At 37.0% G+C, this 55228-nt stretch carries 65 protein-coding genes, 1 tRNA gene and 3 pseudogenes (1 of these 69 cut by a window edge); 26 read left to right on the top strand and 43 right to left on the bottom strand.

Annotated elements, in window-relative coordinates; translation table 11 throughout:
- Window positions 1-75, bottom strand: the 5' portion of a protein-coding gene (locus AC0IWE_RS17875; protein ID WP_471794116.1) for a LytR/AlgR family response regulator transcription factor. Its footprint begins 243 nt before the window's first position; only the first 75 of its 318 coding nucleotides appear in the window; it begins with the start codon at window positions 73-75; the stop codon falls past the left edge of the window.
- A 196-nt stretch (window positions 76-271) separates the two neighbouring features.
- Window positions 272-556, bottom strand: a complete 285-nt coding sequence (locus AC0IWE_RS17870) for a hypothetical protein (RefSeq protein ID WP_471794115.1) — start codon at window positions 554-556, stop codon at window positions 272-274.
- Between the two features lie 932 nt (window positions 557-1488).
- On the opposite strand from AC0IWE_RS17870, the gene AC0IWE_RS17865 reads away from it, so the two are divergent.
- Entirely contained in the window at window positions 1489-1824 is a 336-nt protein-coding gene (locus tag AC0IWE_RS17865; RefSeq protein ID WP_471794114.1) for a hypothetical protein, read from the top strand.
- Between the two features lie 482 nt (window positions 1825-2306).
- On the opposite strand, the gene AC0IWE_RS17860 is transcribed toward AC0IWE_RS17865, so the two are convergent.
- The gene (locus AC0IWE_RS17860) at window positions 2307-2543 is read right to left on the bottom strand and encodes a hypothetical protein (protein WP_471794113.1); all 237 of its coding nucleotides are present in this window, start codon (window positions 2541-2543) and stop codon (window positions 2307-2309) included.
- 106 nt (window positions 2544-2649) lie between these two features.
- On the opposite strand from AC0IWE_RS17860, the gene AC0IWE_RS17855 reads away from it, so the two are divergent.
- Window positions 2650-2805: a hypothetical protein gene (locus tag AC0IWE_RS17855; RefSeq protein ID WP_471794112.1), complete on the top strand. Its 156-nt coding sequence runs from the start codon at window positions 2650-2652 to the stop codon at window positions 2803-2805.
- A 97-nt stretch (window positions 2806-2902) separates the two neighbouring features.
- Here AC0IWE_RS17855 and AC0IWE_RS17850 read toward each other — a convergent pair whose 3' ends face one another.
- The gene (locus AC0IWE_RS17850; protein WP_471794111.1) at window positions 2903-3340 is read right to left on the bottom strand and encodes a ferritin-like domain-containing protein; all 438 of its coding nucleotides are present in this window, start codon (window positions 3338-3340) and stop codon (window positions 2903-2905) included.
- A 564-nt stretch (window positions 3341-3904) separates the two neighbouring features.
- On the opposite strand from AC0IWE_RS17850, the gene AC0IWE_RS17845 reads away from it, so the two are divergent.
- Window positions 3905-4057, top strand: a complete 153-nt coding sequence (locus AC0IWE_RS17845; protein ID WP_471794110.1) for a hypothetical protein — start codon at window positions 3905-3907, stop codon at window positions 4055-4057.
- A gap of 142 nt (window positions 4058-4199) precedes the next feature.
- On the opposite strand, the pseudogene AC0IWE_RS17840 reads toward AC0IWE_RS17845, so the two are convergent.
- Window positions 4200-4501, bottom strand: a pseudogene (locus tag AC0IWE_RS17840) (DUF2461 family protein).
- 5 nt (window positions 4502-4506) lie between these two features.
- A pseudogene (locus AC0IWE_RS17835) lies at window positions 4507-4881 on the bottom strand (TIGR02453 family protein).
- Between the two features lie 269 nt (window positions 4882-5150).
- Between AC0IWE_RS17835 and AC0IWE_RS17830 the strand changes: the two are divergent.
- The 5 genes from AC0IWE_RS17830 to AC0IWE_RS17810 all read left to right on the top strand — a co-directional run bounded on the left by AC0IWE_RS17830 (window position 5151) and on the right by AC0IWE_RS17810 (window position 8406).
- The gene (locus AC0IWE_RS17830) at window positions 5151-5495 is read left to right on the top strand and encodes a sigma factor (RefSeq protein WP_471794109.1); all 345 of its coding nucleotides are present in this window, start codon (window positions 5151-5153) and stop codon (window positions 5493-5495) included.
- 24 nt (window positions 5496-5519) lie between these two features.
- The gene (locus AC0IWE_RS17825) at window positions 5520-5672 is read left to right on the top strand and encodes a sigma factor-like helix-turn-helix DNA-binding protein (protein WP_471794232.1); all 153 of its coding nucleotides are present in this window, start codon (window positions 5520-5522) and stop codon (window positions 5670-5672) included.
- A 268-nt stretch (window positions 5673-5940) separates the two neighbouring features.
- A complete protein-coding gene (locus tag AC0IWE_RS17820) occupies window positions 5941-6810 on the top strand; it encodes a hypothetical protein (RefSeq protein WP_471794108.1) in 870 nt (289 codons plus the stop codon).
- Window positions 6750-7799, top strand: coding sequence for a hypothetical protein (locus AC0IWE_RS17815; RefSeq protein WP_471794107.1), 1050 nt, complete (start codon window positions 6750-6752; stop codon window positions 7797-7799). The genes AC0IWE_RS17820 and AC0IWE_RS17815 overlap by 61 nt, the downstream gene beginning before the upstream one ends.
- Before the next feature lie 49 nt (window positions 7800-7848).
- Complete coding sequence (locus AC0IWE_RS17810) at window positions 7849-8406, top strand: YfhO family protein (protein ID WP_471794106.1); 558 nt, start codon at window positions 7849-7851, stop codon at window positions 8404-8406.
- 14 nt (window positions 8407-8420) lie between these two features.
- Here AC0IWE_RS17810 and AC0IWE_RS17805 read toward each other — a convergent pair whose 3' ends face one another.
- The 4 genes from AC0IWE_RS17805 to AC0IWE_RS17790 all read right to left on the bottom strand — a co-directional run bounded on the left by AC0IWE_RS17805 (window position 8421) and on the right by AC0IWE_RS17790 (window position 10345).
- Entirely contained in the window at window positions 8421-8849 is a 429-nt protein-coding gene (locus AC0IWE_RS17805; protein ID WP_471794105.1) for a hypothetical protein, read from the bottom strand.
- A 17-nt stretch (window positions 8850-8866) separates the two neighbouring features.
- Window positions 8867-9187 (bottom strand): hypothetical protein, encoded by a 321-nt coding sequence (locus AC0IWE_RS17800; protein ID WP_471794104.1) that lies wholly within the window; start codon window positions 9185-9187, stop codon window positions 8867-8869.
- A 1-nt stretch (window position 9188) separates the two neighbouring features.
- Complete coding sequence (locus tag AC0IWE_RS17795) at window positions 9189-9599, bottom strand: ABA4-like family protein (RefSeq protein ID WP_471794103.1); 411 nt, start codon at window positions 9597-9599, stop codon at window positions 9189-9191.
- Between the two features lie 452 nt (window positions 9600-10051).
- The gene (locus AC0IWE_RS17790) at window positions 10052-10345 is read right to left on the bottom strand and encodes a Crp/Fnr family transcriptional regulator (protein WP_471794102.1); all 294 of its coding nucleotides are present in this window, start codon (window positions 10343-10345) and stop codon (window positions 10052-10054) included.
- 329 nt (window positions 10346-10674) lie between these two features.
- On the opposite strand from AC0IWE_RS17790, the gene map reads away from it, so the two are divergent.
- Window positions 10675-11475, top strand: coding sequence for a type I methionyl aminopeptidase (map, locus tag AC0IWE_RS17785; protein ID WP_471794101.1), 801 nt, complete (start codon window positions 10675-10677; stop codon window positions 11473-11475).
- Window positions 11476-11677: 202 nt separating this feature from the next.
- On the opposite strand, the gene AC0IWE_RS17780 is transcribed toward map, so the two are convergent.
- The 4 genes and pseudogenes from AC0IWE_RS17780 to AC0IWE_RS17765 form a co-directional block, all read right to left on the bottom strand.
- Entirely contained in the window at window positions 11678-12943 is a 1266-nt protein-coding gene (locus tag AC0IWE_RS17780; RefSeq protein ID WP_471794100.1) for an ATP-binding protein, read from the bottom strand.
- Window positions 12944-13105: 162 nt separating this feature from the next.
- Window positions 13106-13941: pseudogene (gene cysM, locus AC0IWE_RS17775) on the bottom strand (cysteine synthase CysM).
- Window positions 13942-13988: 47 nt separating this feature from the next.
- The gene (gene epsC, locus AC0IWE_RS17770) at window positions 13989-14801 is read right to left on the bottom strand and encodes a serine O-acetyltransferase EpsC (RefSeq protein WP_471794099.1); all 813 of its coding nucleotides are present in this window, start codon (window positions 14799-14801) and stop codon (window positions 13989-13991) included.
- A gap of 150 nt (window positions 14802-14951) precedes the next feature.
- Window positions 14952-15329: a response regulator gene (locus AC0IWE_RS17765; protein ID WP_471794098.1), complete on the bottom strand. Its 378-nt coding sequence runs from the start codon at window positions 15327-15329 to the stop codon at window positions 14952-14954.
- 188 nt (window positions 15330-15517) lie between these two features.
- Between AC0IWE_RS17765 and AC0IWE_RS17760 the strand changes: the two genes are divergently transcribed.
- Complete coding sequence (locus tag AC0IWE_RS17760; protein WP_055909924.1) at window positions 15518-15718, top strand: hypothetical protein; 201 nt, start codon at window positions 15518-15520, stop codon at window positions 15716-15718.
- A gap of 118 nt (window positions 15719-15836) precedes the next feature.
- Here AC0IWE_RS17760 and AC0IWE_RS17755 read toward each other — a convergent pair whose 3' ends face one another.
- The 4 genes from AC0IWE_RS17755 to AC0IWE_RS17740 form a co-directional block, all read right to left on the bottom strand.
- Window positions 15837-16691 (bottom strand): hypothetical protein, encoded by an 855-nt coding sequence (locus AC0IWE_RS17755; RefSeq protein ID WP_471794097.1) that lies wholly within the window; start codon window positions 16689-16691, stop codon window positions 15837-15839.
- Window positions 16684-17244: a HEAT repeat domain-containing protein gene (locus AC0IWE_RS17750; RefSeq protein WP_471794096.1), complete on the bottom strand. Its 561-nt coding sequence runs from the start codon at window positions 17242-17244 to the stop codon at window positions 16684-16686. Before AC0IWE_RS17750 ends, AC0IWE_RS17755 begins: the two co-directional genes overlap by 8 nt.
- A gap of 74 nt (window positions 17245-17318) precedes the next feature.
- Window positions 17319-17765: a hypothetical protein gene (locus tag AC0IWE_RS17745; RefSeq protein ID WP_471794095.1), complete on the bottom strand. Its 447-nt coding sequence runs from the start codon at window positions 17763-17765 to the stop codon at window positions 17319-17321.
- A gap of 2 nt (window positions 17766-17767) precedes the next feature.
- The gene (locus AC0IWE_RS17740) at window positions 17768-18370 is read right to left on the bottom strand and encodes a DUF7133 domain-containing protein (protein WP_471794094.1); all 603 of its coding nucleotides are present in this window, start codon (window positions 18368-18370) and stop codon (window positions 17768-17770) included.
- A 456-nt stretch (window positions 18371-18826) separates the two neighbouring features.
- On the opposite strand from AC0IWE_RS17740, the gene AC0IWE_RS17735 reads away from it, so the two are divergent.
- The 5 genes from AC0IWE_RS17735 to AC0IWE_RS17715 all read left to right on the top strand — a co-directional run bounded on the left by AC0IWE_RS17735 (window position 18827) and on the right by AC0IWE_RS17715 (window position 21772).
- Window positions 18827-18997, top strand: coding sequence for a hypothetical protein (locus tag AC0IWE_RS17735; RefSeq protein ID WP_463494501.1), 171 nt, complete (start codon window positions 18827-18829; stop codon window positions 18995-18997).
- Window positions 18998-19321: 324 nt separating this feature from the next.
- Window positions 19322-20410 carry a fatty acid desaturase family protein gene (locus AC0IWE_RS17730; protein ID WP_471794093.1) on the top strand — a complete coding sequence of 363 codons (1089 nt, stop codon included), beginning with the start codon at window positions 19322-19324 and terminating at the stop codon, window positions 20408-20410.
- A 170-nt stretch (window positions 20411-20580) separates the two neighbouring features.
- On the top strand, window positions 20581-21168 hold the full coding sequence (locus AC0IWE_RS17725; RefSeq protein ID WP_471794092.1) for a GDSL-type esterase/lipase family protein: 588 nt from the start codon (window positions 20581-20583) through the stop codon (window positions 21166-21168).
- 114 nt (window positions 21169-21282) lie between these two features.
- Window positions 21283-21489 carry a hypothetical protein gene (locus tag AC0IWE_RS17720; protein ID WP_471794091.1) on the top strand — a complete coding sequence of 69 codons (207 nt, stop codon included), beginning with the start codon at window positions 21283-21285 and terminating at the stop codon, window positions 21487-21489.
- Entirely contained in the window at window positions 21458-21772 is a 315-nt protein-coding gene (locus AC0IWE_RS17715) for an alpha/beta hydrolase-fold protein (RefSeq protein ID WP_471794090.1), read from the top strand. The genes AC0IWE_RS17720 and AC0IWE_RS17715 overlap by 32 nt, the downstream gene beginning before the upstream one ends.
- Window positions 21773-21987: 215 nt before the next feature.
- On the opposite strand, the gene AC0IWE_RS17710 is transcribed toward AC0IWE_RS17715, so the two are convergent.
- Window positions 21988-22512, bottom strand: coding sequence for a hypothetical protein (locus tag AC0IWE_RS17710; RefSeq protein WP_471794089.1), 525 nt, complete (start codon window positions 22510-22512; stop codon window positions 21988-21990).
- 198 nt (window positions 22513-22710) lie between these two features.
- Between AC0IWE_RS17710 and AC0IWE_RS17705 the strand changes: the two genes are divergently transcribed.
- Window positions 22711-23211 (top strand): HAD family hydrolase, encoded by a 501-nt coding sequence (locus tag AC0IWE_RS17705; protein WP_471794088.1) that lies wholly within the window; start codon window positions 22711-22713, stop codon window positions 23209-23211.
- Complete coding sequence (locus AC0IWE_RS17700; protein WP_471794087.1) at window positions 23204-23494, top strand: HAD hydrolase-like protein; 291 nt, start codon at window positions 23204-23206, stop codon at window positions 23492-23494. The genes AC0IWE_RS17705 and AC0IWE_RS17700 overlap by 8 nt, the downstream gene beginning before the upstream one ends.
- 1243 nt (window positions 23495-24737) lie before the next feature.
- Here AC0IWE_RS17700 and AC0IWE_RS17695 read toward each other — a convergent pair.
- The 4 genes from AC0IWE_RS17695 to AC0IWE_RS17680 all read right to left on the bottom strand — a co-directional run bounded on the left by AC0IWE_RS17695 (window position 24738) and on the right by AC0IWE_RS17680 (window position 27637).
- Entirely contained in the window at window positions 24738-25712 is a 975-nt protein-coding gene (locus AC0IWE_RS17695; protein WP_471794231.1) for an alkaline phosphatase, read from the bottom strand.
- Window positions 25713-25740: 28 nt separating this feature from the next.
- Complete coding sequence (locus AC0IWE_RS17690; protein ID WP_471794086.1) at window positions 25741-26142, bottom strand: alkaline phosphatase; 402 nt, start codon at window positions 26140-26142, stop codon at window positions 25741-25743.
- 6 nt (window positions 26143-26148) lie between these two features.
- Complete coding sequence (locus tag AC0IWE_RS17685; RefSeq protein ID WP_471794085.1) at window positions 26149-26424, bottom strand: hypothetical protein; 276 nt, start codon at window positions 26422-26424, stop codon at window positions 26149-26151.
- A 925-nt stretch (window positions 26425-27349) separates the two neighbouring features.
- Complete coding sequence (locus AC0IWE_RS17680; protein WP_471794084.1) at window positions 27350-27637, bottom strand: hypothetical protein; 288 nt, start codon at window positions 27635-27637, stop codon at window positions 27350-27352.
- 857 nt (window positions 27638-28494) lie between these two features.
- Here AC0IWE_RS17680 and AC0IWE_RS17675 point away from each other — a divergent pair.
- A complete protein-coding gene (locus AC0IWE_RS17675; RefSeq protein ID WP_471794083.1) occupies window positions 28495-30435 on the top strand; it encodes an LTA synthase family protein in 1941 nt (646 codons plus the stop codon).
- Window positions 30436-30453: 18 nt separating this feature from the next.
- Window positions 30454-30819: a helix-turn-helix domain-containing protein gene (locus AC0IWE_RS17670; RefSeq protein ID WP_463494481.1), complete on the top strand. Its 366-nt coding sequence runs from the start codon at window positions 30454-30456 to the stop codon at window positions 30817-30819.
- Between the two features lie 9 nt (window positions 30820-30828).
- Here AC0IWE_RS17670 and AC0IWE_RS17665 read toward each other — a convergent pair whose 3' ends face one another.
- The 10 genes from AC0IWE_RS17665 to AC0IWE_RS17620 form a co-directional block, all read right to left on the bottom strand.
- Window positions 30829-31323 (bottom strand): DUF416 family protein, encoded by a 495-nt coding sequence (locus tag AC0IWE_RS17665; RefSeq protein WP_471794082.1) that lies wholly within the window; start codon window positions 31321-31323, stop codon window positions 30829-30831.
- A 91-nt stretch (window positions 31324-31414) separates the two neighbouring features.
- Complete coding sequence (locus tag AC0IWE_RS17660; protein ID WP_471794081.1) at window positions 31415-32299, bottom strand: ABC transporter permease; 885 nt, start codon at window positions 32297-32299, stop codon at window positions 31415-31417.
- Window positions 32265-33788 (bottom strand): ABC transporter permease, encoded by a 1524-nt coding sequence (locus AC0IWE_RS17655; RefSeq protein WP_471794080.1) that lies wholly within the window; start codon window positions 33786-33788, stop codon window positions 32265-32267. The genes AC0IWE_RS17660 and AC0IWE_RS17655 overlap by 35 nt, the downstream gene beginning before the upstream one ends.
- A gap of 253 nt (window positions 33789-34041) precedes the next feature.
- The gene (locus AC0IWE_RS17650; protein ID WP_471794079.1) at window positions 34042-34737 is read right to left on the bottom strand and encodes a hypothetical protein; all 696 of its coding nucleotides are present in this window, start codon (window positions 34735-34737) and stop codon (window positions 34042-34044) included.
- 36 nt (window positions 34738-34773) lie between these two features.
- Complete coding sequence (locus AC0IWE_RS17645) at window positions 34774-35451, bottom strand: hypothetical protein (RefSeq protein ID WP_471794078.1); 678 nt, start codon at window positions 35449-35451, stop codon at window positions 34774-34776.
- A 482-nt stretch (window positions 35452-35933) separates the two neighbouring features.
- A complete protein-coding gene (locus AC0IWE_RS17640; protein WP_471794077.1) occupies window positions 35934-36167 on the bottom strand; it encodes a hypothetical protein in 234 nt (77 codons plus the stop codon).
- Window positions 36168-36199: 32 nt separating this feature from the next.
- The gene (locus AC0IWE_RS17635) at window positions 36200-36883 is read right to left on the bottom strand and encodes an SMI1/KNR4 family protein (protein WP_471794076.1); all 684 of its coding nucleotides are present in this window, start codon (window positions 36881-36883) and stop codon (window positions 36200-36202) included.
- 28 nt (window positions 36884-36911) lie between these two features.
- Complete coding sequence (locus AC0IWE_RS17630; protein ID WP_471794075.1) at window positions 36912-38048, bottom strand: hypothetical protein; 1137 nt, start codon at window positions 38046-38048, stop codon at window positions 36912-36914.
- Between the two features lie 115 nt (window positions 38049-38163).
- Window positions 38164-38964: a hypothetical protein gene (locus AC0IWE_RS17625; protein WP_471794074.1), complete on the bottom strand. Its 801-nt coding sequence runs from the start codon at window positions 38962-38964 to the stop codon at window positions 38164-38166.
- Window positions 38965-39477: 513 nt separating this feature from the next.
- Window positions 39478-39550: transfer RNA gene (locus AC0IWE_RS17620), tRNA-Lys, on the bottom strand.
- 356 nt (window positions 39551-39906) lie between these two features.
- Here AC0IWE_RS17620 and AC0IWE_RS17615 point away from each other — a divergent pair.
- From AC0IWE_RS17615 to AC0IWE_RS17605, 3 genes are all read left to right on the top strand, one after another.
- Window positions 39907-40527 (top strand): Crp/Fnr family transcriptional regulator, encoded by a 621-nt coding sequence (locus AC0IWE_RS17615; protein ID WP_471794073.1) that lies wholly within the window; start codon window positions 39907-39909, stop codon window positions 40525-40527.
- 405 nt (window positions 40528-40932) lie between these two features.
- On the top strand, window positions 40933-41376 hold the full coding sequence (locus AC0IWE_RS17610; RefSeq protein WP_471794072.1) for a MauE/DoxX family redox-associated membrane protein: 444 nt from the start codon (window positions 40933-40935) through the stop codon (window positions 41374-41376).
- 124 nt (window positions 41377-41500) lie between these two features.
- Window positions 41501-41800, top strand: a complete 300-nt coding sequence (locus AC0IWE_RS17605; RefSeq protein WP_471794071.1) for a hypothetical protein — start codon at window positions 41501-41503, stop codon at window positions 41798-41800.
- 37 nt (window positions 41801-41837) lie between these two features.
- Here the strand turns inward: AC0IWE_RS17605 and AC0IWE_RS17600 are convergent, their stop codons facing one another.
- The 4 genes from AC0IWE_RS17600 to AC0IWE_RS17585 form a co-directional block, all read right to left on the bottom strand.
- Window positions 41838-43178 (bottom strand): RagB/SusD family nutrient uptake outer membrane protein, encoded by a 1341-nt coding sequence (locus AC0IWE_RS17600; RefSeq protein ID WP_471794070.1) that lies wholly within the window; start codon window positions 43176-43178, stop codon window positions 41838-41840.
- A gap of 10 nt (window positions 43179-43188) precedes the next feature.
- Entirely contained in the window at window positions 43189-46374 is a 3186-nt protein-coding gene (locus AC0IWE_RS17595) for a SusC/RagA family TonB-linked outer membrane protein (protein WP_471794069.1), read from the bottom strand.
- A 3-nt stretch (window positions 46375-46377) separates the two neighbouring features.
- Complete coding sequence (locus AC0IWE_RS17590) at window positions 46378-46980, bottom strand: TlpA family protein disulfide reductase (protein ID WP_471794068.1); 603 nt, start codon at window positions 46978-46980, stop codon at window positions 46378-46380.
- Window positions 46981-47270: 290 nt separating this feature from the next.
- Window positions 47271-47567, bottom strand: coding sequence for a hypothetical protein (locus tag AC0IWE_RS17585; RefSeq protein ID WP_471794067.1), 297 nt, complete (start codon window positions 47565-47567; stop codon window positions 47271-47273).
- 833 nt (window positions 47568-48400) lie between these two features.
- On the opposite strand from AC0IWE_RS17585, the gene AC0IWE_RS17580 reads away from it, so the two are divergent.
- Both AC0IWE_RS17580 and AC0IWE_RS17575 read left to right on the top strand, forming a co-directional pair.
- Complete coding sequence (locus AC0IWE_RS17580; protein ID WP_471794066.1) at window positions 48401-48658, top strand: helix-turn-helix domain-containing protein; 258 nt, start codon at window positions 48401-48403, stop codon at window positions 48656-48658.
- A gap of 185 nt (window positions 48659-48843) precedes the next feature.
- Window positions 48844-49587, top strand: coding sequence for a LytR/AlgR family response regulator transcription factor (locus AC0IWE_RS17575; RefSeq protein WP_471794065.1), 744 nt, complete (start codon window positions 48844-48846; stop codon window positions 49585-49587).
- 51 nt (window positions 49588-49638) lie between these two features.
- On the opposite strand, the gene AC0IWE_RS17570 is transcribed toward AC0IWE_RS17575, so the two are convergent.
- Window positions 49639-49821, bottom strand: coding sequence for a hypothetical protein (locus tag AC0IWE_RS17570; RefSeq protein ID WP_471794064.1), 183 nt, complete (start codon window positions 49819-49821; stop codon window positions 49639-49641).
- A gap of 92 nt (window positions 49822-49913) precedes the next feature.
- Here AC0IWE_RS17570 and AC0IWE_RS17565 point away from each other — a divergent pair, with 92 nt between their 5' ends.
- Both AC0IWE_RS17565 and AC0IWE_RS17560 read left to right on the top strand, forming a co-directional pair.
- Window positions 49914-50576, top strand: coding sequence for a histidine kinase (locus AC0IWE_RS17565; protein ID WP_471794063.1), 663 nt, complete (start codon window positions 49914-49916; stop codon window positions 50574-50576).
- Window positions 50548-50982 (top strand): LytS family sensor histidine kinase, encoded by a 435-nt coding sequence (locus AC0IWE_RS17560; RefSeq protein WP_471794062.1) that lies wholly within the window; start codon window positions 50548-50550, stop codon window positions 50980-50982. The genes AC0IWE_RS17565 and AC0IWE_RS17560 overlap by 29 nt, the downstream gene beginning before the upstream one ends.
- A 60-nt stretch (window positions 50983-51042) precedes the next feature.
- Here the strand turns inward: AC0IWE_RS17560 and AC0IWE_RS17555 are convergent, their stop codons facing one another.
- The 5 genes from AC0IWE_RS17555 to AC0IWE_RS17535 all read right to left on the bottom strand — a co-directional run bounded on the left by AC0IWE_RS17555 (window position 51043) and on the right by AC0IWE_RS17535 (window position 54988).
- The gene (locus AC0IWE_RS17555; RefSeq protein WP_471794061.1) at window positions 51043-51444 is read right to left on the bottom strand and encodes a helicase-related protein; all 402 of its coding nucleotides are present in this window, start codon (window positions 51442-51444) and stop codon (window positions 51043-51045) included.
- Window positions 51429-52172: a DEAD/DEAH box helicase gene (locus AC0IWE_RS17550; protein WP_471794060.1), complete on the bottom strand. Its 744-nt coding sequence runs from the start codon at window positions 52170-52172 to the stop codon at window positions 51429-51431. Before AC0IWE_RS17550 ends, AC0IWE_RS17555 begins: the two co-directional genes overlap by 16 nt.
- 416 nt (window positions 52173-52588) lie before the next feature.
- A complete protein-coding gene (locus tag AC0IWE_RS17545; protein WP_471794059.1) occupies window positions 52589-52879 on the bottom strand; it encodes a hypothetical protein in 291 nt (96 codons plus the stop codon).
- Between the two features lie 135 nt (window positions 52880-53014).
- On the bottom strand, window positions 53015-53452 hold the full coding sequence (locus AC0IWE_RS17540; protein WP_471794058.1) for a hypothetical protein: 438 nt from the start codon (window positions 53450-53452) through the stop codon (window positions 53015-53017).
- 243 nt (window positions 53453-53695) lie between these two features.
- Window positions 53696-54988, bottom strand: a complete 1293-nt coding sequence (locus AC0IWE_RS17535) for a hypothetical protein (protein WP_471794057.1) — start codon at window positions 54986-54988, stop codon at window positions 53696-53698.
- Window positions 54989-55228: the final 240 nt, after the last annotated feature.

Here is a 55228-nt window from a genome sequence, read left to right as displayed (position 1 = left end):
GATCTCTTTGATATAATCGTTCAAAGCCTCAATTGCATGCTGCTCATCATCAACTATAGAACAGTTGTAATACATATTTGTAAATTAAAATAGACCCTGCAAATCTTGCTAAAATCTATATCAATTACAATAGCTATGAAAAGAAAAGGTAATATTACGGTAATGGATGTCTTATTAAACCCAATAAAGTATTTGTGCAGATTTACTTTACGTATTTATACTTAAAATTTACTTCAAAAAGGTTGCATTTATTGTCGATTGGCCTAAAGTATTAAAATCCACTAACAGATCCTTCAGTTAAACCGATAAATTCTAATATTGCAGGTAATAGCATTCCCAATTTAGCCTTACTAAAAAGTTTTTTCAGTTTAAATGTAACCACCGTACCAAACAAGAAAGAAATTAATTGTAAAATGCCAACCATTGCGGCTAACAGTTCATTGATGGAAATTCTGTTTTTATGTGTGTTTAAGCCTTCGGCAATGTTTTCAATAAAGGGAAAAAGATTTTTATCTGCGGTGAAATATCCTGTTGGGGCTTCGCTATCTTCTATCATGGTGCCGCTAAACACATCATCAATGCTGATAGAATATGCTCCACCAGAGCTTGTAACATCTATAATTGAAGTTTTATTGTTCTTTTATTGTGGATTTCGAATGTAAAACTACTCATAGCATCGGGCAACACCAAACAACGGTTTGAAATAGCATAATAAATAAAGTTATCCGCGTGGTGTATTGCAGTTTATAAAAAACAGCTATTAGCGCTTGAATACGATAAACATTGTTTGTTCGCATTTTTGGTAATTAGGACGGGATAATAGACTTTATCAGGTTGACCTGATTGATGACAAAAATAGTTATTCTATCGGATTTGCGGAAATATTATCATTTTCGGAAACTTTAGCTAAAAAATTAGAATTTCAGAAAAAAAAAATACATTTTTTATTGGTTTACTGCTATCAGGAATTCATTCAAATTCAATATTTAAAATAAAAAAGACGCATTTTAACATTAAAGTGATTTTTAATGGATTATTATCGTAATTAAAGCTAAGGGGATCCAAGCAAATTTAAAGTAACAATTTTGTTATAAACCGATTGATTTTTAATTTTTCACAAAATTCAGGCTAAAAGCGAATATAATTAAGCCAAAAAATAGCACAGAAACTTGGGTTAGAAAGATTACTTAAAATATCAACCATTTTAAAACTGGTGTATATAAGTTATTCTAATTCAACGCAATGCTGTTCATCCTGTTCAGCTGAAAATAATTTAAACTTCTTTAAAGGAATACTGTTCCCTAATAAGATCTACATTAATCGCTGCTAAAATTGTCCAATAGTTATGAACCTTAATCCTATTTATGAATCATGTACTTAGCTCGCTATTTGTTGATTTTGTTTTTATTTCTGATCAGTCGAAATTTAAACGCACAAATAAATTCATCAGCGCCCTCGCTTCTAAACCAAAAATCTGTTCAGCTTAATTTGGGTACGCAAGGTATAGGTGCCGAATTTGCTTATGGTATTTTACCTGAACTCTCCCTCCGTGGTGGATTTAATTTCATTCCTTTTAAAGCAAACGACGTTTTTAAAGTTTCGGCATTCAGCTCTACTTCGAATTTACATCCGCCGATTTCTATAATGTACAACGCACTGGCAGATTATGTTCCCATTAAGAAAGCAACCTGGTTTAGATTGGTCGGTGGTTTTGGTTATTTCTTTAAAGCAAAGGCAACTCTTCGGATAGTCCCTTCTGATGATTACAAATACGGTGATCTGGTACTTAACGGATCATTGATCAGATTGGTTATGCTGATTTAAATGTGAACTGGAAAGGCCTCGCCCCCTACCTTGGGTCAGCGTTTGCACACACTTTCCCAACAGAATAGGTTTAATGTTAATTTCGATTTGGGCACGTACTACCTCAGTAAACCTAAAGCCGATATTACGGGTACAGGCTTGCTGGAAGGTAATTCATCTATAATCATTGAATTAAATATTAAAGATTACCGGTGGCTGCCCATCGTTCAGGTCAATTTCAGCTATAAACTATAAATGCTCAGGATCAGGATATCACAAAAACCGCAAATGGTGTTAATTCTGTTAACATTAGCTGCCTGCACCAAGCCTACAGAAAACATTAAAATCGTTGTCGATACCGACGTAATAAAATATACCGCATTGATAAATGTTACCGATGGAGAAAATGGTAATCCTGGCTCCTGCCAACAGCGACAATTACACTTTCGGGTGCTGCTGCACAAGACATTTACGAACTTTCGGGTTAAAAAAGAAATTAAAACTCAGCTCGGGAATTCGCAACTATTGGCCTTCGACCTACCATTGCCCCTACGGCCGATCAACCCATTAATGTTAACGTAGAAGTTAATGCGCCAGGTTATAGTAAAGAAACGCGGCAGGTTATTTTTAAAGCAGAAACACAACAGCAGCTGGTAAATATTCAAGCTTACAAAAATTGGCTCAACCACGCCTCCGGTTGTAACGCCACCGCCACCAGTGTATAATAATGTAGCGCTCACTTTCACCGGCAGGTGCCCGAAACCGTACAGATATGGAAATCAGACCGAGTGTTTATGTATACTTTAAAAAATCGGGAGCAATACTCCTTTTAAATACCTGGGCTATATGGATAAAGGAAAAATTAGCACAAATTTACTCGAACAGAACGGAACATATGAATTTCAGATTGTATATGGTGCCGAAACTTATAGGGTAACGCAGAATATTGACCAGACAAATTATAATTTAACAATTGATATGCCTGCAGCCTGCAACTTTTAATAAGTTAAATTGAAACTGCAAAAAAAAGCCGTTCAGATTCGAAATCTGAACGGCTCTTTATCTATATCTTCAATCTTACAATGCAGCATGTGCATCTCTAATGCTTGAATTGCATCATGACTGGCATTAATCCTCCTTGTTGTTTCAACAATACAGATCTGATTGCTTCGCCAAGTTCATTTTCCTGAAGTGCATCACGGTAGGCTTTTTTAATGGCATCTTCACCACGTTCACATTCAGCTAAAATACTGTGTCTGTCGTCGCCACCAAAGCTTGCCTTAATGTCGATCCATGCACGGTGTAAGCTACCTAAGATGGTGTTGCCTGTATCAGGGTTTTCACCGTTTCTTCCCACCAAACCGGCAAGTTCGGTTACATTAGCTCTACTATCAGATGAAAACTTATCAAAAGTTGCTTTTAAATCAATATTTACATCTTTTAAATCTGCACTTGCTTTATCAAAGCCATCTGCTCTATCATTGTTAATTTGAATCAGGTCGTTAAATACCTCTACTGTTTTTTCTTGATTTTCCATAATATATATTGTAGATAATTTAAAGTAACAACAGCAAATTGAACAGATAGTTTAAGTTATTTTACAACCAAATTTATTTTAAATTATTGAATCGAAATTCGCGGAAACATCGCAAAAAAAAAACGTGTAAAAAGAGAAAGCCCCATATTACTATGAGGCTATATAATTATGTTTTATAAGTATCCACCGATAAAACTAACCAAACAAACTACATACTGAAACGCAACTGGTTTTAAATTGTTTTAAAAAATCATACAAAATTTTTTATTTGTTATAAAGGCAGCTTTCCAAAGATAATGATTCAAAGGAGAACAGATATATCGGTGAGGTTGTAAGAAATATATAAGGCGCGAAAAAATTATAAAATATTAATTATCAATTATTTACATAAATTAACAACAACTTTTGTTTAAAACACCATGTTTGTTGATAAATCATTTAAAACATTTGCCTGTGTTATCAGATTGTATAAAGCATTAAACTATCAATATGAAAAACACGAATACTCAAATTAGTCAGACTTAGAAAGTTTATCAAAAATTCGAGCCTAATAAATTTAAGTTATTGGCGCGTGGAATTGAAATAAGAGGCAATAATGATGTACACCGCAGTATCACTTTTGCTAAAGAACTGATTGAACGCATGAAATTAAAGTTAACGGTTCATCATTCTGCAGAAATGGCCATGTATGGCGGTTTTGAAGTGGTAAACAGCTAAACAAGATTTTTTTTACCAGAAGTTGAGCATCTGGATTTATTAATTTGATTTTCATATCCACTGGATAACAATTTAATGTTATTCAGTGGATATAGAATAATGTTTAACCTGTCGAGTTATTTTCTGGCAATTAAACAACGGACTATTCGCCATTTGCATTACCACTCAGTACACTGCTCATGTAATCAAAAAATGGCCTCATATCTTTAAATCCCTTTCCCATTTGGTGCACAAAATCATCTCTTAATACCGTTTCATCATTAAATCTTTTAATCAGTAGAAATTGCTTAAAGCGTAAAAAGATCCGATAGCTGGATGTTCGGCTTCGAAACCTTTTGGTGTTGTTTTTATTTGCACCTGTAGATTGCCGAAACCAGCCATAAAACTTTTACTATTTAAAATATCGCGCAGCGGCTGATCATCAAAAGCAATGTCATCCCTTATTAACTTTAAATAGCAGATGGCCCCCAGAATCCGCCACCAATAAAACTGTTTCCTTTTTCAATATGGAAGTAATAACCTCCACGCCTACTTTTACCTGCACGTTTAAAACTTCCGCTTCAATGCGTTTTGTGAGGTGTTTTATCTAAAGAAAATCTGGTATCGCGATAAATGCGGTACAAACTCTTTTTGCCCGAAGGCGTTTCAATTACATCGTGCAGATTGAGTGCTGCTAGTAATGCTGAAGCAAAATTTTCGACGTGGGCCTGTTCTGCCTGATATTCGGATTTATGCGCATTAAACCAATCGCGGTTATTGTTACTTTTCAGTTTCTCCAAAAAACCGATACTCGAGGGATATATTTTTATAGGGGTTGCAGGCATTGATTTATTGTTGGATTTACAGGATATTGAATTTCAACAGATAAGGTTTTCCATTCCTCAATTCTTCACATTCAATTATTCAAAATCAATAATTTTTCCCTCGTATAAATACCCTATTTAAGCTGATCCTGATAAAAAAACCAGTTATGGGTAAACCAAATTTAACTTGTTTTGTTGCTCCTTCAAGTGATCATATTGGAGTTAAAGTATAGTACACAATAGATCTGGCATACCAAATTGATAGTTAAGGTCTTAAACATTAAAAAACAATGAATCAAAATGAATTCAGCTTAGCGGCAAATTCTCACGCAACAGCACTTCATTCGCATGCCATGCAGTTTACAAAAGATCCCGACGAGGCTAAAGATCTGGTACAGGATACGTTGCTAAAAGGCATCCGTTTCTGTCATAATTTCGATCAGGGTACAAATATTAAAGGCTGGCTTTATGTAATTATGCGCAATACTTTTATCAATAACTACCGTTCGAACAAAAAACGGAGTGAAACGGTTACTACGGGAGGAAGAAATTTCCAATGCGCATTTGCTAAAAAGTTCCACCCGGAATGCTGCCGAATCCGGTTTTGTGATCAACGATATTCAACGGGCACTTAATAGCATAGTACCCGCGCTTACAGTATTCCATTTCAAAGGTATTTTGAAGGCTATAAATACCATGAAATTGCCGAAGAACTCGATTTGCCATTGGGGACAGTAAAAACACGCATTCACCAGGCCCGACTGGAACTTAAGAAATACTTGAAAAATTATCGTGGAAACTATCAGCTTTAAGCAAACGGATTAGTTCTTAAAATTATCCATTACAACCCGTTTTTACATTTATAGATTTTACATTTCTAAAAAGCTTAACAAATAGCCTGCATTAATTAATGTGGGCTATTTAAGTAATCAACAAGAGCATAGATATTACTCTCGCAATAATTTTGCCCTCCAATTCAGCTTAAAATATGGATATTGCAATTCGAGTATTATACTTTAGTGAATACTTCATTCATTTTCAATCGAAAATCATATTTTTAGTGTTCTAAACACTCCTGTTATGATGAAAAACTGGTTAAGCAATAACTCTATACATTTCCTTATTGTATTTTTACTTTTTGTTGCTTGCTTTCTCTTTTTCAGTCCATCTTTTATGGGTAAAACCTTAGGACAAAATGATGTAACCAGGGCACAATCTACCCAAACCGAAATTAACCACTACAAAGAAAAAGGAGAAACCATTTTATGGACGAATCAAATCCATGCGGGTATGCCCACCTTTCAGATATGGGCACCCTACCCGGCAAACATTACCACTTGGGTTGTTAAAGCAATTAGCTATGCCATGCCTGCCCCCACCGGAATTTTTATGGTATTGCTACTCGGCACCTACTTGCTTTTCTGTGTGCTAAAAGTCAATCCATGGCTATCTTTCGCCGGAGCGCTTGCATTTGGCTTTTCATCTTACAACATTATACTTATCGGTGCCGGCCACTCCAGCCAAATCTTCGCCATCGCATTTTTTGCCCCCGTTTTAGCAGGCGTTCTTCTAATTTTTAAACGATCATATTTTAAGGGTGCAATTTTATTGAGCACCTTTCTCGCTATGGAAATTAGGGCAAACCATATCCAAATGACTTATTATCTGATGATGGCAATATTGCTGTTCGTATTGGTTGAATGTTACAAGGCTTTTACCGATAAAACGATTCCATTATTCCTAAAATCAGTGGGATTTTCAGCCGCGGCTACCCTGTTGGCCATATTGGTAAATACATCTTCTTTATGGAGCACTTATGAGTATGGAAAAGAAACCATCAGGGGTACTTCGGCAGCTCGAGTAGTACAAGCACTAAAAAAACAACCGGATTGCCCAGAAATTATGCATATGAATGGAGCCAGGGTATTGGCGAATGCATTACTTTCTTAATTCCAAATGCGTATGGCGGAAGTTCCCGGCCGAATACAAATCCGGAGTCTAACCTTATTAAATCACTTAAAACCTTAGGAGCTGATGAAAATCAGGCATTAGGCATTGCCCAAAGTATGCCTGCACTTTATTGGGGCGAAAAACCTTTTACTGAAGGCTCTTTTTATTTTGGTGCAATCATTGTTTTCTTCTTTGTACTTGGCCTTTTCATTGTTAAATCCAGTATTAAATGGTGGCTGTTATCAGTTATTATTTTAACCATGCTACTTTCTTTTGGCAAAAATTGGCCATTTTTATCCGATCTGTTTTTTTATCATGTACCTTTATACAACAAATTCAGGGCGGTAGAATCTATCCTTGCTGTGGCTGGCCTATGTTTCCCGATGCTGGCGATATTAAGCCTGCAAGAAGTAATGAATACCAGCGAAAAAAAAATATTGCTGAAGAAAATATTTCCGGCTTTCTACATAACAGCTGGTTTTACATTATTGATTGCATTAGTGCCTACCCTCTTTTTATCATTTAAGAGTGCAAACCATAATGAAATGCTTAATCAGATTGCTACTGCATTTAAAATTGGGGCACCCGAAGCCAATACAATCGGAAATGCATTAGTTGAAGACCGTAAATGGCTAGCACAAAGCGATGCCATTAGATCATTGGCTTACGTTATAGCGGCTTTTGCATTGCTGTGGTTATACCTAAAAGATAAAATAAACCCGGTTTTTTTTCCAATTGCTATAGCATTAATTGTATTAACTGACCTTTACACGGTTGATAAGCGGTACATAAATAAGGAAAGTTTTGTGGCAAAATCTATTACCAATACCCCTGAGCCTAGAACTGTTGATTTAGAAATATGGAAAGATAGCGACTTGAATTATAAGGTTATCGATTTAACCAAAGACATTTTAAGTGATGCAACCACACCGTATTTTCACAAATCGATAGGTGGTTATTCTGCAGCAAGGCTAAAAAAATTCAAATGAAATTGTAGAAATACAATTTAAAAAAGGTGTTAATCTTAATATTCTGGGCATGTTGAATACCAAGTATATAATTACAGCCGATTCTGCACAACAGCTTAAGGTAATGGCTAATCCAAAAGCCTGTGGCAACGCCTGGTTTGTGAACCATATTACTTTTGTAAAAAACGCTGATGCAGAAATGAATGCACTAAGTACGCTAGTGCCACAAACAGATGTAATTATCAATGAAAAATACAAAAGCCTCATCACCCAGGAAACCCCTAACAATGAGCTGCCTGCCGGACAGATTAAAATGACCAGTTATTCGCCTGATACACTTGTTTATGAAAGCAATGCACCAAAGGCCAATACCGCTGTTTTTTCGGAAGTATACTATAATAAAGGGTGGAAAATGTTTATAGATGGTATTGAAAAGCCTTATTTTAGCGTAAACTATATTTTAAGAGGTGCACAAATTGCCGCCGGAAAACATAAAATCGAATTTATTTTCCATCCAAACGCTTACTATGTTGGAGAAAAAATCTCATTCGCAGCATCTTTTATACTCGTGTTGTTAATTGGCACCGGAATTTATCTTAACTTCAAAAAGCGATCCACATTGAGTTAAATCATTGCAACCCATTAAAGTAAGGGATTGCCCAGCATTGCATTGTAAAACAAGAATGATATCAACAAAAAGTAAATCACCGAAAACAGCACAGCTGATCGGGCTGTTTTAACTTTTGTAAACCATACAAACAGCGGAACAACCTGTAAAGCATGCAGTCCCATAAAATGGGCAATGCGTAAATCGCCGGCAACCTTACTCCAGTTGAGCAATGGTATCCCCACTCCTCCATCTGCTGCCCCAACGGTATGAGCCAAGCGGGAAGCCATAATACCACCTTCCATAGCGAAAATGGTAGTCATGATTATGCCTAAACGGATGCTCCACAGTAAAGCCGGATTCATTGCAGCAGCCTTTACTTTAAAAAACATGAGGCCAATTAATAAGGCGAAAAGCGTTTGCGAAACAATTACAATACCCATGGTACCAAACACTAGACGCATTGTAAGTACTTGTAATGTTATAATGAGATAACTCTCCTCTTGCAGCCTGGGGTTGCAATGGCAATCATTTCGAAAGACATGGCAAAAACTGTAAAGTTAGCGAAGTATTTTTTTAAGCGTTCAAAAGGAAAATATTGTAAAAAGAGTGGCCAGGTTAGGCAATATATCGCGATAGAAATTGCAAATTTAATGGGTTTAATCCAGAGATTGATGCCCATTAACAGCCTGTGATCAAATAAGGCAATAAGCAACATCAGCAGAAATAAAATTAAATGACCTAAACCGCAATAATATAAAGCAGGACTCCCATTCTTGATCCGCGTGAAAAGATTTTTCATGTTATGATTTTGTTTTGTTAATAATTTGATAAAGCAGGTAACCGCAGGGACCAAACATGAAAGTGAGGAGTAAACAAGGAATGACCAGCCAATGGGAAATTTTTCTATCATTTGCCGATTTTATAATGGAAAAACCAATCAAGAGGTCGAAAGCGAGGTAATGTACCCAGCCTGCCAGTAAAAGTTGATCATTTGCAAAAAGTGTACGTACTTCCTTTAGAGAGCCAAATCCGCCACCTTCAATGTTAAAGAAGCCTATAATATAAATGCTATAAATTATAGCGAGCACTAAAGGTATAACTGCAAAACGAACGAGCCATACGGTTACCTTCCATTTTGGAGCAACGATTAATAACAACCATTGCAAGGCAGCAAGCGCACTGGCAATAGAGAAAACCTGTGGTGTATCCATATTATTTAAAAAGATTCAGATGTTTTAATAGCACAAAGCTGCCGATAATCATTTGGGTTAAAAATGATATTGCGTTAATAAACACAACGAAATCGTTAACATAGGTGAAGATTAAACCGCAATAATGTTTTACAGCAAGAACATTAAGGTATTGATCTGTGGGAAGCGTTTAAAGGAGGTAGTATAGCTTTAATTAACCAAATAAGTATGCATTTAGAAACCATTAACCAACTTAAAACTACTTTTTGGTCAATTTCGCCCTAATCCTGCTCAGGCTTTGTGGTTGAATGCCCAAATACGAAGCAATTAAATGTTGGGGCAATCTATCTAAAATATGCGGGTTAGTATCAATAAGGTTAAGATAACGGTTTTCAGCAGATTGCGCCATGAGGTTACGTTTGCTCTTTGCGGTTTCAATAAATAAATTTTCGGCTATAATCCGTCCAAAACGCTCAAAAGCGCTGACTATGCAAATAAAGTGACTGCATATCAGCAAAGCTTAAAGTAAATACTTCACAATCTTCCAAGGCCTCAATAAAAAAATCGGAAGGTGTTTGAAGTAAAAAACTTTCATAATCGCCAATCCATTCCCCCTCAAAGGCAAAACCTAAGGTTTGGTCGCCTTTTTCATTACGTGTAAAAACCCGCATGCCGCCTTTGTAAACAATTACCATGCTTTTGCAAACCTGACCATCTTTTAGGTAGAAGCTGTGCTTCTTTAAACTTAAAGGTTTAAGGCGTTGCATAAATAAAAAAAAGCTCTTCTTCGGTAAAATCGACCAGTTTACTTAACGATTGCGTAATAATTTCGTACATGCTGAAATGGGTATTGAAGGGCAAATTTAGTACAATATTTTAAGGTTTTACCGCAATATATCATGCTATCAGATAATAGGTAAAACAAATGATTGACAGCTCGCTTAAAAAAAATCTCAGCCATTATTTTTTTTTAGAAAAGTATCTTAAAATTATTCCAGTGGGTTTAATTTCTAGTTTGTTTATATCTCATAATAGCTTAAATCTTACACTGATCCAATATTTCAGCCTTCCAACTTCTTTTATTAAATTTGCACCAATGATTTTATACAAAACCAACGAAGAAGTAGAACTGATGCAAATCAGTGCACTACTTGTGAGCGATACACTAGCAGAAATAGCCAAAATATTAAAACCAGGCATTACCACTTTGGCGATTGACAAACTGGCCAATGAATATATACTTGATCATGGTGCAGTTCCTTCTTTTTTTAATTTTAACGGTTTTCCTTTTCACATCATTACGTCCGTAAATGATGTTGTGGTGCATGGATTTCCGACAAAAGATGAGTTGAAAGACGGTGATATTATTTCTGTTGATGTTGGCACAATCAAAAATGGTTTTCATGGCGATCACGCTTATACATTCATAATTGGTGAGGTTTCTAAAGAGGTTTTAAATCTTGTTAAAACCACTAAAGAATCTTTGTTTTTAGGCATTAAAGAAGCCGTAGTTGGGAAACGCATCGGAGATATCGGTGCGGCAATCCAAATGCATAACGAAAAACAAGGTTATGGCGTTGTTCGTGATTTGGTTGGACATGGCTTGGGTAAGGATATGCACGAAGATCGACAGGTACCAAACTACGGTCGCAAAGGCAACGGTTTGCTGCTAAGAGAAAATTTAGTTCTGGCCATAGAACCCATGATTAATATGGGTAAAAAAGATGTTTTTCTGGATGAAGATGGCTGGACCATCAGAACGGCTGATGGAAGTCCATCAGTACATTTCGAACATGATGTTTGCGTTAAAAAAGGTGAAGCACTTATTCTATCAGATTATGCACCAATTGAGGCCGCAGAAAAGCAGAACAGCAATTTGAATACTTCATATTATTAATTGGATATAGCCACAACACAAATTGTGGCTTTTTTTTGCCCACTTAGCAATAATAATGGAATAATAAGCAGAAATTCAATTGTAATAGATCTATACACTACGCTTTGCTTCAGTGATGTCTATTTTTTTTGAAATTTGTCAGTCTGAGCGGAGTCGAAGACCCATATTAACTTATTTTCTATATAATTTATAATGAATCGCCTTAATTCAGCAGCAAACGCAATTCATTTTGCTCTTCAGGTTCCAGTTCAATCAATCCATTAAACATTTCCAACAGTTGGCTATGTTGACCCGAGACTCGCAGCAGCAGATCAATCAACCGTACCAATGTCTTTTTTTGGTCGGTATTTAAGCTACTGAGCAGCTTTGGTTCTATTTCGTATAATGCCTTTATTAAATTAACCAATGGTTCCTTATGTTGTGCTGTTTCCGTTGGAGATGAATAAGCTGGAAATATGGCATCCTGATCATAACTTTCTATCAAACGGCTGGCGTATTCTTTTAAAAACGGCTTTCTCTTATGTTTCAGGTATTCGGTAAGCTCTTTAATCAGGAACCGATATTTAGGAGAAGATTTTGCAGCACCAAATATGGCTACCTGACCTTCATTTTCGAAACTCTTAAAATCAAAATCACGAAAGAAATCACTATCAATATAAATGCTGTGAAAATAATCATCGCTCTTTTTGTTAAGCGTAGTATAATCTTTATATATCTCCTCGCCTCCCGCTAAAAAATAGTATTTGGATAACTCTCGATGCAGGTTTTCTTTCCAATGAACGTACTTCACCTTAAATGTAACCGCAGAATCGGGATAAAAAAGATTAAATTCTTCTAAAATTTTAACGTTGCTGCTAAAATCCAATGCCTCGCCATTTACAATGATTGTGTAGCTTTTGTGTTTGTTAAGCTCAATAAACCAACAAAATTCGTTGATCAGAAATGGAAGCACGGTTTCTTCAACATCTTGCACACTGATTTTCAGGTTACTAAAAGCAACAGTTGTACCTGTTTCGCCAATAGCATGAGGTGTCTCCGTAAAATCATGACTGTAACTGTTCAATCCACCAGTACTGATTTTTATTTGGCCCTGCTGGTAGCCCTGCTCTGTTTTGTAAGAGGTTCGCCAAACGGCATCATGCGCGAAAGTAAAAAAGGTAAGCCGGCCAACGCCATTACGTCCATGCATTTTTGAAGTATGCTTTGGCGCAACAATTTGAATCGATTTCTCGGATTCAAAAAAGGGATCGAACTTTTGTTGTAAGCGTTCGAAGTTAATTCCATAACCATTATCAGCAACACTAAGGCTTTCTAAAAGGCCAAGCGGATTGGCAACATAATCTATCCTGATGGTATCTGCATTGGCATCAAAGCCATTCCAGATATATTCAGCAATAGCCTGTTTTTCATTGTAGTTTTTAAGTGCCTTTTGAATTCCTTTGGATGTAATGTTAACCTTTACCGACATGATGCTAATTTAATTAGCAAATATATCATATTATTTTAATCCTAAAAGTTAGCGTAGGAATAAGTTTTAAACATCCTCAAAGTAGAATTTATTGGTATAAATACTTGATTAGGTTAATTAAAATGTTGGCATACAATCAAAAATCCTAAAGCAACTAAAATATTAACCAAAAAGGTCACTGCTTAAGTAACGGTCACCACGATCGCAGGCAATAAATACAATGGTCCCTTTATCCAGTTCGCCTGCAAGTTTTAATGCAGCGGCACATGCCCCACCCGAACTCATGCCTGCAAACAAGCCTTCTTCTTTAGCCATTCTTCTCGACATTAAAGTGGCTTCTTCCTGTGCAATATCCATCACACGATCTACCCGCTCTGGCTCAAATATTTTAGGTAAATATTCAACAGGCCATCTCCTTATGCCCGGTATAGATGAACCTTCGGTAGGTTGGCAGCCAACAATCTGTATATCTTTATTTTTTTCTTTTAAAAACGTGAGCAGCCCATAATGGTTCCTGTAGTACCCATCGAGCTTACAAAATGTGTAATCGCTCCGTTGGTATCTTTCCAGATTTCCGGTCCTGTTGTTTTGTAGTGTGCAAGGTAATTATCTGAATTTGCAAACTGGTTGAGCAAAAAATACCCCTCGCTGCTTCCTTTTTCTTCCGCATAATCTCTACAATCTTCAATGCTATCCAATAAAGTTACCTGCGCACCAAATGCCTCCATGGTTACCTTACGTTCGCGTGTAGAGTTGGCAGGCATTACCAGTTCAATATCCAAACGGTATAAACTTGCAATCATCGCCAGCGCAATACCCGTATTACCACTTGTTGCTTCAACCAGTTTTGTACCGGGTTTTATTTCGCCACGTTCTATTGCGCTCCTGATCATATTTAGCGATGCCCTGTCTTTAACGCTTCCTCCCGGGTTATTGCCTTCTAATTTAGCAAATACCCGCACTGCCGGATTAATGTTCAGCTTTTGCAGCTCAGCCATTGGCGTATTTCCGATCAGATCGATTATTCCTGCCATATTATAATATGTTAAATGGTTTCTTTATGGTTTCTTATGGTAATAATTGGCGAATGGTATGCTGTAGAAAACGCCGGAATACTTTCTGTAAGCCAAACGTTACCCCCTATGATACTATCATGCCCGATAACGGTTTCGCCTCCTAAAATGGTTGCCCCAGAGTAAATTACTACCCTATCCTCTACCGTTGGATGGCGTTTGCTGCCTGCCAATGTTTTTTTTACACTCAATGCCCCTAAGGTTACGCCCTGGTAAAGTTTCACATAGCGCCCAATTGTACTGGTTTCGCCGATTACAATCCCTGTTCCATGATCGATGTGGAAATATTCGCCGATACTGGCCGCAGGGTGGATATCAATACCTGTTTTGGAATGCGCATATTCAGTAAGGATTCTGGGTACCAGCGGAATACCGAATTGGTAGAGCATATGGGCAATCCGATAAAAACAGATGGCATAAAAACCAGGATAAGTTCTAACCACCTCAAACCTGCTCTGCGCCGCCGGATCGCCCTCGTATATCGCAACAATATCGGTATTTAATACCCGATAAAGTTCGGGCAACATTCCGAAAAACTGACCGGCTGCATTTTTGCATTCTGCATTTTTAAGCTTACAGCTACTCGATATAATATCATAAAGCTCTAGTTCCAAAACTGAAATATAAGCCTTTACTTCTTCTACAGTTGCAAATACCTTAGCCGAGTTTTCTGGAAAAAGCACCTGAATGAGTCGTTCCGCCCAAAGGGAGATGACTTCATTTGGTGGGATATTTGGTTGCTCTTGAGGGTTTTTAAATATTTGTTCAAAAAAATGGTCTTCCATAATCGGTGGTCATACCTGGTCAATCTGCTCATCGACTAGGTATATAGATTTAATCGCTAAATGTAAGTTTTGTTTTTTTAAACCAAAACAAATACTGCTGTTTTATCTTGAAAATTGCGCACCAATAACAATGAAATAAATTAATAGGTGCTATTCCTGATGGTGCTGAACCGAACCAGCAGTATGTTTTCGTAATATTTTATAAAGTACTTTTAAATCAAAGGGTTTACTGATGTAATCGTCGAATCCATTCAGCTTATAGTTCAGGTGGATATCAATGTTACAACTTAGCGCAAGTACCGGGAGGTATGGATATTTATTTTTAATGGATTGGCAAATGCAGGTTGCATCTTTCCCGTTGAGGCGAAAATCCAAAATAACAGTGTGAGGCTTGAAATTATCTACCAGTTCCATAAAACCTGGTTTAAAACCGATGGTTCCAAGGGTGATAAATCCTTCTTCTTCCAATGCAATTTTGAGTACCTCTAAAATAGATCCGTCAGTTTCCTCAATTAATATCCGATGCATTATATTGTATTTATAACAATTTATATTAAGATAGGAATTTTGAAGCTAAAACCTGAAGGAATAACCCTGAAATAAAAAAAACAGGTATAAATACAAAATATTACTACACCTATGAGGTTTATACGTATATATTGTACAAGAATATAAATATTTCTAAAACACTGTTCTGAAACTAGTGTTCTCTCTATATGTTTATTACCGATAAAACAACGGCAAAGGAACTGGATCGGGTTTATATCGGTGAAGAAATTACCTTTGAAGAGAAATCTGGCCTGGTATACCGTATTGCAGTATTCAAGTCGATAAGCCTAAACAGCTACGTATTTCAACTTGTGGATGGTGAACTGATTATCATCCGCAGAAATTGGAATAAGAATAATCAGATTTAATAAAGTATTCCGATCGGCAAACCGACCGGAATTACGCATATAAATTTATTTTTTCTGTTCAGATAAAAAAGTAACTAAAGAAGCAAGTTCTTCGTACGACAACGAATTGGCCAAACCTTCAGGCATCATGGAGTTTTCCATTTCCTTTCTTGTTAAAATATCGCCTGCCTTTATGGTAAATACTTCCCCCGGCAATGTTGCGCAAAACAACTTTGGCAGCTGTTTCTTCGGTGATAAATCCCATATAGGTATGATCACCTTTGGCAGTAATTAATACCGATGCAAAGCCTTGCGAAATAGAAGCACTAGGTTTTAATATCGATTCTGCAATCTGCTCACGGTTCATGATGGAGCCAATCTGCCCCATAAACGGACCTTTCATTTTTTCACTTTTACTTAAGCTATGGCAAGCAATACAACCCTGGTTATTGAAAATGTTTCTTCCTTTTAGCGGATTTCCCTGTAATTTATTAATGGCCAACAATACATCTTCAATAGAAGATTTGCCTACCTGGCCTTTTTGATTTTTAATTTTTTCCAAATCAATTTTAGGTTCTTCTGCAGCTGCTACTTTTTCCTCTTCAGCAAATTCAGGAATATCCATCCTTTGGCGCGCATTTAAATCTACATAAAACTGTTTGCCCTGGGCACCTGCTTTTGCAGCCTCTGCCTTTAAAAACTTCTCAATTGCAGGAGAGCCTTCCCATGAAACAGCTTTAAAGTATGGGCCATGCGAATCGGGGCGTGTACCCCACCACCAGCTCGCATCGTAAGCAATTTCCTTTTTATACAAACGGCCCAACGTAACCAAAATCTGTTGCTTTAACTTTTCATCTTTCGATTGATTGTAATTTTCAATCAAGCCATTAACAGCTTTTTCGGTATGGATATAACGCAACGCCCAAAGTGCAAGTGTTGAATTTTCGGTTTTAACAGCAGCAAGCAAAGCATCTACAGCATTAAGATCAACCAAAGCACGAACAGCTAAGTGAGGTAAAATAATTGCTGAGTTTGGCGTAGCATGCGGCCCTTCTGTACCTTTGGCAGGTGCAGTAAACGAAGCCGGAACATTTGTTTGTAAAAGTACATTGGCTACTTCTGCTCGCCCTGAAACGGTTTAAACCAATTATGGAAGTGGCCTGAACGCGTAAAGAAGAATCTTTTAGCCCTGCCAAAAATGGTTCTACAGGTACCTTATCAATGTAAGTTTTACGGTCGGCAAGTGCCTTTAAAGCAAATTCTCTTAAGGTTTTATCTTTGGTAAATTCAACTAAAGTAGCAATACCATTTTCTTTGGTGAGCTGTGCATAGGTAAAAACACCTGCCACACGCACATCAAGTGCTAAACTTTGGTCGGAAGCAATTTTTAATGCCGCATTAATGGCCTGTTTATCATTGCGTAACACCAATTCTTGCGAAGCCGTAAGCCTTGCCACTGCGCTATTTGATTTTAATAATTCTGTTAGTTTTTTAACAGAAGCTTTTTTAACATCTGGAAAAGCCTTATAAGTCCAGTTGTTTGGCACTGCACGAACAATGTATCCTTTATCCGGGCTACCAGAATAACCTGCACCATCCCATGCTGAAAGGTAGAGCCTTCCTAGCCATCAACATCTAAATCGGTAATTTGAGGCAATTTGATAAACTCTTCATCCTTTTGTGTAAAGGTTGGTCCATCGGTTGATACACGGTGGATGTAAAGCATGCTTCTGCCCCAGTCGGCCATCATTGGCACATGGTTATATTGTTCAGGCCAGTTGGGTTCATCCATAAATAATGCACCTGTACCCGATCCTCCACCTAAATCTGCCAACGCAGGAATAATTTCATCTGTAAAATTCTGAAATAAAACCGGATAGCCATATTCACCTGATTGGATGTGGTGAGAGAAACGCACATTCCAACCCCCACCATCATTGGTATTTTCGCGGGTAAAAACATTCATATAAGGATCAATCGCTACATCGTACACATTGCGGGTACCATGCGTAAATATTTCCATTTCGGTTCCATCGGGGCGCACGCGCAATATTCCACCGCCTAGCATGGTTAACTTTCTGCTGAGCCATCTACCGCATCGTGAAATCCAAAATCTCCAACGGAAATATAAATCCATCCATCAATTCCCATTCTTATGCCATTGGTGGCGTGGTCGGTACCACGTTCGCGGATGTATTTTGCATTGCTAATGTGCTCAATAAGTGGCTTTTCTGGTCCATCTGCCTTTCCGTCGCCGTCTTTGTCTTCAAATACGACTAAATTCATACCGGTAGCCTGCTTTGTTTCTTTAGAAAAAGTGGTGTGCAAAACAAATACCTGGTTTCCCTGCACAATAATCCCCCTTGGGTTATCTACTTCTGCAAAATCTACATGCTGGTCCATTTTGCCATCATTATCCTTATCAATTAATTTCAGGATATGTCCTTTACCGGGATCTTTTCCTAAAGAACCGATCATATCAACACCAACATAAACTTCGCCTGTTGGGGCAACGGCTAAACAAGCCGGACTTGGGGTAACATCAGGGCCTGCAAAATTGGTAATGGTTAATTCGGGCGGTAAGGCCTGTGATGCTTTTGGTTCATTGAATAAGCTTTTTAGTCCAAAAAAAACTAATGTAAACGAAATTAAGCTTAAAGAAAATTTAATCATTTGTGTGTGTTATTATTTTCTGGTTAGTTGTCGGGTAAACATACAAAAAAATCTAAATTCTATTATGCCACAATTTTGTGCTGTTTTATGCACTTATTAACCAATCGCGTGTTATTAATTTCTTTTTTTTTGACTTCAGTTACAGCAGCTGAAGAAAATTTAAATAACTCCTTTAAATTTTAAAGTAAATTAACGCTTCATGCGTCTACCATTAAAAGTTGAGGTAAATCCTTCACAATAGTTACTAAAAAAATTAATTCCAACAAAATAGCCCTAACACCTGATTTATTATTGCAATAATGCCTTAAAAAACAAACAAATAGATGAAAAATATAATAAAAATGGAACAATTAAACAGTTTAAACACATTTTAACAAATTATTTTAAAAAACAGTTGGTTCGAAAGAGATATTTTATTATATTTACTAAATCCAACATTAATTAAATCAGTAAGTTATGAAAAATATTCTTTATTTCTTCCTGACTGCCCTGATTTCCTCCATTGCGCTGTTAATCACAAAGGATGCTTCTGACCCTGAATTGGTTTACAGTACGGTGGTGTTAATATGGATTCTGTACATCTGGTACCATATTTATGCTGCTAATAAGAGGAACTACAGTGAGTAGTCTGCATTAATTTTTTTTATACTTTCCCGCACAATATAGCCCGGGCTGTTTGGTAATGCAATAAGTTTTACAAAAGCATTTTCGGCCATCTTCCTTTTTGTATCCTTCAACGCTTATAACAAAAGCGGCATTACTGTTAAAATGGTAACATAATTTAACATTTAGCTCAGGTACATCAACAACTAAAGTTATTATCTTCGTAGAAAACTAAAACGTAGCAGTTTACGTTTATAACTTAGCCTGGCAAAAATACCAGCATACATATAAAACTTAATGAACTTGGAGTATCGACCTCGTACATGGGGTAGATAAGCGCACAAGATCATGAAATCAAAAGCAAAATTCCCCTGTTTAACGGGAAATTCTTTTTACGCCGAAGTTCGCCGTAGGGTAAATAAAGACTTTAAGGAAAACAATAGAAGTACAAATGCCAACAAATTAATGTGGTTTAAAGCCTGCTTTTTCTTAACCGTATTCCTGGTACTTTATTTGGTGATATTACTTTTACCCATTAGCACTGCATTACTTTTAGGCTTAACGGTTTTACTTGGCGCAACATGTGCTTTTATAGGCTTTAACATTTGCCATGATGCTATTCATGGCTCTTTTTCAAACTCTAAACGGATCAATTCATTTTTCAGTTTCCTTTTTCATATGGTGGGTGCTAACCCTTATGTTTGGAACATTACGCACAATGTGGTGCACCATACTTATACCAATATCCCCGGGCATGATGAAGATATTGAAGTGGCTCCAGGTTTAATCCGCATTTGTAATGAGGATGAATTAAAGCCCCACCAACGTTTCCAGCAATGGTATGCTTTTCCTTTATACAGTTTGGCTTCACTATCGTGGGTATTCCGCAAAGATTATAAAAAATTCTTCCAGAAAAGCGTAGGGGCCTGTCAGCATACACACCCAAAAATTGAATATTTTAACCTTTTTTTCTATAAATTCCTTTATTATTTTGCGTTTATCGGTTTGCCCATTTTGGTAATGCCGCTTAGTTGGTGGCAGGTTGCCATTGGTTTTGTGGTATTGCATATGGCTCAAGGATTAACCATGGGACTTGTTTTTCAGTTGGCCCACGTAGTAGAGGGAACAACTTTCCCTGTAACCAACGCCGATGGTAACATGGAAGAAGCCTGGGCAGAGCACCAAATGCGCACTACAGCAAATTTTGCCACTGAATGCCACATTTCAGCATTTTTTCTTGGCGGGTTAAACAGGCAAATTGAACACCATCTTTTCCCAAAAATATGCCATGTACATTATGGAAGAATTGCAGGTATTGTTAAGCAAACGGCTTTAGACTTTAACCTGCCTTACCATGAAAATGCAACTTTCTTTCTCGCTTTGCGCTCCCATTACCGCATATTAAAGAAAATGGGCAGGCCTGAGCTGGCTCATTAAATTTTCGTGCTAAAAGCAATTTCGTACAAAGTTAAGTTGATCATCAGTTTAACCACCTAAAAAATTAACGGGTTAACTTTATAAGTTATTGACTTATGAATACTTTTCTATTCACAAAAACTTAACATAAATCCATTTCTTCAAAGGGCAGAACTTTTTATCTTAGCAATATGTACTGGTACGAAGAAGAGGTTAAACAATTGGAGAAAAGGCATCGAATGGATCGCGAGCATCCGGGAATTATTTTCTACGGGAGTTCATCAATCCGCTTATGGACGAATTTGGAAGATGATTTTGATTTCACTAAAGTTACCAACCTGGGTTTCGGAGGCTCTACCTTGGCAGCTTGTGTTTGGTTTTTCGAACGGATCATGACTGATTATAAACCCAAATCGTTAGTGGTATATGCTGGCGATAACGACCTTGGAGATGGCCGGAACCCTGAAGAGATCTTTATTTTTTTTCAGCAGTTAATGGTTAAGGTAAATTTGAGGTTTGGCCCCCTGCCCTGTTATTTTATTTCTTTAAAGCCAAGTTTAAACCGTTGGCATATGGCCGATCAGTTTAGGTATACCAATAACCTGATTGAAAGTGAAATCATTAAAATTAATGGCAACTGGAAATTTATTGATGTATTTAAAAAAATGCTAAATAAAGCGGGCAATCCTGATCCTGCATTATACGATCATGATGGCTTACACCTAAGCGAAGAAGGTTATCGTTTATGGGCCGAAATTGTTAAAGATAAAATAGGTTAATCATTACCTTTAATTAATATCCCGATAACATCGAAGCACTATTTTTCCATAAAGAATTTTAAGCAAATGAACAGGGAATACCATAAATGGTTCAGCCATAACCTTCAAAGGGATATGGAATTGTTAGTTTTCGGACAAAGCGGGCGGGCAGTTATATTTTTCCCTACTCGGATGGCCAGGTTTTATGATTACGAAAACTGGGGAATTATCGCCTCATTGAGCGATCAGATTGAAAACGGCGAACTCCAGGTTTTTTGCGTGGATAGTATTGATGGCGAAAGTTTTTATAATGATGAAGTATTTCCTTCCGTATCGTATTGACCGTCATCTCCAGTATGAAAAATACTTATTGGAAGAAGTAATGCCACTTATTGATCAAAAAAACGGTGGCGGTTACGTAGAAACTGCAGGCTGCAGCATGGGCGCTTACCACGCCATCAATCTGGCCATGAAATACCCCTGGTTATTTAAAAAAGCTGTTGGCATAAGCGGCCGTTATGATCTTACGGATAATATTGGTGATTTTAGAGATTTATTAAATGGTTTTCATAATGAAAAAGTGTATTACAATATGCCAGAGCCTTCGATACATTGCCAATCTTAATGATGATAAATTACTTTCGGAAGTGCGAAGTATGGAAATCATCTTGGCAGTTGGCGAAACTGACCCATTTTTAAGTGGAAACCAGCACCTGAGCAGTCTTTTATGGAAAAAGGAATCCCAAATCAGTTTCATACCTGGCAAAGCAATGCGCATCGCCCTCATTACTGGCGAAAAATGGCACCAATGTACATTTAAGTGTCATGTAAAATGAATGATTATTGTACAGCGGGAAAATAATATTGTTTAACGTGCACCGTGTCGAAAGGTGTTGTGGTTCCTTCAACAGCCAAAACGATATTAGATTCTACTAACCACTTTTCACCCTGAACACCAGTTTTGGTTACCCTTATACCTTTTACTGTCCCGGTTAAAGCTTTTAAAGATATTGAAAGACATGATGGGCAATCACTTACATATTTTACCCTGCCCTCAGCTACGTCCTTATCATTAAGAACAAAATTATCGCCCATCATCGGAGCCAGGAAATAAAATGACCTCGCGCCATAACCTATGTTTTTTGACCAGAAAACGCGGTATTGTCCGGTGGTTAAGGTAATCTGGCGATCAAGCATTGTGGCATTATTTACATATTGATAATAACAGGTTGTACCCACCGGGCAACCGGTTAAATCTTTATCGTCTACAATGGTTTCAATAGGGTCTGCGGTTTTCTTTTTACAGGCGAGCAAAGTGCTTAGTGCGATTAAAAGAATGGCTGTAGGTTTGAAAGCGTTTTTCATGTGGATTTAGTTTTTGTAATCAATACGGGATCAAATGAATTTGCGCTACAGCTGCTACATTAAGTTTATGTTAAATTATTTTCAGCAGCAATTAAACCCGGAATATATTGATCCAGAAAATTCTAAAAACTTTATATTAACATTGATTGAACAAGAAAATATTAAGTTTGCATACAAACAAATTAAATCTCGAAAAACATGAAACAAGGATTATTAATAGATATGGATGGGGTGATTTATAGCGGCGAAGAATTGATATTTGGTGCTGATAAATTTATTAAAAAATTAATCGACGAAGATATTCCTTTCGCTTTTATGACCAATAATAGCCAGCGAACTGGTTTGGAAGTTGTGCGCAAGCTTAAAGGCCTTGGCATTAAGGTTGAAGAAAGTCACGTTTATACCAGTGCAATGGCTACAGGTAAATTTCTTTCCGATCAAAGTCCGAATGGTACCGCATACGTACTGGGTGAAGGTGGTTTATTAAGCAGTTTACACGATCACGAAATTACGCTGGTAAATACCGACCCAGAATTTGTAGTGCTTGGAGAAGGAAGAAACTTTACGCTAGAAATGGTTCAAAGAGCCGTAGATATGATTCTTGCGGGCGCAAAATTCATCACGACGCAACAGAGATCCATCGCCAAAAAAACCAGGATGGAACAACCTTGGGATTGCCGCAACCACAGCCATGATTGAAGAAGCTACAGGCAGAAAAGCATTTGTAACAGGCAAACCTAGTCCGGTGATGATGCGTTCGGCCCGTAAATTCCTCGGACTCGAAACCAGCGAAACCACTGTTATTGGCGATACCATGGAAACCGATATTCAAGGCGGCGTACAGATGGGTTATAAAACAATTTTAGTTCTGTCGGGTATATCAAGCAAAGATACTTTAGGTCATTATGCTTTTAAACCTGATATGATTGCCAGTTCGGTTGATGAGATAAAGTTTCCTTTAACCTGGTGGGAAGGGAGGTAGTTTTGAGTTGGGAGTTTGGAGTTTTGAGTTGATGGTTGATGGTCAATGGCTCATAGTCAATGGTTAATAGTCCATAGTCTATAGTTCATAATTCAGGGATCGTCATTTCAGAGTACCACGCATCAGAGAAATCTTTTAAAGGAATTTGAAAAAACAAAGACAAAGATTTCTCCACTACGGTCGAAATGACGGCAAACAAGTATTTACTGCATACCGCATGACGGCTAAAGAATATTTAATCCGTACCCCGCATCGACGGCGAAAGAGTATTTAATTCGTACCGTCATCCTCGCGCAGGCGGGGATCTTAATGCGGTGTTTATTTTAGTCTTAAATAGTCCTCGTTTGTAACGAGGATTTTTGAGGTACGCATTTGCAATGCGAAAATAATCCCTTTAAGGAGCGATAAAATCGCTTTACTCGTACATCCTCGTTACAAACGAGGACGATGTAGGTATATACTCCATATATCGTATAACTGCAAAAGATTATTTACGCCACACCCGTCATCCTCGCGCAGGCGGGGATGCTTAATGCGGTGTTTATTTTAAGTCTTAAATAGTCCTCGTTTGTAACGAGGATTTTTGAGGTACGCATTTGCAATGCGAAAATAATCCCTTTAAGGAGCGATAAAATCGCTTTACTCGTACATCCTCGTTACAAACGAGGACGATGTAGGTATATACTCCATATATCGTATAACTGCAAAAGATTATTTACGCCACACCCGTCATCCTCGCGCAGGCAGGGGATCTTAATGCGGTGTTTATTTTAGTCTTAAATAGTCCTCGTTTTTAACGAGGACTATTTAAGGTACGCATTTGCAATGCGAAAATAATTCCTTTAAGGAGCGATAAAATCGCTTTACTCGTACATCCTCGTTACAAACGAGGACGATGTAGGCAAAGATTATTTACTCCAAACCGTCATCCTCGCACAGGTGGGGATCTTAATGCAGTGTTTATTTTAGTCTTAGATAGTCCTCGTTTTTAACGAGAATTTTCAAGGTACGCATTTGCAATGCGTAAATAATTCCTTTAAGGAGCGATAAAATCGCTTTACTCGTACATCCTCGTTATAAACGAAGACGATGTAGATGATCATCTTTGAATTCTCCGTGCCTTCTGTGTTTCCGTGGCAAAAACTAATCTCTGTGTAAATCTGTGGTTAAAGTAATTAACCCTCAGAAAAATAAGTTATGTTCGATTGATAATATAAAGCAAGATCACTTAACGCATAACTAACTAGGCCTTTACCAAAAAATGTTCTGGCATTTCGGCTGCTTTAAGCATAAAATTATGGAGTTCGTAGTTTTTAACAAAAGGTTTTAACAGTTGTGATCCGGGGCCGAACATTGTAAGCTCAACATAATCGCCAGTGTGGTTCATACCCGCCCATTGCACATCTGTGTATTTACTTAAAATCTTGCCGTATTCGTAAAATGGAAGGTTTGCTTCGTTATATAACTGGTTAGGAACAATATCTTTAAAATGTGCAAGTAGCGATTTTACATCGTCGGCTTTCATTTCGATACCCTGATTTTCTTTAATCATTTCCATGATTTTTTGTTCGCTGAAAGATTGGTTCAGTTGGGCAAGCAACCAGGTATTGCTGTGTTTAAAGTTTTGTAAGCTATCAAATTTTTTATTGGCTTCATCTGCATAAAAGAGGCCAGGATTTGCATTGCCATGGTCTGTAGTAATAATTACCAATGTTTCGCCATCTTTTTCAGCAAACTCAATTACTTTTCCTACCGCTTCATCAAAAGCCAATTGATCGAATATTAATCCACCTAAATCATTAGAATGCGCTGCCCAATCTACCTTTCCGCCTTCAACCTGCAATGCGAAACCATCTTTATGATCTTTCATCAAATCAATGGCCTTAACAGTCATTTCGGCCAATGTTGGCACCATTTTTTGCAATTCAGCATCGTGCATACGGTCTACCTCGTAAGGGAGTCCATCTTCAGCAAACAATCCTAATACCGGCTTGGATTGATCCAGGGCCAACATTTCATTTCTATTTTCTGCAACTTTATATCCCTGAGATAAAAATTTAGGTAAAAGGTTTCCTCCTGCTCTTTTTTCGCCGAAATATTTACCTCCGCCACCCATCATTACATCGAATTTTAGGCCTAAATAAATTTCAGCAATAATATCCTGGCCACCACGGTTATCCAGGTTAACGCAAAAACCTGCAGGGGTGGCATGGGTAATGGGTACGGTGGTTACACAACCAACTTTTTTACCTTTTTCTTTTAAATTTCTGAAGTATGGGTTGAGGTTTCTCCCCTTTCATTCCAACATTGAGCGAACCATTTCTTACACGCATCCCACCACCCCATGATGAGCTTGCTGCTGCAGAATCGGTAACCATCGAACTGGCAGAAGCGGTATCCATTAATGCACGAACAGCTTTATTATCAAGATATAAACCTAACCATTTACTGCTTTTACCGAAAGTGCGGCTGGCATACAAATCTGCCATATTCAAAGTGCCTATGCTCATCCCATCGCTCACCATCATGATAATGTTTTTTGCCTTTTTTATTCCTCCAACCGGGGCGGCTAATACATCTTTAAATCCAACTAATGGCGCACTTAAGCCGGCTAATAATCCGCCTTTTAACAATGATCTTCTATTCATATTTTTTTAAGGGTGTTGCCCTTTTACATATTTCGTAAATAATGGTTTAGACTGAGCGTAACTGCTGGATGGAAAATTATGGCGAACTGATGTAGGATGATTTGAACGCAGCATTTTCTGGTGAGATAAAGAATCGGTATCAGTAACAGACTCCATTTCATTGGAAGGTAACTTAATGTGGTTACCAGCTGGCGATTTTGGAGGTTGTGGTTCTTTATTCATGGTAAGCAGCGCAACTGCCGGGATAACCATTAACATGCCTATACATGAAATCAATCTCATATCAATTAAATTATTAACACCACGGGGTATTTTGATGCTGATTTTATTTACAAAGATGTGTGGCGGCCATTACCAATGTGGTGATATAGCATTATGAAATTGTTAAAAGTTTAGCACAGTTTTAATTGAATATTAAGGGAATGGCTAAAATTTATATTTGGTTAGCGTCATATAAAAACAATGGCATTCGACTTTAAAGCCGTTGATTATAGACATCACAAAACAATAGCGTAATACAAGTAATTAATAAAACCACAGATCAACATGATGAACACAGCTATAAAGATCTGTGTTTATTTGTATCCATCTGTGGTTAAAAAACAAAACGCAAGTTTGCAAAATGCAAACAACCACAGATTAACAGAATGCACCCAGCTATAAAATCCGTGTTTATCTGTGTCCATCTGTGGTTAAGAAATAGAGCGTTGCAGAAATTCTGTTGATCCACATCATTTGGAAAGCAGGTTCCAGAACGTTCTGTTAAGCGTTTGTTCCGGCTTTTCGATGCGATCTTTTTAGCCTATGCAAAGGCCTTGCTTCAAAAAAGGATCTCCTCTGCAATCCGGTTTAAAAAAAATAGTTTTGTGGTACTATTCAAGGTTGCATAATGCCTGGCATAACACAAATAATTAATAAAACCACAGATCAACAGGATGAACACAGTTATAAAATCCGTGTTTATCTGTGTCCATCTGTGGTTAAGAAATAGAGCGTTGCATAAATTCTGTTGATCCAAATCATTTGGAAAGCAGGTTCCAGAACGTTCTGTTAAGCGTTTGTTCCGGCTTTTCGATGCGATCTTTTTAGCCTATACAAAGGCCTTGCTTCAAAAAAGGATCTCCTCTGCAATCCGGTTTAAAAAAATAATTTTGTGGTACTATTCAGGGTTGCATAATGCCTGGCATAACACAAATAATTAATAAAACTACAGATCAACAGGATGCACACAGCTGTAAAATCCGTATTTATCTGTGTCCATTTGCAAACGCTCCAAACGCTTAGGTTCACCACCACTCATTCTTTTCTCCAATTCTAAAAACTCCTCGGGGCTTTGCCAGCGTTTAATTTCGGGGTCGTAGATCCAATGTTTAGCGGCTTTTGCTTTTTCGTAAATGGTAAAATAAGTTACCGTTGGTTTAGGCGGTTCTTCGTACTTAAAATTCTCCCATTTTTGGTAACGCTCGCTTTTGGTGATTAGTTCTTTGGGTTTCATTTTACAGATGATAAAATATGGTATTCTACTTTTTCTTGCGTGTTTTTGGTTTATCCGTAATTTGGTTTAAAGTTTCTGCTTCTTTTAATAAATAGCGTTTAATCAGTTCTATTAATTCTTTCATCATCATTTAGTTTAATGCATTCCAGCCGTTGGTATCTTAACTCAACAGCGTTAAATTAATACAAAAATACTAAAAATATTAGTAATTACTATCCCAGTTATCAACACTCTTTTGAGTTGTACAACTAAATATTCTAATAATCTCCCCTACTTTTTATAATGATGCCCCCGCTTTTTATAATCCTTTTTTTATTCTCAGGCAAGGAGCGTTAGCCATAAACCACTATACTTCGTTCCTAAACCCGGTAGCAACGAAAATCCTTTTTATTGCTTTAAAAAGAATATCTATTATGGTTGCAGCTGGTAGCATAGTATCTGCAATAAAAAGATTAAAGTGCATAACGGGAATGCAGAACCAATGGAAAGCTAAACGTTCATTTTCAAGCATTACAGCAATTGTATTAAAATGAATAAAACAAAAATTGCGCACCTGATCATTATCGAAAACAAAACATTTTTTCTACAACGAGCTACCTTAAACAGCATTAAAGACCCAAGGTGTAATTTAGATTGAAGCGCATACCTGATGTTATGGTTTTTGCTTAATGCCCAGGCCCAGAAATATGGTGATGCATTGAAATTACGCCCATATTAATAAATTATAAACTTCAATGCTTTATTGCCTATCTTTCAGCACTAACCAAACTTCAGAATTACTTCAGAATTGGAACCTACCTTCGCCATTTATCTACAATGGGCAGCATGCTAGTTTCAGTTTCGATTAATCATTAATTATGAGCATCAAATCAACAACCAATACTTTATTACATAATAGATTTGGACCCGTTTTTTTAGCTACCCTGTTATTATGTGGAATATCGCTCCTCACCAGGCTTGCTTTACTGCTATTTAGTGCCGCATTGGTTGATTGGTCGATACTTAACCTGCTCAAAATATTTGTTATCGGTTTATTTTACGATCTGGCTGCTGCATCTTTTGCGGTAATTCCGATTGTACTATACCTGTGGCTTATGCCTGCAAAATGGTATGGCTGTAAGTTTAACAGGGTATTGCTGTTTATCTATTTTTTCATTGTTGTTTTTACACTCATTTTTAATGCTGTATCCGAATGGTTTTTCTGGGAGGAATTTTCGGTGCGTTATAATTTTATAGCCGTCGATTATTTGGTATACACTACAGAAGTTATCGGTAATATCCGCCAGTCGTACCCCATTAACAGCATTATGGTTGGCCTGGTAATTATTACTGCGGTTGTTATATATCTTTTACGCAAAAAAATTACCTGCTCTACCAACCACAAAACCAGTTTTGGCCAGCGCACAAAAGTTGCGTTGGTGCTATTATGCCTGCCTGTTTTTACCTATTTCTGTATCAGCCATAAATTAAAATACCTAAGTAAAAACCAATATGTAAATGAGCTCTCGGGCAATGGCATGTATGATTTTGGCTTTGCCTTTTGGAACAATCAACTCGATTACAATACTTTTTATAAAACGATTCCGATTAAAAATGCCGAAACAATTTTAAGTCATTTATTGCAGCAGGATACGCTTGCTAAAAACGGAACGTTTAAAAATACATCCAGAAACATTAGCAATGCAGGCACCGAAAACAAAATGAACGTGGTGCTGATTAGTGTAGAAAGTTTAAGTGCCGAGTTTTTGGGCACCTTCGGCAATACGCAGCACATTACGCCCCAACTGGATTCGCTTGCTAAAGAAGGACTGCTTTTTAATAACCTATATGCATCCGGAACCCGCACCGTGCGTGGTTTGGAAGCACTTTCGCTCTGTATCCCTCCTACACCAGGACAATCGATTGTGAAACGGCCTGATAATAAGAATCTGTTTACATTAGGAAGTATATTCCGTGCAAAAGGCTACAACAGCAGGTTTATTTATGGTGGTTATGGTTATTTCGATAACATGAACGAGTTTTTTTCGAACAATGGTTACCAGGTTACCGACAGAAGTGCCTTACAGGATTCGGAAATTCATTATTCCAATATCTGGGGCGTAGCCGATGAAGATCTGTTTACGCTTTCATTACGCGAACTGGATAAAGATTATAAAAATAACAAACCGTTTTTTGCACAAATTATGACGGTTTCCAACCACCGCCCATATACCTATCCCGATGGCAGAATTGATATACCATCACACACAGGCAGAGAGGGAGCAGTTAAATACACCGATTATGCCATTGGCAGGTTTATCCGCGAGGCAAGGCAGAAACCATGGTTTGCAAACACCTTATTTGTTATCGTAGCCGATCATTGTGCATCCAGTGCAGGCAAAGTGCAGTTACCGGTTGATAAATACCACATCCCGATGATTTTTTATAGTCCTGCCCACATTGCACCAGGTACATTTGATAAGTTAACTGCCCAGATTGATATTGGGCCTACTATTTTAGGCTACCTTAATTTTAGTTACAACAGTAAATTTTTCGGTCAGGATGTTTTTAAAATGAAAAACAGTGATGAACGTGCTTTTATTAGTACTTACCAGAGTTTGGGTTACATTAAAAACAACAAACTGGTTATACTCGATCCGAATAAAAAGGCTGCCACTTACAAACCCGATTTTAAAACGGGCAGTTCTGTAGCCATACCTGCCGATCAACAGCTGATTAATGAAGCAATTTCCAATTATCAAATGGCCTCTTACCTCTATCAAAATGGTTTATATGGTTTTGAAGCTCAAAAGAAATAATTACGATAACCTACAAGCATGAGCATAAACATTGGATTGGTGATTTGGAAAGAGATGAAAGCAAAATCTTTCAGCAGAGAACAACTGGCCGAAGCTGCAGGCATTAGCAAACACCGGGTGGGCACTTTACTTAAATCGACTACGATTGATACAGGTATTTTAACCAGGATTTCGATAGCACTCGAGGTTAATTTTTTCGAATATTACCGCAAGGATGAAGACCTGGCCAGGTTTGAAACCAACCTGAACACCCAAAGTAATGATGGCGTAAGCTCACTTAAAAACCTGATCAAAGAGAAAAACCGATTGCTCGAACTTTATAGTGAAACCATTAAAAGTCAGAAAAAAATTATTGCCTCGCTAGAGCATATGAAAGAATTGTAAGCAAGTTTTTTATTTGCTGATTTGGAGCTGATGATGCCATTCTTTAAGCATTTCAGCGTGATTTAATATTTCATTCTCATTTAAATCTTCTTCCAGCTCGCTCAACTTAAAATCGATTGTATCGGTTATGGTGCTACTGATATTTAGTAAATGATCTATTTCTTGGTCGAGCAGGTATTCCAGCAGTTCGAATACGGCACATGCCGTATTTAAGGCATAAGTACCCAATGGATCAGTAAATTCTTCAGTATCTGGTAATACCGCTTCCAGTTCGGCTAAAAGTTGCTTTACTTCGTGTTCATCTACAACATTAGGAATGGCATTTTTAGCACATTGAATTGATCTTTTCAATATATCAGGATTCCCCGAGTTAAACTGCGCATGAAAATCAATATAATCAGGTAGCAGTCTATCGCAGATGTTTATGCCAAAAGTAATACGCTGCTTTTTGGGCAAAATGGATAACTGATCGCTCAGCTGTTCGTAAAATTGTGTAGCATTCATTTAATTGCAGGTTAATTGCCCAATCTCGGTAAAAGCAAGGCATTAAGTTTTGCAAAGATATGCGTAATTTTTACAGCTACAATTTAGCAGCCTATTCATATTTCAAAGCCTCAACCGGATTTGCTTTTGCTGCCTTATAGGCCTGAAAACCTACTGTTAAAAAAGCCACCACAGCAGTACCAATAATGGCTATTAAGATCATAGAAAATGAAATAGTTGTTCTAAATTCAAAACCGGAAAGCCATTTATTCATAAAGTAATAGGCCAAAGGCACACCGATAAATGCCGCCACCAATACCATTTTTAAAAAAGATACCGAAAGCAATTGCATAATGCTACTTACCGAAGCCCCCAATACGCGGCGTACGCCAAACTCTTTGGTGCGCTGCTCGGCACTGTAAGCCACTAAACCGTATAAACCAAGGCACGAAATCAGTATTGCAATACCTCCGAACAGATTAGCCAGAATACCGAGTATTTTTTCAGATTGCAGTTTCCTGGTGAACAGATCGTTTACAAATTTAATTTCTACAGGGTACTGTGGATTGATCTGCTTGGCAATTGCCGAAATCATCTCCACATTTTTGCTCAAACTATAGTTGGGATTTAAGCGAAAATTAATGTTGCCATTTTCATTTTTACTAAAATTAATCACCATGGGCTTGCCCGGGCGGTAGGGAGAATCCCATAAGAAATCTTTAAAAACAGCAATCACTTTTAATTTATTACCAAAAAGCTCAACAGTTTTACCCACCGGATTTTTTAACTGCATTACCTTAACTGCATTGCTGCTCAACATAATGGTGGCTGTATCTGAAGCAAAATCTTTTGAAAAATCGCGCCCGTCCAATAGTTGTATTCCAGTGGTTTTAACCAGATCGTATTGGGTTTGAAGCCGGTTAAACACAATCTCTTTACCTTTCTCTTCCATATCGGGCCACTTAAGTCCGTAAAACCAGTTGCCTACATGCGTCATGCTTCTGGCTGCTTTGATTAACTGCTATGGCCGCACCGCTTTTAAGTACCTGCGCTTTAAACAATTCAAACTTAGCCGATAAGTTACCATCCTGAGCCATCTCTGCAAGCAGATTGCTGTTATAGCCTATCGGCCTGTTTTTGATATACTGCATCTGCTTGTAAATTACCAATGTAGAGATGATGAGCATAATGGCAAAACAAAATTGGCCAACCACAAGCACCTGCCTTAAATTAATTGGAATTAACCTGGCCCTTGCTGCCTTATTTTTTAAAGTTTGGATGGGGTTAAACGATGAGAGAAAAAATGCCGGATACATGCCCGATAAAAGGCCAGTAAAAATTGCTACCCCTAAAACACCTACCCAATAGCCTACATTGGTATAACCGATTGTGATATCGATATCCAATAAGTTATTAAAAATGGGCAAAGTAACCTCTACAATTACAACGGCAAACAATACTGCCACTACCACCAGCACCATTGCTTCGGTTAAAAACTGAATGATTAAAGATCCTCTTGTTGCCCCGATTGTTTTTTTAATGCCCACCTCCTTTGCACGCCGTTCTGATTTAGCGGTGGCCATGTTCATAAAATTGATGCAGGCTACCATCAAAATACCAAACGCAAGGGCAACAAAAAGGTAAATGCGATCAATATCGCCACCTATACTTTTACCATTTTTAAATTCGCCATATAAATGTAAATCGGATAATGGATACAGGAAGTTCTGATTTTTTTGCTCTTTATAGTTTTCATTAAAGAGTAATTTAACTTTTGCGTTAATGGGCGCAATAAGTTTAGGATTGTTAACTTTTGCAATTGTAAGAAAACTAAAATCGCCCCAGCCTGGATTTTTAACATATGGGTTGATGCTTTGAAAAAAAGCCCACGACATTAAATAATCGTACCTCAGCGTGGTATTGGCAGGCAAATCTTTCATCACCCCAGTTACCTTTAAATTAAAAGCATCTTTATAGCGCACAGTCTTATTTAATACCTCAGTAGTACCAAACAAAAGTTTTGCCATGCTTTCTGTTAATACTATCCCATCTGGTGCATTTAAAGCTGTATTCGGATCACCGGCAATAAACCCGTAACTAAAAACTTTAAGTATTTCCGGGTCGGCAAAAAGATCAGTCTTTTTAAAGCTTTTTTCTCCATTGGCAATTAGCGAATTATCTCCCCCACCGATGCGTGTAATGGCATCAACCTCTGGTATTTTATTTTTAATGGCCATTGCAATCCCATTGCCGGGAACACCTCCGGTACTGGTAATTTTCCCTGATGCGTCCTGAAAATTGGTCATTACCTGATAAATCTTATCGGCATCTTTAAAATGGCGGTCGAAATTTACTTCATAATTTACATACAGCAGCAATAAAAGGCACGCAGATAAACCAACAGCCAAACCAATAATGTTGATTACAGAAGAAACCTTATTTCTCCAAAGGTTGCGTAAAGCAATTTTTAAATTGAGACTGAACATGGCATTACTGGTTGATCTGTTAAACAAATATAACTTTGCAATGCACAACCAAGTGCGTGCCAAGAGGAAAAAAATGCATTATATGTCTTAAATGACGGTATTTATGATTCGACTAATCAAATAGCGTTCGTTATCGAACAGCAAGTGTACACCCGCGGACAGTAAACAAATATATTTACCAAATACGGGTAAATGCAAAAAGCCCTACATTTCTGTAAGGCTTTCTAGTGATCCCGCTGGGATGCAAACAAATTTAATAAGGGTACAGTGTACGTTCCAGCTTCTCTCCTTTTGCAACACTGGAGTAGCCATATCCATAGGTAAGGTTATAGGTTGTTAAATTGTAAACAATAAAACCAAAGCTAACATTTGAAGGAACTTTAATTGATACGAATCCATTTGCATCAGTTACACCTTTTAATACAGCATCGTTAATAAAAGGTTTAAAGTTACTCGCGCTGGGTAGCCCTGCATTAATTGGATAAGCTACCACACCTAAATTTTTCATTGGTGTTCTGTAATCCACATTCGATAACAGGGTGAGATTTAGTAAACCTGAAAATTCGGAAACTTTAATATTTCTTTTTTTATCAGTTCCTGCTACAACCTGAACAATATCATCCGTAAGGTACTTCACTTTGTTAACCGTTACGGAATCGGTAATTACCACATAATTTTTAGCGCGTAAACCCTGAAAGTTAGCTATACCGTTCGCATCTGTAAGCATTGTAGCAACCAATGAATTCTGGTTTTGCAGGCCAGCAGTGTAATAAGGTTGGGTATCGTAAAGCGAAACTTTAACTCCAGGCAAACCTTTCCCTCCATCATCGCTATACTGGTAGCTAAGATTGCCTGTGCTTGGCGAATCAATTAACTTTACATTTGTAACCTTTTCACAGCCGCTTATAAAAATGGAAAGCGCTAGTAAAAGCATGATTTGATATTTCATATTCTTATAAAACATAAGTAATTTGTGATCAAACCGTTACTGAAACAAATTAATAGAGAAGTTATTCGTTGCATCTTTTTGTACCGATACAGTGTATGTATTGTTGTAAGTGGCATTGGTTACCGTATTATAAAAGTATACGTAATACTGCTTAGATGAAGGAATTTTAAATGAAATTGAGCCTGCATCATTCGTAACCCCAGAGAAATCTGCTACCTTTAAATTAGTGGCTGTAGATGAAGAATAACTGTATTTATTATACGGGATCATAATTACACCTATATTTTTCAGGAGTTGATTATTGTTGTAAGATCTAACCGTTGCCGTAAATGTGCCAGAAAAGTCTGTCACTTTTGTTTCTTTGTTTTTAACTGCACCCGTAATTACCTGAACATATTCCTGAACAAGATAAGCTACATTATTTACTTTAGCAGAATCTGCAACCAAAAGGTAATTATCCGGATTAAGATCGCCAAAATCGGTTAAACCATTGGCATCTGTAACACGCGTATCCAAAAGAATGTTATTACTTTGATAGTAATCCTGACGGTTAAACAGCGATACTTTCACATTTGGCAATCCTTTACCAGTATTATCAGTCAATTTGTAAGTTAATTTTCCACTGGTAGAAAGTTGCACATCAACATTAGTGGTTTTTTTGCATGACATAAAAACTGCCATAAGCAGTATTAAGAGCGTTAAATTTGATTTCATATTATTTATTTTTTTTTAAAAATTTGCGCAAATATATCATAATGAATAAGAGTTATGATATATTTTTTCAGAAACACTTAAAGTTTTAGGTATTGATTTGCTCAATGGCGAATAAGCGCATTTTTTGTTTAAAACAACCAAGCTTACATTTCTGGGAGGCTTGGTTTGATGGGTAGAATAATATGATTGATTTAAATTTGAAAATTTTCACAGGGTAATTTGAAGAATTTTCTTAAAACTTTTTTAGTAAGAGAAGGGATCGTTCTACCCAAAACCATCAATTAATTGTTAAACTTCATTAATGAACCACTTTTTGCGTTATAATTAATTCGAAATCAGGTTAACAACTAAAAGAAAAAGTGCTCTCTAAAGATTGATTTGAATAAGGTGACTCCATATTGGTCCTGCAAAAAAGCCGATTCCAATTATATATTTTGTCTTACTATCTAATTTATAGAATAGAAGAGATGAACATGTTCCGATCAAATATAAAAAAAATCTATCGTATTAACTTTATTCAGCATCTTAAGAATCTTAATATAATTATTGTCGGCATTATAATAAGCACTAATAGAAAATACCGGAGGATTTTTTACTGGCATAAACATGGCATCTTTCATTACATAAAAGATGCCATGGGAGCCAAACAAAAATTGCAATAACTCAATTGTACAGATTGATAAGGCTATGATATAAAAAACTTTTAAACTTTTCATATCGTTCTGATTAACATGTGAAAATATTTTTATCAATAACCAAAAAGTTCATCATTTTCCTTTTCCATGGCTACCCAGCTCAACCAATAACCTTTACCAGTTTTTCCTGCACCAGTTGGGTCAATCTGAAAAAAATCAGGAATAATTTCAAAGTTCTTCCTGGTTTCTAACTCTTCGATATAATGCGTAAAACATTCTAAAAGCTTAGGAAAGGAAGAAAAAACAATTTCACTTAACCCATCCATATCCCCGCCATACTCATGATCATAAACTCTAATTGGATATTCATTATCTTTTACTTCATACCTACCATCAAATACTAATGGACCAGCGTCATTGCCCTCATCACCAAAAGGATATAGTTTAGCCTCAATAAGGTCCTTTGCCAAAGAATAATCCAAGTTGTCAATAATCTGTTGTAGGGGTTCAGTTGGAGATGAAACAGGAAGGCCTATGAGCTGACATGAACAATCCAGAAAAAAATATTGCTTGTGCCACTCAACAAAACTTTTAGGGAATTTTACACTGAATTTTTCCTCAACTTGGCGATAATTACTATTGGTTAATGTCCCCCTAATCGGCTTCCAAGTATACCAACCGTCTTCATCAACGATCGAAGCCATCATGTTTTTTGGAGTTTTTTCCTCCCTATATACACTACGTAATCTGCTAAAATTAAAATAAGAAGTAAAAAAAGTATTTATTATTTCATCCATGGCTTATTCTGATAAGTAAAATTCAAGTCTAAAATATCTGTTTTTTTGTTAAGCTATTGGTGCGATGGTTTATGACATCAATATCCTCTACATATGTGGCTATTTTAAAAACACCCATATACCGCCTTTCATCTTCATCCCAAATATAATCTTCAAATGCATCATAAGTAACAATTGCTCTAATTATAGTACCACTTGAATTTTTGAATATACTTTGCTCTGTAATTTCAAAATAGAAATTTTGTATTGGTTCTTTATACAATTTACCAATTTCATCATGAGAACCAAAACCATTTACAAATGCATCAGGGTTACCTGTTCTTATATCAGTTACAATTGAAAATAATTCCAAGAACGGCCCTAGAGAATTCAACCTCCCCCCTAAATTTGCTAACCTACCATTTATCCTAGCCCTGTGTAAAATGCTAGCCCATTTTTGATGTACTTTTTGAGGAATAGCAAAAGCCATATTACGTTGTTTATGGTGGTGATGAACTAGTTGATTGTACATATATGACTTGTGGGTAGGATTATATTTAATCCATTGATAATCGACTTTAATTGATTTAAAGTCATTGTTTTTAATGAATGCTCTATTATCTGCACTAAACATTTCAGGTCTTTTTTTAATCAGTTGATCCCAAAAATACTTTGCATTTCTTGGATTGCCATGAACAGTAGTGCCGTTTCTGGGCGTGGCTGGGGTCATATCAATACCTATGTTTTTTATATAATACGCTTCGGGTATAGGGTCATTAGGCACCCCTTGTTGCACCATTTCTATATCAATAATACCCAACTCATTTTCATCATCATACCATTCTTGGCCATAGATTACATCAAAATTGTCTGGTATATATATAGGTGAGTTTTCATTATAAACCCCATTGAGTAAATCTATAAACGCTTGATTAAAACTAGTAGGGTTGCCTATCAAATAACCAATAGCCCAAATAACAAAATTCTTGTTCTCTGTAGTTGGCCCATTTGTTGCTAGGTAAGCTACAAATGCATTAGTAGCCTCATTATGGTTCTTAATATATTGCTTTCTACTATCATCAGAAATTGATAAGATATTAAATAGATATTGAGCATTTGCTGAAACAGACGGGTCTGCGCCTTCAGGCATTACAGGATCGCAAGGTGTTGGCGGTAATACGGCCAACCTTGTGCCTCTTTCAAAGTAAAAAGATACGCTGGGTGTACCACCATCACATGGGTTATAAGTAGGGGGCGGTGTTGGTACTGTGCCTCCTCCCCCTCCGCTACTTCCTCCACCCTCATCTCCTGCTGGAGGAGCACAATCTACGCCGGGTAGTCCGCTCCAATGTATAGTATGGCAGTGAACCTCCCTCTTCTGGTATGCCACCTACTTCCCACGGACAGGTGCCTGGCCAATCACCTGTAGAGCATTGATGGGGAACTACAGTGTAAATATCATAAATTTCGCACTCTCCAGGTGCTAAGCTTATAACATTTGGCGTACCAGAAGGACTGCTAATACTAGCTATAATCTTTCCCTTTAACGCATTCTCTTGTTTAAAATTTGTTGTATTTAAGGCTTTTGTGTCAAGAGCAACATCATTAAGGTTTATTTTATTAAATATAGAGTTATCTTTAAATGCAATTGCATGCCCCGCCCTCCATCTATCTATCCATTCCTTAGATGGATAATAGGTACTCAAAAATGCCGTAGTTTTTTCTTTTACAACTTGTATGGTTAAGTTTTGAAAGACAGTTGCTCTAGGTGTTTGAGGCCTTATGCTAATCACATAACTTAATGTATCTCCTAAATGCAGTAATTTTACACTGTCCATCACCAAGTTAAGGTTGCCTGCCAAAGCTTCTGTACCCATAACTTTTTCTTTAGCTCCTGAGAGTACGTTGCTTAAGCTGCCTGTAGCTTTAAGGTTTATTGAATTGATAAATTCCCGATAAGAAATATTTTTTACCTTTGATAAGATTATTGAATTATGGTCTTTTTGTAGAAGGATTTCCTTTTTACAACCTTGTACCAAGAATAGGCACATTAGAATAAGGCAAGCGATCGCTTTGCCTTTCTTCAGTGTTAATTTTTTCATCGTTAATTTAAATTTGTTGAAGTGAGAGGGATGATGCCGCAAACATACAGCAACAGATTTGTTACTTGAAATGAAATACATAATTTTACACCAAATCAAAAAGGTAGGTCATTTTGATGAATAGAGATACATTTTAGTCCAAAAATTACATGAAAGCTAATATTTGGTTGTCAGGGAGAAAAAGATGAGCATGTCATAAGTTAGTTCCATTAGCATTAATAAAGGAACGTGTAAATTTGAAATACACATTTAATAGCTGTTTATGAGCACATTTACTATCAACTTAAAAAGGATTGATGAATTTTACTAGCGTCATTTGGTAAATTATCAGAAAACTCATCCTAATAAAGTGAAGTGGTATTTTTTTAAAAACCTTTGTAACTAATACGACTACTATAAAAAAATCTTTTTTTTAAGATGTGTTGTTCGTATTTGATCTCAAATCTGCATTCTAGAATTCTGACAAACCAATAAATAAAAAAGCCTCCAAGTGTAAGACTTGAAGGCTTTCTGTGATCCCGCTGGGATTCAAACCCAGGACCACTACATTAAAAGTGTAATGCTCTACCAGCTGAGCTACGGAATCATTATATCCCTTTCGGGGCTGCAAAGATAGAAAATAAATCGATTAACACAAAAGTTAAAATAAATAAATTTAACAGAAGCTTAACAATTAATAAAAATTAAACAGTTAAATATTTATGGATCACGTTGTTAATCGGAGAAAATAAATTACATTGTAATCAGTTATTTTTATCCCTATTCCCGTCAAACTACAGTAAGCTGTAATTACACAACCCAAATTATTGTAATATGCTTAAACCAAATGATTGCCTACGGCATTGGTAAAAGGATTTACATTCTTAATAGTTGTAAAACCTGCATTAATTTTTTATTTTTCAGTTTTATTTTGATTTTTACATATACATTCGCTTTTCCCTAATGAATATTGAAAATATCTACGGTGAAGAGAAGTGGAAAGCCTTTGGTGGCTTCTCTCCTCTTATTGCTGTCTTTAAATCTTACCATCCGCTTAACCCCGAAATTGAAAACGTGATTAACGAATGGACCTTCCCTATCCATTTCGCAAAAAACAAACACATTGCATCGCCCTTAAAACGCAACCGTTACATTTACCTCATTTTAGAAGGTGCTGTACATGGTTACCTTAAAATGGGAAATAAAAAAATAACTACCTGGATTGCTGCCGAAAATGAATTGGCCGGCACCATCCGCAACTTATGGGAAAGTGAGGTTTCTGATGAATACATTGAAACCATCGACCCTGTATTTGCGATTGCGATTCCGCATGAAATGTCGAAATTGCTTTATGAGAATTTCCCGATCGCCAATTATGTTGGCCGTAAAATGACGGAGATCTATTTTCAGGGGGCAACTGAGCGTGCATACATTAGCAGGCTCCCGTCGGCATTAAAACGCTACAAACGTTTCCTCGTTTCTTATCCACACCTAATTAACCGGGTTCCGCTCCTAAATACATTGCATCATTTATTGGCATGCGCCTTGAAACACTCAGTAGGATTAGGAAACTTGCATCATTAGAAAAATAACCGCTCAATGCTGTAAATCAATCTGTATTAATTCCATCAGGCCAATCTCTTCATTCAGTTCTGAATGTGAAAATTAAATTCCTACATAGCAAAACGGCGCACTGCAATACGTTGGTGCGCCACCAAATCTTTCATAAATAAAGCCAGCAGGTAAATCTCATTACCTAAAAAAGGCGATTAAACAATGTTTTACCTCGCCATATCGCTGCTTTACCCTGTACATACAACGCACAATAGAAAAAAATTATAGGTTGCATCAGTTAATAATACAAAAGAGACTGTAAACCATTACCTATGGCCATCATCTCTTTTTACTTAATGTTTAATAAACATGACTACGGTTATTTAAAACAATGTTAAGATGTAGAAGGTAAATTTTTGGATCAAGAGAGCGAAAATGATGAGAAAGGAAAAAGATACACTTTATAGCACACAGCTCATATCTGCAGCCTTCATCCTATTGTGGGTTTACACCGCCGGAAGTAAACTCGTCAATTTTGCCACCTATAAACTGGAAATGGAGCACCAGGTTTTTAGTTTGTTCTTTTCTCACTTGTTAATTATCCTTATTCCAGCCGCAGAATTATTCACTGCATTACTCTTGTTATTTAACAAAACCAATAAGCTGGGCTTAATCTTTTCCCTATTGCTGATCTTCAGTTTTACCGTTTACATCGCACTGATCCTGGCTAATTACTTCCCGAAAATACCTTGCAGTTGTGGTGGAGTGATCGGAACCCTAGGCTGGAAAGCACACCTGGTTTTCAATCTTATCTTTTTAGCGGCAGCTATACTAGCCTTATTTAATAAACCAAAGCGGGAGGTATGTGACAAAGAGTAAGTAGATAAAATGAGTAAGGCCAGCTCACAAACAAAGAACCACATCGTTTGAAAGGCCAAAAGTAAAAACAAGATGGGCCAGTTGCCTGAGGCCCAACTATCAGGCAAAAAATTAAACTTAAAATATGTCAAAAAAAATTAATTTAGGCTTCGCTGCCCTTTTAGCAGGGTTCGGTCTTATCGCAACACAAAGTGCTTTTACTGCAAAAACACTTTCTTATTACCATTACAAAACAACTAACGGACCAGTTGCTCAAACCAGTTCATGGGAACCGGCAGCCGCTCCATCTACTTTTGAATGCAGTGGTGACCCTGAAGTTCCGTGTACTATCGGAATTGAAACACCTTTGTCTACATACCTTTCAGGCAAAGACAATCAGGCCGTTATGAATTCTCCAGAATTAATCTCTTCAAGAGAACAATAGAAAAAACAATGGTGCAGAATAAATCTGCACCATTGAATTATGGATTTTGTGGTAGATTGGCCAACTCAACTACCCGCTCAGGGATGGGAAGCGTAAAACCTGTACTGTTGGCCAGGAGATTGTAAACTATACCTTTTGAAGTCCTTGTAAATGAAATGCCTGCACCCTCTTTATTTAGCCTTTTAACATCTATCCACCTTAGTCCACGCAAAAGCAATTCTTTCCTTCTTTCAAGCAGGATCTGTTTCAGCACCGCATTTCGATCATTCCCTGTTCTTTCGATAAATGTATTTTTACGGTAACGATTTTTGAGCAAGCGGTTTAAATCTGCCAGGGCCTCTGTAAGTTTGCCTATTCTGGCGAAAGATTCGCTTCTGATCAATAACACCTCATTTACCGCAATACCACTAAAAAAATTAGAGTTCCCTTCATAACTTCCCTTAAAACCATAAGTGCCATTCTTATTGTCATTAAAAAAAACAGTTTTACGCAAATCATTAGCTTCATATAATTTATAAAGCAAAGGGTTTATCTTACCCCTTGCATTATTCAACATGGGTGAAGTAAGGTAACTATCTTGCATCACCTCTGCATTAAACTGCCCTATTGGATAGGTAGCGGTAGCATTCAAAGTGTTATAATCCAATAAATCAGATTTTAGCATAAGTGCAGAATCGGCATAGAGCAGTGAAAGTTCGTATTTACGCATAGACCAGTAAGTTCTTGCGAGCAAGCCGAATGCTGCTGGTTTGGATGGCCTCATTACATGAACAGATTTGTTTGGAAGTGCAGCTGCTGCTCTTTTTAAATCGGAGATCACCTGCGTATATCCTGCTAAAACGGTTGCCCTAACCGATGCTTCATTAAAATCAGCACTTAGTTTGAGTGGTACACCAAGGTCGCCTGCTGATTGTTCATCATAAGCATTTCCCCAAACATAAAGTCCTCTGAGGTGATTTTTTGCCCTGATGAAGTAAGCCTGCCCTGCAATGTTTTCCCACTCGAAAGCATTACCGGCGTTCTTTTCAATTTTTTGAATCCCCTCCAGTACAACATTGGTACGGTTAATGGCCCTATAATTATAAAACCACTCGTTCGAATCCTGCAAAAAGATATTGTTACGCTGCCAGGTATACATGTTCCGCTCATTTTCTGTCCTCGCATCAAGATCGGCATCGGTAAGGTATACATCATCGGTACTTACTTCGGCCGCATTCCCATCTACATAATTTAGTTGTTGATATTGATCCAATAGTGCCTGCAGATCTGGAAGCTTTTCGGGGATGGCCTGCGACTGATTGGATTTCACATCAAGAAATTTCTTGCATGAACCGAGGAACAAAAGCAAAAAAATGTTTAAATATATTAACCTTTTCATAGTTTAAGATTTATAAAGATGATTTAAAACCAAATGCAATACTCCTGGCATCGGGTATACCAACATAGTCTGGATCGATGTGTGCTTTGTTTGCACGCCAGATAATTCCCAGGTTATTTGCAACCACAAAAACCTGCAACCTGGAAAATCCTGCTCTTTTTATGCTCCCTACTTTAAAATCATAACTTAGGTTTACATACTGCATGCGGATATGATCACCTTTGAGTGCATTAATTTCGGAGCCCCAGTAAAACTCGTCGCGCAGATTCGAATTCGGATACATTAAACCCGGCACATTTGTAGTCAGTTCATCACCTGGTTTCTGCCACCTATTTGCATAATCTGCATTACCATCGCGGCCAATGAACAATGAACCATAATCAAGTGCATTTTTTCTGAAGTAATACCCCAATTTAAAGTTCAGCCTGAAACTAAGTGTTAACCCCGAATAGGAAAAACTGTTCCCAAAACCACCCGTAAATAATGGGAGTGCTGAACCATGAAAAACCATATCTTCAAACTTTAGTGAGCTTCCCATCAATGCATCATAATTTTTGCTTACTGCACCATTTAAAATCCCCTGCGGATCGCCTGTTGCTGGATCGAGCCCTGCCCACTTAAATGAAATCATTCCATATAACGGATAACCCACCAATCCTGTAAATGAAACATTGCCATCGAGTTTACTCCTTCCATTAAAAGAACTATTGTAGTTTTTAAGCACTTTATCTTTGTAATAATTTAGAAAAAAATCTGAGTTCCAACTGAATTTCCCCGAAATGTTCTGACTGCTCAACTCCAGATCAAGGCCATTTCCTTGTATAATGCCTGAGTTTTTAACAATTGTAGCACCTACGCCTGCAGTAAGATCTATTGGGGTAAGCGCAAGAAGATCAACTGATTTTTTTCGATAGTATTCCAAACTGCCCTTTATCTTATTGTTGATTAAACCGAACTCCATTGCCGCATTAAACATGTATACCCGCTCCCATTTAAGTTCCGGATTGGCATAGTTGCTCAAAAATGCATATGGTGTTTGCGTAAATACCGAGTTAAATCCGGCATAAGTAATGGTGGTTACTGCTGTACTTCTTGGGTCTGTATTTCCACTTGCGCCAAAAGTTGTTCTGAGTTTAAGAAAAGACAACAACCCATTGTGAAAAAATTTTTCTTTTGAAATGTCCCATGAAAAACCAGATGAAAAAAGCGGATTCCATTTATCATTGGTCTTTAAGCCAAAAAGATTGGAAGCATCCCTCCTCCCACTCAAAGAGAGGGTATAACGCTGATCAAAAGTATAAGCCAGGTTGGCAAAAGTTGAAAGGTACCTGTTGAGTGTTTTACCAAAAGCATCCCTGTTTGGAATATTTTCCATATTGCCGGTTACAAAAGTTTTTACAGGATTAAAATAATCAACAAAAGATGTTGTCAGCGTTGATTCATTCAATCCATATACACGGCCGGAGTTCGTCTCCGTTCCGTTGCTTCTTACCTCTGCCCCAATAATCCCGGTAAATGCATGCCTACCCATCAGCTTATCAATATCTGCCTGCACCCTGGCGTTATGCCCCTGAAGTAGCGAATAATCCTGATCCACTATACTTCCCAATGGGATATTTCGTTTTAGGGTTCCTGTAGCATCAATAGAAGAATAAGCATTAACCAGATTCCTCACCAGGTAACTTTGCGGACTATTAACTGATTTTATTTTCCCATCCTGCTGCTCAAACTGATACGTGGCACCAAACTTTAACCAATCTAACACCTTATAAGATAGCCTGAGAGAAGCAAGTACATCATTCACGTTATTAACCGAAGTGCTATATTTATAATCATCCAATGGATAATACGACCAATCTTGAAATTTTCCATTTCCGGCAGAATTAATGTAACCCAGCCTGTAATCTTTTATAACAGGCAGTGGATTTCCGTTATCATCAGCCAAACGGGTATAAGGTGGCAGAATACCTGTAGCCGAACTGAGCTGAGACGGATCGGTTTTTCCATTTTTACTGTTGGTGTACGTCAGCATAAGATTTCCTGTTAAGGTGAGCCTGGGGCTGAGCTTAAAGTTTTGTTCGGCCTTTAAATTATATCGACTGAAAGGCGCAGCAAGCGAACTTACATTGTGATCGAAACCTGCTGAAAGTAGCCAGTTTCTTTTATCGGTGCCAGCTCCCAACTGTAAACTATATTGTTGAGCAGTTGCAGGTTGAAACACATACTTATCCAGATCGCGTCTAAAATCGTATTGTTTTAAGGCATTAATTTTAGATTTGGAATCCTCCGTAGTGATCAGCCCGTCTCTGGCAGCAATCCGCAGTTCAACCACATCAGATAGCGGCACATGGGAAGTTCCGGTTTCAAAGCTTGAGAAATAGCCTTTATCAAAAAGAAAGTTCTCCAGATCAATAAAATCATCCACACTTATTTTACGCTGGTAATACTGGTCGGGTTTTTCTGTAATCTTCAAATTTCCTGAGAAGGATACTTTCAGTTTATCGTTGTAGCGGGCTTTTTTGGTATTGATAACAATTACTCCATTGCCTGCCCTGGCACCCCATATTGAAGCAGCTGCAGCATCGCGCAATACGGTAATACTTTCTACATCATTAGGATTGATATTGTTGATATCCCCTTCGTAAGGAAAATTATCAAGCACAATTAGCGGGCTCCTTGGCCCCTGTAAGGTACCAATCCCACGGATAATAATTCCATAGCCATCGCCACCATTGCTTTTACGGTCTACACTTAAACTACTTGTAATTCCTTCAAGTCTGGTAATAATGTTCGTACCCACCTGTTCATTCAATACCTTATTTGCCAATTGTAAAAAAGAGCCAGTTGCCCGCTCTTTAGGTATTGTTTGGTAACCTGTACTTACTTCAACGGTTTCCAATTGCTGATTATTTGCAACGAGTACAATTTTGAACACGCCCGAAAAAGGCAAGGAAACTACAGTATCCTTTGTTACATAATTCATGGCTGAAAGCGAAAGCTGATACTTGCCTGCCTTAAGCGATAATGCAAATGCGCCGTCATCATCAGTTGATAGCTGTTTACCAGGAAGCACCTTTACCCGTACCCCACCAATTGGCTTACCAGTATTATCATTTACTATGCCTTTAAAAAGCTCTTGTGCTTTTACCGGGCAAGTACAAAGCAGCAACGCGAAAATTAAGATAAATCTGCCCATAACTTAATTTCCCGCTCCTTTAAAGTTCTTCAGTTTACTTGTTGCCAGCAGATGCTTTTTATTGCGTTCGATCATCATCAAAACATTCTCTTCTGTCAGGAAATCGCTTAAAGTAATTCCTTCTACAACGCCGCCAATTATCCATACATAATGCGGCAGTGCCCGGTGCGGAAAAGCACTTAAAAACATTTTATCCTCTACAATGAAAGGTAGTTTTATTTCGCTCAAAGCACCTGTAAGTCCTCCATCGCTTATCTTTTGGGCAAGTAAAGCTGCAGAATCGCCTGTTCCAATAGCATTCACCAACAAAACTTTAAGGTCTTGAGGAAATTTATCCTGCATTTTATCCAACAGCGGAAACTTCTTCAGGCAGGAACCACACCAGCTTGCCCAAAAATCGATAATGATCAGCTTATTAAAATCCTGAGCAATAGAGGATTCGGATAGTTGACCTTTGACAAGCGTTTTACTTTTAAAATCATACAATAGCCGGGGTAATTTTCCGCCTACATTTACAGGTGCAACTGAATCGGTTATTGTTTGCGCAGAGGTTGAATAATACAGCCCACACAGCAATAATAAAATACAATAAATATTTTTTTTCATTATAAGTTTGGTTAATCAGGTAGATCAATAAACTGCAACTGCGCCGTAAAACATAGAAAACACCCTCTACAGGGATGAAAGTAATGCGGAGCGTCAGCATTGAGAATCAATTGCTATATCAAAAAAAAGGACATAGCAAGTCTATTAGGATCAAATACCCTTCATTTTTAGATGGTTGATTGGTTTGAAAAGAGCTTTAAAAACAGGGGCAGTAAAAAATTACCACTGGTTTAAGGATTTATACAGGATTTTTTGGCTTTAAAGCATAAAGCCAATCGAAAGGGTAATGGTTATCTGATCTCATAAGTAAAAAGTTTGTACATGCTAAAAAAAGGATCATCCAAATTATTGACTTGTTTGCTTACAGCAGAATTTTCCTTAACCGATTGTGAAGGCAAAACAATGTAACCCGTATCTGGCAGCACAATAAGTCTTTGCCACTCCATTGCTGGTTTAATGCCCTTGGAATGACTGGTATTAAGCGCTGCCTTTTTTTTAAGTGGAAAAAAGGATAGTACAGCCAAAGGACTATATAAAAAAGCCCAGCAAAGAAAAAATAGAGGCAGATAGCATTCCTTGTTCTTCATATTAAATTTAAAAATCTGGTAAAAAATTACACGTAAAGGGTACTTACTTAACCCCATGTATGATCGGTAGTAGTCAGGCTCAACATTTACCTGATTTGCAAAAGGGTTAAATCAATAAAGAAATCCTGTTTAGGCACAAAAAATTATGGCATAACAATCCCATTACGGTAAAATCCGTTATTTTTTTTTTGCTAAAAACAGTAAAAAGAGGAGACAATTAAATACCTTAAGGGCAACAAAAAACAAGCAAAGCTTTTATATTGAATACTTATTTAAAAATAAACCGTTAAGCGCATTTCCTCCGGATAAAAAATTACTCAGGGTTTTTCGGTTTTAAAGCGTAAAGCCGATTAAATGGGCAATTTAATGTGGATTGATATAGCATTACCTGAACATGATGGGCTAAAAAAAGTGATAACAAGTTGCAACCTTTTTAAAAAGATTTATCCTATTTACCTGAAGTGTTTTTTGCTTTATCATGCCCGTATTGGTATACGAGTCTTGTTGGTGGAAAAACAAAAGTGGGCTTCCCAAACCATAACCTCATAATGTTTCTCACGCCTTACGTTGAAATGGAATTACAGCAGCAGCCCACTCTTATTTTGGAAAGGCTAAAGATAGCAATTCCGCTATAAGAAATGGGATAAAATCTGCTGTCCTGCTTCAACGGCGTGAGATGTGAGGCTGCAAGACTCTTAATTTTATCTTGTACTTATTTTTTAGTTAATGTTTTTATAATACGTAAATGTAAACAATAAAATTCGAAATGTCAACTAATTGCATGACGTTTTTATTTGAAATATAAAACATCTTGCTAGCAATATCTGATAGTAATGATTAGTGAGAAAGAAAAATTAATTCTTAAAAATTTTGGCCGTCATTTAAAATCTTTAAAGGAAAGCCAAAAACTTTCTTATCGCGAATTTTATAAAAGAAGTGGAGTAAATACCGGAGACATTATAAAATATGAAAATGGGGAAACCAGCCCTAGTTTTATCACACTAACCAGATTAGCCATTGGGTTAAAACTACATCCAAATGAACTTTTGAATTTTGATTTTGGTGTCGATTTTTCTGCCGGACTTGAATAAACTAAAATATTCAAAAACAAGCACTGTCTTATCTATAAAAAATGTGGTGGAAGGCAAGAAAAATCAGTATTCTTCAATTACAACATATCATTACAAATAATACATTTAAAATTTTTATTATAATACAATAACGTTATTAGGGATAATATTGATATATTGGGTATGTCTATCTAAACATACTTCTCATGAAAGAATTTATATCTTGTATCATCATAGATGATGACCAAAGTGCTATTAACATTTTAAAAGATTACATCTCAGAAATACCTCGGTTAAAAATCAAAAACACATATACCAACCCAATTGAAGCACTGAATGAAATCAGCAGCGAAAACATCCGGCAGCTCATTTTTCTGGATATTGATATGCCGGCGATGTCTGGAATTAGATTTGCAGAAAACCTAAAGCATAGTGCTCATAAAATCATCTTTACCACCTCCTACCCTGATTATGCAATTGAGGCTTTTAAAGTAAGAGCCAAACATTACTTGTTGAAACCTTTTAATATTGGTGATTTTGCTGAGGTAGTTAACGAAGTGATTTTTGAACATTATGATTCACAAAACCTTGAAAGCGAAGATGAACAGGCATTTTTCTTGAGAACCAATGGCGAACGCGGCAGACTTACCAAACTTTTGAAAAAAGATATTATTTACCTTCAGGGATCCAATAACCACGTTCATATTTATACACAGCACAACAATTATTCTGTATATATGACAATAAAGGAAATGGAAGAAAGGTTAAATGAAAATCCTCACTTTTACCGGGTGCATAAATCATATATTATTAATACTGATTTTGTAAAAGAGATCAGCGGGCATAAAATATCTTTAGGCAAATATGAAGTGCTGATGACTCCACAATACAAAACTGAATTTATGGAATATGTAAGTCGTGGCATCCTGATTTCAAAGCGGATCCAATAAATATAAACCTCTTAAACCTACTCTTAGCAGAATAATTTAGGAACAGTGGAATTAATTATTCCCGACAGATTTAGCGTCAAACCTATCTTCATTTAGAAACAAATGTGTGGTTACCGTAGTTACCGCCGTTATTGTTGTTGATGTTGGATCGCCTGTATTCATTGTATCATTACGTTGTGAACGAAAAATAAATACCGTTTTCCTTCCTGTTTTTATATTGCTAATTCTTTTCATGGAAGAAAATTAGCTTTCCAAGAGGCTTAATAACATCAACTTATGTAATGCAGCATTATACCGTTGCCAAACCCAATTTTAACAAAATAAAAATGAAAAAGTGGTTACTTACCTACCGTTGGCACATCATCGCCTGGACTATTTTTATCTTATATGAATACCTTTTTGTTGTTTTGATTCTTCAGGTATGCAGTCCGATACTAACAAACATTATCCATTATGCTATTAATATCTGCTTATTTTATATTCATTCAGATCTTTTATTGGCCCGGAACATGGAACATAAAAAACCTGCATATTTAAAACTCATTGCTCTTATTATTTTTGAGCTGATCAGCTATACGCTTATCGCCTACCTGGCGGACGAGATAAGAATCCGAATTCCTTTAAACGCAATTCCGAAAAGCATAATGATTAACTGGAGATTTATATCTTCTACACTTTGGAGGGGAATTTATTTCATGCTATTTGCAACGACGTATTATTTCTTAAAGCGTTATATGGCTCAAAAGCAGCGAACAGCTAAATTGGAAAGGGAAGCTATTGAAAAAAAATTAAAACAGAAGGAGACGGATATTGAATTAGCCAATGCAAAAAACGCCTATCTAAAAGCGCAGATTAACCCGCATTTCCTCCTTAATACGCTTACCTATATATATAACAATACCCATAAAACCGAGCCCAGAGCAGCTGAAGCGGTATGGTATCTATCGAAACTGATGCGCTATGCAATGGAATGTGAGGCATGGCCCTGAAATGATGCCATTGGAAAAAGAGATCGGGCAGATAGAAAACCTTTTGCAATTAAGCCGAATCAGGCAACCTGCTATTTTTATCGAATTTAGTTACTACAGTGAGATTGAACACATACAGACCATTCCTCTGCTGCTGCTCAGCCTTACCGAAAACATGATTAAACATGGAAACTTAAGTCAACCAAGCGATCCGGGGAGAATTTCATTGAAACTAAAGCAGAATATATTGACCATGGAATCATCCAATTTGATTAACACCGGATTAAACGACACAGGTTTTCATACGGGATTGGCAAACATTAGGCAACGGTTACTGCATGCCTATGGAACACAAGCCGAAATCATCACTGAGGTAGACGGACAGTATTTTAAAGTTTTAATCAATATCGAAATGGAAAATATTTAACAGAAATGAAATCAACTGATCACTAAAATTTAGACCCTTCGCATTAGAACTTTGGTTTATTTACACCACATTTTCACTATAAATTAAATCTACCTTTTTGCCCATCTTTTTCTGGATAACTTCAAAATGATCTAATTCATCGGGACTAACCAGCGAGATGGCCTCTCCAATTTGATCCGCCCGCCCGGTTCTACCAATTCTGTGTACATAATCTTTTGGCGATCGTGGCAATTCATAATTAATCACAAATGGAAGCCTATCGATATCAATTCCTCTTCCTATTAAATCAGTGGCAACCAATATCTTAAGCTTACCCGATTTAAAAAGGTACAAAGCTTCGGTTCTAGCTCCCTGACTTTTTTTACTATGGATCGCTTTTGCATCGAAATTATTTTTACGGAGTTTATTAACTACCGCATCAGCCGCATGAACAGAAGAAGTAAATATCAACACTTGTTGCATTTCGCGACTACTGAACAGTTTACGTAAAAAGGCCCTTTATTTTCATTTGACACAATGTAAGCAACCTGCTGAATCTGCTCAATCGAATCTTCCTGCTCTTCGATTTTTATTACCAGCGGATCGTGTAATATTACCTGGTGAATCAGTTGAATATCTGCATTTAAGGTGGCTGAAAAAAATATATTCTGGCGTTTTTGGGGCAAAAGTGAAATGATTTTATCTACTTCTTCCTTAAAACCCAGATTCAGCATTTTATCGGCTTCATCTAAAATAAGCGTTTCTATATCCGATAAAGATACTGCGTTGGAAGCCACCAATTCCAATAATCTTCCAGGAGTAGCAATAACTATGTTTGTTCCCTGAAGAGCCGTCATTTGAGGGTTGATGGAAACACCTCCATATACTGCAACTGCCTTTACAGGGACATTGAGCCCTTTGTTAAATATTTTGAAAACATCTTTCACTTGCTCGGCAAGTTCGCGTGTAGGTACCAACACCAATGCATTAACGTGCCTGTTTTTAAGCTTCGGTGCCTCTTTAAGATTCATTAAAAGTGGCAGTACATAGCTAACGGTTTTACCAGAACCTGTTTTAGCAATTCCAAAAACATCTTTTTTGTTCAAAATTGCTGGTATAGCTGCTTGCTGGATTGGCGTAGCTAAAGTAAAATGCTTATCTGATAATACTTTTAATAAATCTGGAGACAAACCCAGAGACGTGAATGACATAAATTCGTTTTTGTCAAAATTAAACAAAAATAGCCATTAAATATTACCTCACAAAGTAGAACAAATGTTAATGCTGAGCACCAATTCTATTAATAGTTTTAAATTAAAAGATGCAAAGGCTGCATACGCAGCCTTTGCTAGATTTATTCATCCCAAAAAATAAATCTACAGATAACCAGTCTGTTCTAATTAACCCTAATTCGTATAATTTAAAAATTACACATATCATATTAGTGATGGCAAAAGTAGCTATGTTAATAGAGATACTAAGGGGGTATTTAGTTCAAATTTGGGGTAGAAACAGGGCAATTATTAGGATTTGCTTTATTAATTAGATTGAGGTGTAAAAAATAGGTTTGATTGTATTCGTTTAATCATATCCTAAAAAGCCAATCAATAATGCTCAGCTTAATAATTTAGGGTGTTTGTTCCTTTTTAGGTTTTTCATCATACTTACTAATGCCTGATAATACATAACCAATCATAGCACCTAGCAGCGTTGCTACAGTTTCGCTTTTGAGCATACATTCTAAAGATAAAATTATAATACAGGGGAGAAAAAATGCACAGCAAAGAAACTGTACAGTTCTGGCACCGATTGATTTGTCTTTAACTATTGCGCGGACAACAAGGCCGATAATGGTGATCAACATGATCAAAACCATTCCAAATTCTATTATTTCTTTAAAATCTTTGGTGTTGAACATAAGCGATTTGGGTTAAGAAAGTGAAAAACTGATGAATAATCTCTAAAGCAATAAGATTGGGTATCGATGGGAAAAACACATAATAATAAGCACATTAGCGTATCTCAGATTCGCGATTTCATGGCTTAAATCAACTTAAAAATTCTTTCTGATAAAGTAAAAGCCGAATGCACCTGCCAAAACCACGGCAAGTGTTCCATAAAAATCTAAGCTGAACAAAGCATTAGGATTCTTAGGATCAAAGTTATATTCTGTACCAGGCTTATAGTAATACATATTGGCATCTGGTGTAGGATCACATTCATTATTACATTCATTTAAATTTGTGAGCCTAATAAAACAGCCTCTACCCGTTGCCTGCAAACATTTAATATCCTTAAAAGTAGACTGATTGCCCGTTCTGTCGTAGAGTGGATTTCCCTTATAAATACCAATATTTGAATAAAAGATATTGAACCCGTCTGCTGCGAATGATTTACAGCCTGTTTCGGTTGAGGCTTCTGCAGTAAATACCATAAAAATGAAAGAAATTGCAGCAATGCAGCTCCTGTATCCTTTCCACGCCTTAGCCATTATACAAAGACTTAAATTCCGCAACAATTTCATGAATAATAAATTAGATAGACAAACTACAAAACCGAATATAGGACTGAAAAAGGAATTCGTTTGTTATGGTATTGTCCATTGTTTATCCATTTGTTGTCCAAAACAATTTATGGAGATGTTTACGAAAAGCCGTGAAGAGCAGTTTTTTGCTAATTTCTAAATACCAGAATTGAAGGGGGGGGTATTAAGATATTTAATTTCAATAAATACTTAGAAAGTTTCATTTGTATTCAGATCTTTAAGTTCAAAATTGTGCACTTCCCCAATCCCTGAAAAAAGTATTCGAACGCCTACAATTTTTCCTATATTCTTTTTGTAGCTGACTGAATAAACTAATTTTTGATCGAGGTAAAAACTTACTTTTTTATTTATAATATGGAGACGAATATCTACCGGGTTACTTAGATCTTTACCTAATGCCTTAAGATTTTCCCAAAGGCCAACCCTTGAATTTTCAGAAAATACTGCATCCGCCCAAGCCACACATTCAGGGCTGGTAATACCAATATAATCATCATCGTTTTCTCCGTAGATTTTAAAATGCACGCCAACGCACTCGCCCTTTTTAGGTTTCTTTGATATTTTTACCCTCGCATTCATTTCAAAATTATCCCCGTCGATCTTTGTTTTCTTTATGTTTACGAAATTCAGAAAACATGGCTTTACCGTATCAATACCAACTTTTGCAACATCATCTTTTGTAAAACCATTCATACCGGAAACCTTACCATTGAATTGTTTGAGCGGATGCCGGCCATATACATCAATCGGGCCGTTTACATATGCGAACCAGCCATTAGACGCTACTGTTATGATGGCGGTATCTATTGCGACCCCTTTATAATTTAGTACAGTTTCATAACGCCCGGGGGTTTGGTAGTAATGCACAAAGGTATTATGATGTGGTTTTACAGAAATCTTTATCCTATCGTTAAAATCGACCATCAGGCTGTCTGTTTCTTCAATATTGCCTGAATTTAATTTAAAAATTGCGGAATGCGCTGTATTACCTTCCGGATTTATACAGCTAATACTTACACCTTTCACAACAGGCGGACCATAGTAGAAATTGGCAGTAATCAAGGCGCAACCAATCAAAATAATGATGATCGAAAACACTGGCCAGCTATAAATTTTTAGCTTTACTTTTTTCTTAGAAAATTCTTCTTTTTCTTGAGTTTTCTGATCTTCAATTTGTTCTTGAGTTAAATTATAGGCAGATTTAAAGTCTTCCCAACCAGTATATCCTATAAACTTACAAAGTGCGTTTAAGGTTGCTGCCTGCGGTGTATATGATTTTCCTGTTTTTAATTTCCCGAATATTCGTTTTAGTGTATTTACACTGATATATACCTGAGTTTCCTTTGCAATGGCTTCGGAAAGTGTTAAATAGCTATTGTTCTTCCAGGTATGAAGCAAAGGCATTTGCATCTTCTGGCCGATAAGACCAGCACAGATATTGAGCTGTGCATTGAGCTCTTCTTGGGAAGAATATTTGGACATGATGATATAGTTGATCTAAAAATAGTAACTCAGCAGTATTCAGCGTTTTATGAGGTACCTAATGTTAACTGCAATATCTGGTCCAAAAATGATGCTAACTATTTTGACCAACTATAAATTCCCCCTGTAAATTGAATTGGCTATATCTCCGCAAAGCATTCTTCTCACTTTCAATGACTTATAACTCATACAATATGTTTAATATACAGTTTACAAAGTTTCTCATATCAAACACTAAGT

Source organism: Pedobacter sp. AC402 (genome assembly GCF_979252805.1).
Note: the sequence above shows the minus strand (reverse complement) of the source record. Positions and strands in the feature narration are given on the sequence as shown.

What these genes read in the sequence shown, in the direction of transcription:
- AC0IWE_RS17870 (WP_471794115.1), bottom strand. Translation starts at nt 556, where the DNA reads ATGATAGAAGATAGCGAAGCCCCAACAGGATATTTCACCGCAGATAAA.
- AC0IWE_RS17855 (WP_471794112.1), top strand. Translation starts at nt 2,650, where the DNA reads ATGGATAAAGGAAAAATTAGCACAAATTTACTCGAACAGAACGGAACA.
- AC0IWE_RS17850 (WP_471794111.1), bottom strand. Translation starts at nt 3,340, where the DNA reads ATGGAAAATCAAGAAAAAACAGTAGAGGTATTTAACGACCTGATTCAA.
- AC0IWE_RS17830 (WP_471794109.1), top strand. Translation starts at nt 5,151, where the DNA reads ATGAATCAAAATGAATTCAGCTTAGCGGCAAATTCTCACGCAACAGCA.
- AC0IWE_RS17820 (WP_471794108.1), top strand. Translation starts at nt 5,941, where the DNA reads ATGATGAAAAACTGGTTAAGCAATAACTCTATACATTTCCTTATTGTA.
- AC0IWE_RS17810 (WP_471794106.1), top strand. Translation starts at nt 7,849, where the DNA reads ATGTTGAATACCAAGTATATAATTACAGCCGATTCTGCACAACAGCTT.
- AC0IWE_RS17805 (WP_471794105.1), bottom strand. Translation starts at nt 8,849, where the DNA reads ATGCGTCTAGTGTTTGGTACCATGGGTATTGTAATTGTTTCGCAAACG.
- AC0IWE_RS17800 (WP_471794104.1), bottom strand. Translation starts at nt 9,187, where the DNA reads ATGAAAAATCTTTTCACGCGGATCAAGAATGGGAGTCCTGCTTTATAT.
- AC0IWE_RS17795 (WP_471794103.1), bottom strand. Translation starts at nt 9,599, where the DNA reads ATGGATACACCACAGGTTTTCTCTATTGCCAGTGCGCTTGCTGCCTTG.
- AC0IWE_RS17790 (WP_471794102.1), bottom strand. Translation starts at nt 10,345, where the DNA reads ATGCAACGCCTTAAACCTTTAAGTTTAAAGAAGCACAGCTTCTACCTA.
- map (WP_471794101.1), top strand. Translation starts at nt 10,675, where the DNA reads ATGATTTTATACAAAACCAACGAAGAAGTAGAACTGATGCAAATCAGT.
- AC0IWE_RS17780 (WP_471794100.1), bottom strand. Translation starts at nt 12,943, where the DNA reads ATGTCGGTAAAGGTTAACATTACATCCAAAGGAATTCAAAAGGCACTT.
- epsC (WP_471794099.1), bottom strand. Translation starts at nt 14,801, where the DNA reads ATGGAAGACCATTTTTTTGAACAAATATTTAAAAACCCTCAAGAGCAA.
- AC0IWE_RS17765 (WP_471794098.1), bottom strand. Translation starts at nt 15,329, where the DNA reads ATGCATCGGATATTAATTGAGGAAACTGACGGATCTATTTTAGAGGTA.
- AC0IWE_RS17760 (WP_055909924.1), top strand. Translation starts at nt 15,518, where the DNA reads ATGTTTATTACCGATAAAACAACGGCAAAGGAACTGGATCGGGTTTAT.
- AC0IWE_RS17745 (WP_471794095.1), bottom strand. Translation starts at nt 17,765, where the DNA reads ATGCTAGGCGGTGGAATATTGCGCGTGCGCCCCGATGGAACCGAAATG.
- AC0IWE_RS17740 (WP_471794094.1), bottom strand. Translation starts at nt 18,370, where the DNA reads ATGATTAAATTTTCTTTAAGCTTAATTTCGTTTACATTAGTTTTTTTT.
- AC0IWE_RS17735 (WP_463494501.1), top strand. Translation starts at nt 18,827, where the DNA reads ATGAAAAATATTCTTTATTTCTTCCTGACTGCCCTGATTTCCTCCATT.
- AC0IWE_RS17730 (WP_471794093.1), top strand. Translation starts at nt 19,322, where the DNA reads ATGAAATCAAAAGCAAAATTCCCCTGTTTAACGGGAAATTCTTTTTAC.
- AC0IWE_RS17725 (WP_471794092.1), top strand. Translation starts at nt 20,581, where the DNA reads ATGTACTGGTACGAAGAAGAGGTTAAACAATTGGAGAAAAGGCATCGA.
- AC0IWE_RS17720 (WP_471794091.1), top strand. Translation starts at nt 21,283, where the DNA reads ATGGAATTGTTAGTTTTCGGACAAAGCGGGCGGGCAGTTATATTTTTC.
- AC0IWE_RS17715 (WP_471794090.1), top strand. Translation starts at nt 21,458, where the DNA reads ATGATGAAGTATTTCCTTCCGTATCGTATTGACCGTCATCTCCAGTAT.
- AC0IWE_RS17710 (WP_471794089.1), bottom strand. Translation starts at nt 22,512, where the DNA reads ATGAAAAACGCTTTCAAACCTACAGCCATTCTTTTAATCGCACTAAGC.
- AC0IWE_RS17705 (WP_471794088.1), top strand. Translation starts at nt 22,711, where the DNA reads ATGAAACAAGGATTATTAATAGATATGGATGGGGTGATTTATAGCGGC.
- AC0IWE_RS17700 (WP_471794087.1), top strand. Translation starts at nt 23,204, where the DNA reads ATGATTGAAGAAGCTACAGGCAGAAAAGCATTTGTAACAGGCAAACCT.
- AC0IWE_RS17690 (WP_471794086.1), bottom strand. Translation starts at nt 26,142, where the DNA reads ATGAATAGAAGATCATTGTTAAAAGGCGGATTATTAGCCGGCTTAAGT.
- AC0IWE_RS17685 (WP_471794085.1), bottom strand. Translation starts at nt 26,424, where the DNA reads ATGAGATTGATTTCATGTATAGGCATGTTAATGGTTATCCCGGCAGTT.
- AC0IWE_RS17680 (WP_471794084.1), bottom strand. Translation starts at nt 27,637, where the DNA reads ATGAAACCCAAAGAACTAATCACCAAAAGCGAGCGTTACCAAAAATGG.
- AC0IWE_RS17675 (WP_471794083.1), top strand. Translation starts at nt 28,495, where the DNA reads ATGAGCATCAAATCAACAACCAATACTTTATTACATAATAGATTTGGA.
- AC0IWE_RS17670 (WP_463494481.1), top strand. Translation starts at nt 30,454, where the DNA reads ATGAGCATAAACATTGGATTGGTGATTTGGAAAGAGATGAAAGCAAAA.
- AC0IWE_RS17665 (WP_471794082.1), bottom strand. Translation starts at nt 31,323, where the DNA reads ATGAATGCTACACAATTTTACGAACAGCTGAGCGATCAGTTATCCATT.
- AC0IWE_RS17660 (WP_471794081.1), bottom strand. Translation starts at nt 32,299, where the DNA reads ATGACGCATGTAGGCAACTGGTTTTACGGACTTAAGTGGCCCGATATG.
- AC0IWE_RS17655 (WP_471794080.1), bottom strand. Translation starts at nt 33,788, where the DNA reads ATGTTCAGTCTCAATTTAAAAATTGCTTTACGCAACCTTTGGAGAAAT.
- AC0IWE_RS17650 (WP_471794079.1), bottom strand. Translation starts at nt 34,737, where the DNA reads ATGAAATATCAAATCATGCTTTTACTAGCGCTTTCCATTTTTATAAGC.
- AC0IWE_RS17645 (WP_471794078.1), bottom strand. Translation starts at nt 35,451, where the DNA reads ATGAAATCAAATTTAACGCTCTTAATACTGCTTATGGCAGTTTTTATG.
- AC0IWE_RS17640 (WP_471794077.1), bottom strand. Translation starts at nt 36,167, where the DNA reads ATGAAAAGTTTAAAAGTTTTTTATATCATAGCCTTATCAATCTGTACA.
- AC0IWE_RS17635 (WP_471794076.1), bottom strand. Translation starts at nt 36,883, where the DNA reads ATGGATGAAATAATAAATACTTTTTTTACTTCTTATTTTAATTTTAGC.
- AC0IWE_RS17625 (WP_471794074.1), bottom strand. Translation starts at nt 38,964, where the DNA reads ATGAAAAAATTAACACTGAAGAAAGGCAAAGCGATCGCTTGCCTTATT.
- AC0IWE_RS17615 (WP_471794073.1), top strand. Translation starts at nt 39,907, where the DNA reads ATGAATATTGAAAATATCTACGGTGAAGAGAAGTGGAAAGCCTTTGGT.
- AC0IWE_RS17610 (WP_471794072.1), top strand. Translation starts at nt 40,933, where the DNA reads ATGATGAGAAAGGAAAAAGATACACTTTATAGCACACAGCTCATATCT.
- AC0IWE_RS17605 (WP_471794071.1), top strand. Translation starts at nt 41,501, where the DNA reads ATGTCAAAAAAAATTAATTTAGGCTTCGCTGCCCTTTTAGCAGGGTTC.
- AC0IWE_RS17600 (WP_471794070.1), bottom strand. Translation starts at nt 43,178, where the DNA reads ATGAAAAGGTTAATATATTTAAACATTTTTTTGCTTTTGTTCCTCGGT.
- AC0IWE_RS17595 (WP_471794069.1), bottom strand. Translation starts at nt 46,374, where the DNA reads ATGGGCAGATTTATCTTAATTTTCGCGTTGCTGCTTTGTACTTGCCCG.
- AC0IWE_RS17590 (WP_471794068.1), bottom strand. Translation starts at nt 46,980, where the DNA reads ATGAAAAAAAATATTTATTGTATTTTATTATTGCTGTGTGGGCTGTAT.
- AC0IWE_RS17585 (WP_471794067.1), bottom strand. Translation starts at nt 47,567, where the DNA reads ATGAAGAACAAGGAATGCTATCTGCCTCTATTTTTTCTTTGCTGGGCT.
- AC0IWE_RS17580 (WP_471794066.1), top strand. Translation starts at nt 48,401, where the DNA reads ATGATTAGTGAGAAAGAAAAATTAATTCTTAAAAATTTTGGCCGTCAT.
- AC0IWE_RS17575 (WP_471794065.1), top strand. Translation starts at nt 48,844, where the DNA reads ATGAAAGAATTTATATCTTGTATCATCATAGATGATGACCAAAGTGCT.
- AC0IWE_RS17570 (WP_471794064.1), bottom strand. Translation starts at nt 49,821, where the DNA reads ATGAAAAGAATTAGCAATATAAAAACAGGAAGGAAAACGGTATTTATT.
- AC0IWE_RS17565 (WP_471794063.1), top strand. Translation starts at nt 49,914, where the DNA reads ATGAAAAAGTGGTTACTTACCTACCGTTGGCACATCATCGCCTGGACT.
- AC0IWE_RS17560 (WP_471794062.1), top strand. Translation starts at nt 50,548, where the DNA reads ATGCAATGGAATGTGAGGCATGGCCCTGAAATGATGCCATTGGAAAAA.
- AC0IWE_RS17555 (WP_471794061.1), bottom strand. Translation starts at nt 51,444, where the DNA reads ATGCAACAAGTGTTGATATTTACTTCTTCTGTTCATGCGGCTGATGCG.
- AC0IWE_RS17550 (WP_471794060.1), bottom strand. Translation starts at nt 52,172, where the DNA reads ATGTCATTCACGTCTCTGGGTTTGTCTCCAGATTTATTAAAAGTATTA.
- AC0IWE_RS17545 (WP_471794059.1), bottom strand. Translation starts at nt 52,879, where the DNA reads ATGTTCAACACCAAAGATTTTAAAGAAATAATAGAATTTGGAATGGTT.
- AC0IWE_RS17540 (WP_471794058.1), bottom strand. Translation starts at nt 53,452, where the DNA reads ATGGCTAAGGCGTGGAAAGGATACAGGAGCTGCATTGCTGCAATTTCT.
- AC0IWE_RS17535 (WP_471794057.1), bottom strand. Translation starts at nt 54,988, where the DNA reads ATGTCCAAATATTCTTCCCAAGAAGAGCTCAATGCACAGCTCAATATC.